The sequence below is a fragment of the Seleniivibrio sp. genome (genome assembly GCF_021209385.1).
Classification (GTDB): domain Bacteria; phylum Chrysiogenota; class Deferribacteres; order Deferribacterales; family Geovibrionaceae; genus Seleniivibrio.
Genome location: NZ_JAJOIL010000013.1, coordinates 1 through 57,671, shown reverse-complemented (window position 1 = coordinate 57,671; position 57,671 = coordinate 1). Strand labels below are relative to the sequence as shown.

55 protein-coding genes and 1 tRNA gene (1 of these 56 running past the window's edge) are annotated in these 57,671 nt (G+C 46.1%); 26 read left to right on the top strand and 30 right to left on the bottom strand.

Going from position 1 to position 57,671, the window contains the following annotated elements:
- The 3 genes from LRY47_RS03880 to LRY47_RS03870 form a co-directional block, all read left to right on the top strand.
- Nucleotides 1-506, top strand: the 3' portion of a protein-coding gene (locus tag LRY47_RS03880; RefSeq protein WP_295222763.1) for a response regulator transcription factor. It extends 166 nt beyond the left edge of the window; 506 of the gene's 672 nt are visible here — the last part of the coding sequence; its start codon lies off the left edge, out of view; its stop codon occupies nucleotides 504-506.
- Nucleotides 503-2,221, top strand: a complete 1,719-nt coding sequence (locus LRY47_RS03875; protein WP_295222761.1) for an ATP-binding protein — start codon at nucleotides 503-505, stop codon at nucleotides 2,219-2,221. The genes LRY47_RS03880 and LRY47_RS03875 overlap by 4 nt, the downstream gene beginning before the upstream one ends.
- Before the next feature lie 99 nt (nucleotides 2,222-2,320).
- Nucleotides 2,321-3,988: a Na/Pi cotransporter family protein gene (locus LRY47_RS03870; protein WP_295222759.1), complete on the top strand. Its 1,668-nt coding sequence runs from the start codon at nucleotides 2,321-2,323 to the stop codon at nucleotides 3,986-3,988.
- On the opposite strand, the gene LRY47_RS03865 is transcribed toward LRY47_RS03870, so the two are convergent.
- The 9 genes from LRY47_RS03865 to LRY47_RS03825 all read right to left on the bottom strand — a co-directional run bounded on the left by LRY47_RS03865 (nucleotide 3,974) and on the right by LRY47_RS03825 (nucleotide 14,181).
- Complete coding sequence (locus LRY47_RS03865) at nucleotides 3,974-6,787, bottom strand: DEAD/DEAH box helicase (protein ID WP_295222758.1); 2,814 nt, start codon at nucleotides 6,785-6,787, stop codon at nucleotides 3,974-3,976. The two genes, LRY47_RS03870 and LRY47_RS03865, sit on opposite strands and share 15 nt — an antisense overlap.
- 41 nt (nucleotides 6,788-6,828) lie before the next feature.
- Nucleotides 6,829-7,047 carry a hypothetical protein gene (locus LRY47_RS03860; RefSeq protein ID WP_295222757.1) on the bottom strand — a complete coding sequence of 73 codons (219 nt, stop codon included), beginning with the start codon at nucleotides 7,045-7,047 and terminating at the stop codon, nucleotides 6,829-6,831.
- Nucleotides 7,048-7,301: 254 nt separating this feature from the next.
- The gene (locus tag LRY47_RS03855; RefSeq protein WP_295222756.1) at nucleotides 7,302-8,486 is read right to left on the bottom strand and encodes a class I SAM-dependent RNA methyltransferase; all 1,185 of its coding nucleotides are present in this window, start codon (nucleotides 8,484-8,486) and stop codon (nucleotides 7,302-7,304) included.
- 282 nt (nucleotides 8,487-8,768) lie between these two features.
- A complete protein-coding gene (locus tag LRY47_RS03850; protein ID WP_295222754.1) occupies nucleotides 8,769-9,083 on the bottom strand; it encodes a MerR family transcriptional regulator in 315 nt (104 codons plus the stop codon).
- Nucleotides 9,076-9,351 carry an integration host factor subunit alpha gene (locus LRY47_RS03845; protein WP_132873451.1) on the bottom strand — a complete coding sequence of 92 codons (276 nt, stop codon included), beginning with the start codon at nucleotides 9,349-9,351 and terminating at the stop codon, nucleotides 9,076-9,078. Before LRY47_RS03845 ends, LRY47_RS03850 begins: the two co-directional genes overlap by 8 nt.
- 47 nt (nucleotides 9,352-9,398) lie before the next feature.
- A complete protein-coding gene (locus tag LRY47_RS03840) occupies nucleotides 9,399-10,316 on the bottom strand; it encodes a hypothetical protein (protein WP_295222752.1) in 918 nt (305 codons plus the stop codon).
- Nucleotides 10,317-10,325: 9 nt separating this feature from the next.
- Nucleotides 10,326-12,386 (bottom strand): elongation factor G, encoded by a 2,061-nt coding sequence (gene fusA / locus LRY47_RS03835; RefSeq protein WP_295222750.1) that lies wholly within the window; start codon nucleotides 12,384-12,386, stop codon nucleotides 10,326-10,328.
- 102 nt (nucleotides 12,387-12,488) lie between these two features.
- Nucleotides 12,489-13,184 (bottom strand): hypothetical protein, encoded by a 696-nt coding sequence (locus LRY47_RS03830; protein WP_295222748.1) that lies wholly within the window; start codon nucleotides 13,182-13,184, stop codon nucleotides 12,489-12,491.
- A 1-nt stretch (nucleotide 13,185) separates the two neighbouring features.
- On the bottom strand, nucleotides 13,186-14,181 hold the full coding sequence (locus LRY47_RS03825; protein ID WP_295222747.1) for a type II secretion system protein: 996 nt from the start codon (nucleotides 14,179-14,181) through the stop codon (nucleotides 13,186-13,188).
- Nucleotides 14,182-14,265: 84 nt separating this feature from the next.
- Between LRY47_RS03825 and LRY47_RS03820 the strand changes: the two genes are divergently transcribed.
- Nucleotides 14,266-16,275, top strand: coding sequence for a prepilin-type N-terminal cleavage/methylation domain-containing protein (locus LRY47_RS03820; RefSeq protein WP_295222745.1), 2,010 nt, complete (start codon nucleotides 14,266-14,268; stop codon nucleotides 16,273-16,275).
- Here the strand turns inward: LRY47_RS03820 and LRY47_RS03815 are convergent.
- The 4 genes from LRY47_RS03815 to LRY47_RS03800 form a co-directional block, all read right to left on the bottom strand.
- On the bottom strand, nucleotides 16,250-17,110 hold the full coding sequence (locus LRY47_RS03815) for a tRNA (adenine-N1)-methyltransferase (protein ID WP_295222744.1): 861 nt from the start codon (nucleotides 17,108-17,110) through the stop codon (nucleotides 16,250-16,252). The genes LRY47_RS03820 and LRY47_RS03815 overlap by 26 nt on opposite strands.
- Nucleotides 17,103-18,008, bottom strand: coding sequence for an ATP-binding protein (locus LRY47_RS03810; RefSeq protein ID WP_295222742.1), 906 nt, complete (start codon nucleotides 18,006-18,008; stop codon nucleotides 17,103-17,105). The genes LRY47_RS03815 and LRY47_RS03810 overlap by 8 nt, the downstream gene beginning before the upstream one ends.
- A complete protein-coding gene (locus LRY47_RS03805) occupies nucleotides 18,008-18,199 on the bottom strand; it encodes a MoaD/ThiS family protein (protein WP_295222740.1) in 192 nt (63 codons plus the stop codon). Before LRY47_RS03805 ends, LRY47_RS03810 begins: the two co-directional genes overlap by 1 nt.
- Before the next feature lie 175 nt (nucleotides 18,200-18,374).
- Entirely contained in the window at nucleotides 18,375-19,118 is a 744-nt protein-coding gene (locus LRY47_RS03800; RefSeq protein WP_295222738.1) for a cyclic nucleotide-binding domain-containing protein, read from the bottom strand.
- 291 nt (nucleotides 19,119-19,409) lie between these two features.
- On the opposite strand from LRY47_RS03800, the gene LRY47_RS03795 reads away from it, so the two are divergent.
- From LRY47_RS03795 to LRY47_RS03785, 3 genes are read left to right on the top strand one after another with little or no spacing between them, the layout of a single operon-like run.
- A complete protein-coding gene (locus LRY47_RS03795) occupies nucleotides 19,410-20,516 on the top strand; it encodes a glutamate synthase (protein ID WP_295222737.1) in 1,107 nt (368 codons plus the stop codon).
- Nucleotides 20,504-22,144: a glutamate synthase-related protein gene (locus tag LRY47_RS03790; protein ID WP_295222735.1), complete on the top strand. Its 1,641-nt coding sequence runs from the start codon at nucleotides 20,504-20,506 to the stop codon at nucleotides 22,142-22,144. The genes LRY47_RS03795 and LRY47_RS03790 overlap by 13 nt, the downstream gene beginning before the upstream one ends.
- Nucleotides 22,145-22,156: 12 nt before the next feature.
- Nucleotides 22,157-24,487: an FAD-dependent oxidoreductase gene (locus tag LRY47_RS03785; protein WP_295222734.1), complete on the top strand. Its 2,331-nt coding sequence runs from the start codon at nucleotides 22,157-22,159 to the stop codon at nucleotides 24,485-24,487.
- 90 nt (nucleotides 24,488-24,577) lie between these two features.
- On the opposite strand, the gene LRY47_RS03780 is transcribed toward LRY47_RS03785, so the two are convergent.
- From LRY47_RS03780 to LRY47_RS03765, 4 genes are all read right to left on the bottom strand, one after another.
- A complete protein-coding gene (locus tag LRY47_RS03780) occupies nucleotides 24,578-24,757 on the bottom strand; it encodes a hypothetical protein (RefSeq protein ID WP_295222732.1) in 180 nt (59 codons plus the stop codon).
- Nucleotides 24,758-25,216 (bottom strand): glycoside hydrolase family protein, encoded by a 459-nt coding sequence (locus LRY47_RS03775; RefSeq protein WP_295222730.1) that lies wholly within the window; start codon nucleotides 25,214-25,216, stop codon nucleotides 24,758-24,760.
- A gap of 299 nt (nucleotides 25,217-25,515) precedes the next feature.
- Complete coding sequence (locus tag LRY47_RS03770) at nucleotides 25,516-25,803, bottom strand: DUF1330 domain-containing protein (protein WP_295222729.1); 288 nt, start codon at nucleotides 25,801-25,803, stop codon at nucleotides 25,516-25,518.
- Nucleotides 25,804-25,811: 8 nt separating this feature from the next.
- Entirely contained in the window at nucleotides 25,812-26,582 is a 771-nt protein-coding gene (locus LRY47_RS03765; protein WP_295222728.1) for an SDR family oxidoreductase, read from the bottom strand.
- Nucleotides 26,583-26,699: 117 nt separating this feature from the next.
- Here LRY47_RS03765 and LRY47_RS03760 point away from each other — a divergent pair, with 117 nt between their 5' ends.
- The gene (locus tag LRY47_RS03760; RefSeq protein WP_295222726.1) at nucleotides 26,700-27,068 is read left to right on the top strand and encodes a helix-turn-helix domain-containing protein; all 369 of its coding nucleotides are present in this window, start codon (nucleotides 26,700-26,702) and stop codon (nucleotides 27,066-27,068) included.
- Between the two features lie 152 nt (nucleotides 27,069-27,220).
- Here the strand turns inward: LRY47_RS03760 and nifJ are convergent, their stop codons facing one another.
- Nucleotides 27,221-30,811 carry a pyruvate:ferredoxin (flavodoxin) oxidoreductase gene (gene nifJ / locus LRY47_RS03755; protein WP_295222724.1) on the bottom strand — a complete coding sequence of 1,197 codons (3,591 nt, stop codon included), beginning with the start codon at nucleotides 30,809-30,811 and terminating at the stop codon, nucleotides 27,221-27,223.
- 151 nt (nucleotides 30,812-30,962) lie between these two features.
- Between nifJ and LRY47_RS03750 the strand changes: the two genes are divergently transcribed.
- From LRY47_RS03750 to LRY47_RS03720, 7 genes are all read left to right on the top strand, one after another.
- Nucleotides 30,963-31,739, top strand: a complete 777-nt coding sequence (locus LRY47_RS03750) for an ABC transporter permease (RefSeq protein ID WP_295222723.1) — start codon at nucleotides 30,963-30,965, stop codon at nucleotides 31,737-31,739.
- Complete coding sequence (locus LRY47_RS03745) at nucleotides 31,736-32,263, top strand: hypothetical protein (protein ID WP_295222721.1); 528 nt, start codon at nucleotides 31,736-31,738, stop codon at nucleotides 32,261-32,263. Before LRY47_RS03750 ends, LRY47_RS03745 begins: the two co-directional genes overlap by 4 nt.
- Nucleotides 32,224-33,252 (top strand): MlaD family protein, encoded by a 1,029-nt coding sequence (locus LRY47_RS03740; RefSeq protein WP_295222720.1) that lies wholly within the window; start codon nucleotides 32,224-32,226, stop codon nucleotides 33,250-33,252. Before LRY47_RS03745 ends, LRY47_RS03740 begins: the two co-directional genes overlap by 40 nt.
- Entirely contained in the window at nucleotides 33,249-33,923 is a 675-nt protein-coding gene (locus LRY47_RS03735) for a hypothetical protein (RefSeq protein WP_295222718.1), read from the top strand. The genes LRY47_RS03740 and LRY47_RS03735 overlap by 4 nt, the downstream gene beginning before the upstream one ends.
- A gap of 125 nt (nucleotides 33,924-34,048) precedes the next feature.
- Complete coding sequence (locus LRY47_RS03730) at nucleotides 34,049-34,387, top strand: P-II family nitrogen regulator (protein ID WP_132873414.1); 339 nt, start codon at nucleotides 34,049-34,051, stop codon at nucleotides 34,385-34,387.
- Nucleotides 34,388-34,417: 30 nt separating this feature from the next.
- Entirely contained in the window at nucleotides 34,418-35,827 is a 1,410-nt protein-coding gene (gene glnA, locus LRY47_RS03725; protein WP_295222716.1) for a type I glutamate--ammonia ligase, read from the top strand.
- A gap of 89 nt (nucleotides 35,828-35,916) precedes the next feature.
- Nucleotides 35,917-36,738 carry an MBL fold metallo-hydrolase gene (locus LRY47_RS03720; RefSeq protein WP_295222715.1) on the top strand — a complete coding sequence of 274 codons (822 nt, stop codon included), beginning with the start codon at nucleotides 35,917-35,919 and terminating at the stop codon, nucleotides 36,736-36,738.
- On the opposite strand, the gene LRY47_RS03715 is transcribed toward LRY47_RS03720, so the two are convergent.
- The 6 genes from LRY47_RS03715 to LRY47_RS03690 form a co-directional block, all read right to left on the bottom strand.
- Entirely contained in the window at nucleotides 36,735-38,291 is a 1,557-nt protein-coding gene (locus LRY47_RS03715; protein ID WP_295222713.1) for an AarF/UbiB family protein, read from the bottom strand. The two genes, LRY47_RS03720 and LRY47_RS03715, sit on opposite strands and share 4 nt — an antisense overlap.
- A 1-nt stretch (nucleotide 38,292) precedes the next feature.
- Nucleotides 38,293-38,568: a hypothetical protein gene (locus tag LRY47_RS03710; RefSeq protein WP_295222711.1), complete on the bottom strand. Its 276-nt coding sequence runs from the start codon at nucleotides 38,566-38,568 to the stop codon at nucleotides 38,293-38,295.
- A gap of 13 nt (nucleotides 38,569-38,581) precedes the next feature.
- Complete coding sequence (locus LRY47_RS03705; RefSeq protein ID WP_295222709.1) at nucleotides 38,582-40,414, bottom strand: ABC-F family ATP-binding cassette domain-containing protein; 1,833 nt, start codon at nucleotides 40,412-40,414, stop codon at nucleotides 38,582-38,584.
- Nucleotides 40,415-40,487: 73 nt separating this feature from the next.
- The gene (locus tag LRY47_RS03700; protein ID WP_295222707.1) at nucleotides 40,488-40,784 is read right to left on the bottom strand and encodes a hypothetical protein; all 297 of its coding nucleotides are present in this window, start codon (nucleotides 40,782-40,784) and stop codon (nucleotides 40,488-40,490) included.
- 129 nt (nucleotides 40,785-40,913) lie between these two features.
- Nucleotides 40,914-42,320, bottom strand: a complete 1,407-nt coding sequence (locus tag LRY47_RS03695) for a PhoH family protein (RefSeq protein WP_295222705.1) — start codon at nucleotides 42,318-42,320, stop codon at nucleotides 40,914-40,916.
- Between the two features lie 418 nt (nucleotides 42,321-42,738).
- Nucleotides 42,739-43,602: a TonB family protein gene (locus tag LRY47_RS03690; protein WP_295222703.1), complete on the bottom strand. Its 864-nt coding sequence runs from the start codon at nucleotides 43,600-43,602 to the stop codon at nucleotides 42,739-42,741.
- A 155-nt stretch (nucleotides 43,603-43,757) separates the two neighbouring features.
- Between LRY47_RS03690 and LRY47_RS03685 the strand changes: the two genes are divergently transcribed.
- The 9 genes from LRY47_RS03685 to modD all read left to right on the top strand — a co-directional run bounded on the left by LRY47_RS03685 (nucleotide 43,758) and on the right by modD (nucleotide 52,018).
- Nucleotides 43,758-44,195, top strand: coding sequence for an Hsp20/alpha crystallin family protein (locus LRY47_RS03685; RefSeq protein WP_295222702.1), 438 nt, complete (start codon nucleotides 43,758-43,760; stop codon nucleotides 44,193-44,195).
- 20 nt (nucleotides 44,196-44,215) lie between these two features.
- The gene (gene dnaJ / locus LRY47_RS03680) at nucleotides 44,216-45,325 is read left to right on the top strand and encodes a molecular chaperone DnaJ (RefSeq protein ID WP_295222700.1); all 1,110 of its coding nucleotides are present in this window, start codon (nucleotides 44,216-44,218) and stop codon (nucleotides 45,323-45,325) included.
- A gap of 2 nt (nucleotides 45,326-45,327) precedes the next feature.
- On the top strand, nucleotides 45,328-45,699 hold the full coding sequence (locus tag LRY47_RS03675; protein WP_295222698.1) for a helix-turn-helix transcriptional regulator: 372 nt from the start codon (nucleotides 45,328-45,330) through the stop codon (nucleotides 45,697-45,699).
- A 13-nt stretch (nucleotides 45,700-45,712) separates the two neighbouring features.
- Complete coding sequence (gene clpB, locus LRY47_RS03670) at nucleotides 45,713-48,316, top strand: ATP-dependent chaperone ClpB (RefSeq protein ID WP_295222696.1); 2,604 nt, start codon at nucleotides 45,713-45,715, stop codon at nucleotides 48,314-48,316.
- Between the two features lie 55 nt (nucleotides 48,317-48,371).
- Nucleotides 48,372-49,298: an RNA polymerase sigma factor RpoD/SigA gene (locus tag LRY47_RS03665; protein ID WP_295222694.1), complete on the top strand. Its 927-nt coding sequence runs from the start codon at nucleotides 48,372-48,374 to the stop codon at nucleotides 49,296-49,298.
- A complete protein-coding gene (locus LRY47_RS03660) occupies nucleotides 49,298-49,678 on the top strand; it encodes an acyl-CoA thioesterase (protein WP_295222692.1) in 381 nt (126 codons plus the stop codon). The genes LRY47_RS03665 and LRY47_RS03660 overlap by 1 nt, the downstream gene beginning before the upstream one ends.
- Nucleotides 49,679-49,775: 97 nt before the next feature.
- Nucleotides 49,776-50,492 (top strand): molybdate ABC transporter substrate-binding protein, encoded by a 717-nt coding sequence (gene modA, locus LRY47_RS03655; protein ID WP_295222690.1) that lies wholly within the window; start codon nucleotides 49,776-49,778, stop codon nucleotides 50,490-50,492.
- Between the two features lies 1 nt (nucleotide 50,493).
- Nucleotides 50,494-51,180, top strand: a complete 687-nt coding sequence (locus LRY47_RS03650; RefSeq protein WP_295222688.1) for an ABC transporter permease subunit — start codon at nucleotides 50,494-50,496, stop codon at nucleotides 51,178-51,180.
- Between the two features lies 1 nt (nucleotide 51,181).
- Nucleotides 51,182-52,018: a ModD protein gene (gene modD / locus LRY47_RS03645; protein ID WP_295222687.1), complete on the top strand. Its 837-nt coding sequence runs from the start codon at nucleotides 51,182-51,184 to the stop codon at nucleotides 52,016-52,018.
- Here the strand turns inward: modD and bioB are convergent.
- The 6 genes from bioB to LRY47_RS03615 all read right to left on the bottom strand — a co-directional run bounded on the left by bioB (nucleotide 52,011) and on the right by LRY47_RS03615 (nucleotide 56,750).
- Complete coding sequence (gene bioB / locus LRY47_RS03640) at nucleotides 52,011-52,955, bottom strand: biotin synthase BioB (RefSeq protein WP_295222685.1); 945 nt, start codon at nucleotides 52,953-52,955, stop codon at nucleotides 52,011-52,013. The two genes, modD and bioB, sit on opposite strands and share 8 nt — an antisense overlap.
- A gap of 2 nt (nucleotides 52,956-52,957) precedes the next feature.
- Nucleotides 52,958-53,656, bottom strand: a complete 699-nt coding sequence (locus LRY47_RS03635) for a hypothetical protein (protein ID WP_295222684.1) — start codon at nucleotides 53,654-53,656, stop codon at nucleotides 52,958-52,960.
- The gene (locus tag LRY47_RS03630; protein WP_295222682.1) at nucleotides 53,644-54,015 is read right to left on the bottom strand and encodes an SH3 domain-containing protein; all 372 of its coding nucleotides are present in this window, start codon (nucleotides 54,013-54,015) and stop codon (nucleotides 53,644-53,646) included. The genes LRY47_RS03635 and LRY47_RS03630 overlap by 13 nt, the downstream gene beginning before the upstream one ends.
- On the bottom strand, nucleotides 54,002-54,943 hold the full coding sequence (locus LRY47_RS03625) for an AAA family ATPase (protein ID WP_295222681.1): 942 nt from the start codon (nucleotides 54,941-54,943) through the stop codon (nucleotides 54,002-54,004). The genes LRY47_RS03630 and LRY47_RS03625 overlap by 14 nt, the downstream gene beginning before the upstream one ends.
- A 220-nt stretch (nucleotides 54,944-55,163) precedes the next feature.
- Nucleotides 55,164-55,436, bottom strand: a complete 273-nt coding sequence (locus LRY47_RS03620) for an HU family DNA-binding protein (RefSeq protein ID WP_295222679.1) — start codon at nucleotides 55,434-55,436, stop codon at nucleotides 55,164-55,166.
- Nucleotides 55,437-55,730: 294 nt separating this feature from the next.
- Nucleotides 55,731-56,750 carry an aspartate-semialdehyde dehydrogenase gene (locus tag LRY47_RS03615; protein ID WP_295222677.1) on the bottom strand — a complete coding sequence of 340 codons (1,020 nt, stop codon included), beginning with the start codon at nucleotides 56,748-56,750 and terminating at the stop codon, nucleotides 55,731-55,733.
- 125 nt (nucleotides 56,751-56,875) lie between these two features.
- Between LRY47_RS03615 and LRY47_RS03610 the strand changes: the two genes are divergently transcribed.
- Both LRY47_RS03610 and LRY47_RS03605 read left to right on the top strand, forming a co-directional pair.
- On the top strand, nucleotides 56,876-57,427 hold the full coding sequence (locus LRY47_RS03610) for a 50S ribosomal protein L11 methyltransferase (protein WP_295222675.1): 552 nt from the start codon (nucleotides 56,876-56,878) through the stop codon (nucleotides 57,425-57,427).
- Nucleotides 57,410-57,483: transfer RNA gene (locus tag LRY47_RS03605), tRNA-Arg, on the top strand. Before LRY47_RS03610 ends, LRY47_RS03605 begins: the two co-directional genes overlap by 18 nt.
- Nucleotides 57,484-57,671 lie beyond the last annotated feature (188 nt).

The window sequence follows — 57,671 nt, the reverse complement described above, 5'->3', positions numbered from 1 at the left end:
CCGGGCTTAAAGGGATGCAGTTTCTGCAGATAGTCCGCAACAACAAAAAATTCTCAGGCGTTCCGATAATAATCATCTCTGCAAAGAACACCGAGCAGGATATAATAAACGGGCTTGAGATGGGTGCGGACGATTATCTTACAAAGCCGTTCAGCATCAAGATACTCATCGCAAAGATAAACGCTATACTGCGCAGAAACCCTGCCATAAAGTCAAAAGTGATATCCATCAACGGAATAAACATTGACACCGGCAACTATACGGTTACTGTGGACGGAGAAGACGTCAGTCTTACCAATAAAGAATACGAACTCCTCCTGATGCTTCTGAAGCATCCGAAAAGAGTCTTTACCAGAAACCAGATACTCAATGCAGTCTGGGGATATGAATCGGATGTGTACACCAGAACGGTTGACACCCACGTTTCATCTCTCCGCAAAAAACTGGGCGACAGAGGCTCCTTTATTAAATCAGTACCGAAAATAGGATACAGAGCAGACATATGAGATCATACCTTAAAGTATTTCTGATAATTTACATCCCCGTTGCCATAATTCTCGGCATCGGCTGGAAAGTTAGCAACAAAGTTACGCTTCAGGCGGAATCAGCAAAATTCCACTCAGAAATGGAAAATAAAGCGGAGATACTGAAAGGTTATCACTTCTCGGAAGAGTTTGACCCGCAGGTACATGAAAAACTTGCCGAGCTTTCAAAGAATACAAATATACGCGTCACCGTGATCAGAAAAGACGGTACAGTCGTTGACGATTCCTACTACGACCTCGCTCACGTTAAGAAAATGGAAAACCATGCCAAAAGACCCGAAGTCATCGAAGCATTCGAGAGAGGCAGCGGCAGTTCCATAAGAAGAAGTTCCACCACCGAAGAGGCAATGAACTACTACGCCGTTAAATACAATGACGGAATCGTTTTGCGCATATCATACCCCATGGCTGACATTACAGCTATTCAGGAAAGACTTATCAAGCAGAACGTAACAATATACATTTTCCTGTTCATCACAGTGGGGCTAATATCGCTCTATCTGGCAAGACGCATAAGCAACCCGATACACCAGCTTTCACTGGTTGCCGACAGAATAGAGGCGGGCGAAACGAAAGTGTACTTCCCCTCTTTCAGCGACAAAACCCTTACAAAACTGGTAAGCGTTATCTACAGGATATACAATTCCATGCACCAGAAGACAAAACAGCTGGAACATGAGAAACAGAAGCTTAATCACATCTTCGGCATACTTGAAGAGGGCATCATCCTTCTGGACAATAAAGACGCCGTTCAGCACTTTAACCAGCGCGCATCTCAATATCTCGGCTTCAACCTTAAAGAGGGGCAGAACGTCATCAAACAGACGAACGATATGGAAGCGCTCTCCTTCCTTACGGACGTGCTCACAACCACTGACTCCAAAAGAACACAGAAAAGCCTCCGAGGACGCATCTACGAGGTTTACATCCGAGTTTATGACAATGAAAAACTCGTCGCCTTCTTTGATATAACCGAAAGAGCCGAATATGAGCAGTTCAAAACCGAGCTTATAGGCAACATCACCCACGAGCTTAAAACTCCTCTGGCGATGATAATGGGCTACTCAGAGACCATAATGAATGATCCCGACATGGACAAGAAGTTCCATGACAAATTTATCAACATAATCTTCAGCAGTTCTAATAGACTGAATCTGCTTATAAACGACATACTCAAACTCCACAGGCTTGAAATGCTCCGTGAAGAGATAAATCTTGAGGAGCCTACAAACTTAGCCGAGCTTAAAGAAGAGATAGAAGCTTATTACAGCGACAGACCCCAGAATATCACCTTTGAATCCAATGCAACGGAAGTTTATGTTCTGCGTGAGCACCTGATGAGTATAGTAACCAATCTTGTTGACAACGCTGTCAAATATTCAACAGGAGATAATATCTCAGTCAGTCTTGAACAGTCTGACAACAAAATAACCCTCAAAGTTGAGGATGAAGGTCCTGCCATCCCTATTGAGGAACAGCAGAGAATATTCGAGCGCTTTTACACCATGGACAAATCCAAAAACCAGAACTCCACAGGCACCGGTCTGGGGCTTTCCATAGTTAAGCATATTGTCACCCTTTATGACGGAAAAGTGTTCGTGAAAACCAATAAGAAAAACGGCAACACGTTCACGGTAGTCCTTGAAGAAAAGGAGAAAAATCAGGATAATGCCTGATTTGACAAAAATTTAACATTACAGTTTCCTGACTTTTGTCTTGCATTTTTTTAACAGTTCTGTATCCTGTCGCTGATTATAAAACAGTGGCGGTGGCATATGTTCGACTCCCTATGGGTGGAAATCCTGTTCGGCACGATGGGCGGACTGGGTATGTTCCTGTTCGGTATGAAGCTCATGTCGGAAGGACTTCAGAAGAGCGCGGGCGAAGGTCTTAAAAGTATCATCGAGAAATTCACTTCTAACAGATTCATTGGCACCCTTGTGGGAACTGCCGTAACGGTAGTAATTCAAAGTTCATCAGCAACAACAGTTATGGTGGTCGGTTTCGTTAACGCGGGACTGATGAACCTTATGCAGGCGCTCAGCGTTGTATTCGGCGCGAACATAGGAACAACCATAACGGCACAGATGATAGCCTTTAAGGTTACAGCGCTTGCCATGCCCTGCATAGGCATCGGTGTTGTGCTGGCTATGTTCAGCTCAAACTCAAAACTTAAATATTACGGCGAGATAATGCTGGGCTTCGGTCTTCTCTTTTTCGGAATGGAGACCATGACCAAATCATTCGTTCCTCTGCGCGAAATGCAGGGATTCGTCGATATGTTCGTCTTCTTCGGCAAAAATCCTATAATAGCCTGCATAGCGGGTGCGGTTCTCACGATGATAGTGCAGAGCAGTTCCGCAACAGTCGGTATCACTATTGCCCTCGCCTCTACGGGTATACTGGATTTCACGGCAGCGGCGGCACTTGTTATGGGTGAAAACATCGGAACAACAATAACTGCCAACATTGCTGCCATCGGCGCAAACCGTACGGCAAAACAGGCGGCTCTTGGTCATTTCCTGTTCAACTTCATAGGCGTGTGCTACATGCTTATCCTGCTCCCGTTTCTGGTACACTTTGTAGATGCGGTAACACCTGGAGCTGTTGATTTTATAGCTGCAGACGGCTCGAAACCAAATATAGCCAGACACATAGCAAACATACATACAACGTTCAACATCATAAATACTATAGTGTTCCTCCCCTTCCTGCCGCTCATAGCGAAACTTTGTGAGCGCATCATAAAACCGGAGGACAACACACTGACGAAGATGCTCCGTCTGGATGCAAACATGCTTAAAACGCCCTCAATCGCAGTTGCGCAGGCAAAGAAAGAGGTCGTCAACATGTCCAAGATTTCCCTTGAGATGCTCAGCCTCGCCAGAGAATCTTACAACGCAAAGAGTTCTAAACTGACGGACATAAAGATAATGGAGTTTAAGCTCGATCAGTACGAAAAAGAATTCAACGAATTCCTCTCACAACTCTCCAGACAAAACATCAGCGCATCAACAGCAAAAACAATCGACGAACTCACACACGTTATACAAAACCTCGAAAAGCTTGGCGACAACGCGGACAACATAGCCCGTTTCACGGACAAACTTATCCGCAAAGAGATGGAATTTTCAGACGAAGCCGACCGTGAGATAAAATATATGTTCGACGTGGTTGAAAGGTTCGCGGTGGCAACCATTGCCCACTACGGAACGGACGAGGACATAAAGGAGATAGACCTCAACGATGAGGAGCTGGTGGACAGTCTGCGCAAAAAATTCAAAAACAATCACATGCACAGGCTGAACGAAGGTAAATGCAACATCAACTCAGGTCTGATCTTCGTTGACATAGTGAACAACCTTGAAAAGGCAGCCGACCACGTTTATAACATCGCTCAGGTGATGGTTTTCAGCAAAGAAAAGGGATTAAAGACGTCTTAACGTCTCCCAGCTTACGGGGATGCGGATAACCGCTCCCTCTTTGAGAACAGCATTAATAAAACCTCCCTCCATTCCGTGGAGCAGGAGGTTTTTTGTTACCTCAACGTCCTTTTTGCAGTATTCGGCTATCAGGTCTATCCTGCCCTCTTTGTACCACTCAAGCGCCTGCAATCCGTCCGCGCTTTTCTGCGCGCCGATGGATGCACCAGCAAGGTTATCAAGAGAGAATCTGCGTCCGGTGGAATTAAGAACGTCTGCCAGCATATCGAACACTATTGTTTTAGTGAAGTCGGGCTTTCTGTAACCTGTTATGACCTTGTTATCGAAACCGATATTGTTAAAACCGACAATTATCTTAGCGCCTTCAAGCCGCTGGATAAACGCCTCTTCCTGCCCTTCGGTGTATGTTTCGTACTCATCCTTTTCAAACGAATAGACCACGGCAACGGATATGCCCATCCTGTCGGCATTCTTCCACCCGCCAACGTCATCGGCTGAATGTTTTGTCTCTATGTCATATACCAAAGTATCTGTTCTCGGCATTTCGGCAATCTCCGTATTTTTCGTTTCAAATCCGCCCTTAAGAAGCATCTCCATGATATGCACCGCACCCTGCTTATCCAGCGGATAGTTTCCGCTGCCGCATTTCGGCGAATAGATGCACGCCGGACACCCGCTTTCACATTCGCAATCGCGCACCAGCTCAAGCGTCCGTTCCATCAGCTTATCAATGATGCCGAATACCCGCTCGTTTATACCTATCCCGCCCGGATAGCCGTCGTACATGAATACGGCAGAGCTTTGCAGCTGTGGATGAAACGGATAGGATATCCCGCCAACATCGTCACGCGCCGCAAGGCAAAATGTCGGTATCACCGATATCATGGCATGTTCAAAGGCATGGATACTGCCCATAAAATTAAACCCTGCATCTTCAACCGAACGTTTCACAGCATCGGGAACCAGCACATAAAGCCCTTTGGTCGCGAACTGAATCGGAACCTCTTCAAGCTCCGTATCGACTATCTTTTCCCCTGTGCGGGTGGATATCTTTGAAAAGCCCACCAGCTGTTCAGTAACTTTAAGTCCGCAGAAACAGGCACTGATTCCCTTTCGTACGGTCTCTCTTATGGTCTTCTCCACCATCGTCTGCTTGACGCTGTTGGGCATGGTGTAATAGTTTCCTCTGAACGGTTCCGCGTGTATCTCGCGCTTCGCCTTGTCCACAGTCTTTATTATAAAATTGTTGCCGCGGTGCATGTATATGGCGCCTTCAAAGTTCTCCATATAGGCGCGTCTGCCGGATGCTGTAGCTATCAGCGTGTTGTTGCAGTGGATGGTATAGCTGTCGCCTGCCATGCGGAGGTCGACCTCCATATAGGGGTATTTTGCAAGCGTAAAGAACTCCGTCCCTTCGCCGTTGACGAACAGACTGCTCTCAAGCGCCATTTTGTCTATTAGCACGCGGTTCTTCGTGTAATATTCCTCATGAACGGATATCGGTTTTTCATACGCCGCACATTTGATGTGCGCCTTGTTCACGTTTTCGTTTTCAGTATCGAGAACCACATTCTCAAAAGCCGATTCATAGAGCTTTTCAGGGTGCTTGACATAGTATTGATCAAGAGCATCGTTGCCAGCTATCATGATTATCAGACTGTCAGTTCCGCGCCGTCCGCTCCTGCCTGCCCTCTGCCAAAGGCTCATGAGCGACCCAGGATAACCCGCCAGAAGCGTACAGTCCACCCCGCCTATGTCGATGCCCAGTTCAAACGCAGAAGTCGACACAACCGCTTTCAGCCGTCCTTCGGAGAGGTCTTTCTCAATCTCCCTGCGTTCCTCAGGTAAAAAGCCCGCTCTGTATGAAGAAACCGTCTTTGCATATCCCGCATCTGCGTTCAGCAGGTTAGCAAATATCCGCTCGGTCTGCTTTCTGGATTTGGTGAAACAGATGGTCTTAAGTCCCGATTCAATATTGGTTTTGAGCAGAAAACTGCTCATTGTCACAAGGGGTATATCCGGGCTTATCATCATGAAATAACGTCTGCCCTGCGGCGCACCGTTTTTGTCAATATGTGTGAATTTCCGACCGAACATCGTCTCCGCCAGTTCCAGCGGGTTGCCTATGGTTGCGGAACAGGAAATTATCTGCACATTCGGAAAGAGACGCATGAACCGCGCAAACAGGTTATAAACGTGGTTGCCGAACACGCCGCGGTAGGTGTGCAGTTCGTCCACTATTATGTATTTAAGACCCGAAAGAAAATCGCTCCATTCGTCCCTTTTAGGCAGTACGGAATAGTGGATGATGTCAGGGTTGCTGAATATTATGTTCGGTCTGTCCTTCTGAATCTTGCGGCGCAGTTTCTTGTCGGTGTCACCGTCAACAACAGCCGTTTTGATGCCAGCACCCAAAGGGATATGACCTAAAAAGTTGTCTATACTCCGCATCTGGTCTCTGCCAAGTGCTTTCAGAGGGAAAAGATAAAGAGCGGTAATGTTTCTGTTATGGTAAATATCTTCTATTACCGGAAGGTTATAACAGAGCGACTTGCCAGATGCCGTAGGCGTGGTGATAAGTACGTTTTCACCGCGGCGCACAGCCTCATAGCTCTCCGCCTGATGTGTGTATAATGATTCAATGCCCGTGTCTGCAAGCGCGTCACGGATTATGTCGGATTTTATGACATCAAGAGGAACGGTCTCAGCCTCTTTCGCCTCAAAAACCTTGTTAAAACAGACATATTCGCCGAAACGGGATTGTTTGATATAGTTGACGATATTTTCAACATTATGCATCAGGGATTGTAGTCCCACGCAAAAAAGAGGTCAACCGATTTTCAGCGCTGTTTCCAGTTCTCTTCGCCGCAGCAGGAGCATTTCCTGCGCATGGGCGGGTTCTTCTGTCCGCAGTTGCGGCATGTTTTCATTACAAGGAAATAATACGGAACAAGAATGACATATATCAGCACTATCACAAGCGCGACGAGCTGGAAAAATTTGAATTTAAATCCGAGAAGAATAGAGATGATAAAAAGTATCGAACCTGTCCAGAGCATAAAAACCGCCTATATGATATTTTATCTATTATAGCAGTTTATTAATGAGATTGCCAATATGACAGGCATTGTTTTAAGCCTCCCTTTACAAAAGGGAGGTTTGGAGGGATTTAAACTATAATATTTAGGCAGATTGCTTCGTCACTTCGTTCCTCGCAAAGACAGGCTATACGTCTTCGCGAACCATGAAAGGGTGACGCGACCTGAACCTTACAGATTGCATCGTCACTTTGTTACTCTCAAAGACTGTTTTTTTATCCTGATGTTTCTTCGTCAGCCTTTACTCTCTTAGTTCCTTCATACATCTCGTATTCAAGAAGGCGGCACTCGATGTTTGAGTTGTGGAAAACGTGTCTGCGGGATGCTTTCAGACCGACCTTTTTGGCAAGGTCAGGGTTTCCGGTGAATATAAAACATCTGCTTCCCTTGCATTTCTGTTTAAAGAAGTCGCCAAGAGCTTCGTATATGGGTTCAAGTGCCTGCTGATCACCGAGACGCATACCGTATTCGGGGTTCACCACGAGAATGAAGTTGCCCGCTTTCGGAAGGTGGCTGTCTCTGAAATCACAGCGCTGAACGTGTATCAGGTTCTCAAAACCTGCGTTCTTTATGTTTGTCTGTGCGGCGATTATAGCATCGCGGCTGATATCCGATGCCTGAATCTTGATATCGGGTTTCATGCGAACCGCGTCCATCGCTTTTCTGCGCACTTTTTCGTATTCGTTCGGGTCATATCCGACAATGTGCATAAAGCCGAAATTCTTTCTGAATGCTCCGGCAGGCGTATTAGTGGCTATCATAGCCGCTTCGATGCTGATTGTACCGCTACCGCACATGGGGTTAACGAAAGGAGTGGAGCCGTCGTATTTCGCGGCCATAAGAACAGCCGCCGCAAGAGTCTCCTGCATGGGAGCCTTGTTCGGGTTTATTCTGTATCCGCGTCTTGAAAGGGGTTCCCCTGACGTATCCAGATAAACCGCGCAGTCATTCTCTTTCCAGTAAAGGAAAATAACGGTTTTGTCTTCCTGTGGTCCCGAATCCGGTCTGTTTCCGGTTTTTTCGCGCATACGGTCAACGATTGCGTCTTTAAGCTTATAAGAAGCGAATCTGGTATCCTTTATCGTATCGTTCAGAACGGAAGCGGAAACACTGAAGTAACCCTTCTGGGGGATGATCTCCTCCCATGGCAGTTTGCGCCCGTTCTTATAAAGCACGTCGGGGTTTTGGATTCTGTATTTGTCCAGACACCAGAGCACACGGTGTCCTGTGCGTATATGCATGTTCAGAAAGATACAGTCGTTAAGAGTTCCCTCGGTGGCAACAGCCGCCTTTCTGGTGTAAAGCACTGGGAAACCCAATTCTTTAAGTTCCTTTTCCAGATATTGAGGTATCTCTTTAGGACATGTAATAAGTATTTCGCTTTTTTTATCAAATTTCATCGTTAATCTCCGGAGATAGGACTATACAGAAAAACGGGATAAAAGCAAGGAGTGAAGCGCAGACAGTGTATAAAAATTGAGATCGAGTGGTCACGGACACTCCTCTCGGAGACAAATACAAGTTTATAAAAACGAAGAAACGCAACTTTGCCCGCCTGTGGTTTCAGGACAAAACCCGCTTGCGTGAGCGAAGAGAGGCTTGCCGAACTGAGCGTTAGCGTGATTTTCCACATGGAAGGGGAAATCTCGCGGTGAATCTGAAACAAAAAACTCCTGAACTTGTCAGGAGTTTAAAAGTTTAAGTATATCAATGAGTTCAGCTTTAATAACTTCGTTTTCGGTTTTTTCACACGAATCATCTTCACCGCTTAAGCTCTTGAGCTTTTTCTTTGCTCCTTCAATGGTGTATTTTTCGTCATACAACATCTTCATGAGCATACGCACAAGCTCAATGTGCTTTTCGGTGTAAAACCGCTGACCACCACCTGACTTTGAAGGCCGAAGCTGTTTAAACTCTTTTTCCCAAAAACGTAAAACAGATGGTCTGAGACCGGTAATTTCGCAGACTTCGCCTATTTTGTAATAGAGCTTAGTCATTTACCTCGTCTTTAAATATCTGGCTGGGGCGAAAAACAACAACAGTTCTGGGTTCGATAACAGTTTCGATACCCGTCTTGGGGTTACGACCGATTCTGCGACCTCTTTTTTTGACTTCAAAATTGCCAAAACCGGAGATCTTAACATTTGTTTTCTCGAGGATCTTTGTGCGGACTTCAGTAAAAAGTTCATCGACAACCTTTGCGATATCTTTTTTAGTAAGTCCGAGACGTTCGTGAATCAACTCAACAATATCAGCTTTAGTCATATAAACCTCCACGCTACTATCAAGTTTATCTGCTTAAATTCCTGTCGTCAACGGTTTTTATCGTTTTCGTTTAAGATTTTATATTTTGTAGGTCCGATACCGCTTGCATTTGCCAGTTTCTGAGCCAGTTCCTGGCTTGTGCAGCAGAGTTCGATGTCGTACAGATCGGTCTTGGAAGTTTCTGGTACTATTAAACCTTTTATATTATTCGCCTGTAAAAATACCATAGCGGAACCGCTGTCGTCATAGCTTTTAAGATATTTTACTTTTCTTCCGGAAATAACAAGAGACGAGCGGCTATCGAATTTATAAACATGCCATTTTTTGTTTTCTCGCCGTTCGGAACCTATTCTTGCCATTTTAAGGTCATTATTTTCAGCGAGCATCTTGACGTCTCTTGTGGCGGAACCGTCAATGCCGATGAAAACAATTTTAAAATTCCCCGAATAAATAGGCAAAAGGTCAACACTTCTTGTCGGTATACGTTTCGGAGGTTCGCCCATACTTGTTATGGGTGAAATCTTTTCTTCCGGTTTGTCCTCTTTCTCTTCTTTAGGAGGAACGTAATCGGAAACAATCAGAACGCCCTGCTGTCCTTCGGGTTTGCCCTCTTCCAGCACACCGATCTTAGAGTAACCTTCCAGAACCATAGGATCCGGTTTTTCGGTTTTTTTAGGGGGTTCTGCCTTCGGCATAATATTTTTAAGGCTTGTGTCAATGGCGGGAACGGTTATTTCCTGCTGTTTTATGTACTTTGTATAAATGACGAATGACGGGGAAAGGGAGCAGATGAACGCGGCAAGTATTATAAAAGGCAGGGACAGACCCTGACGTCTGTCCGCTGCCTTAACCTTTCCGCTGAATACCACACGGCTGAAAAACGCGTCAGTCAGCTCTCCCGTCAGGAGCATATGTATCTCTCTGGCGCTCCTGTTGTGATATTTCAGCAGATTTATTTCATTCATCTAAACGGATCAAGCCCCTTTATTTTCTGAGACAACTTTGTCCACCAGATGCGAAGGCAGTTCCTCGTAATGAGAGAACTCCATTGTGAACATACCATGTCCGCCTGTCATACTACGCAAATCCGGCGCATATTTCAATACCTCAGACATGGGAACCTGAGATCGTATATGCTGACCGTTCGTTTCCGGCTCAACATTGACAATCCTTCCGCGCCGTGAGTTCAGATCGCCGATCACAGCACCGGTCATATCGTCCGGAACAAAAACGTCCAGATTCATAATAGGTTCAAGTAACACAGGTTTGGCATCCATTGCAACCTTTTTAAATGCCAGCGAACCTGCTATTGCAAAAGCCATCTCCGAAGAATCCACCGTGTGGTAGGAACCGTCGTATAGCACAGCCTTGAAATCTATCATTGGAAATCCGCCGAGAACGCCCTCTTCCGCCGCTTCGATGATACCTTTTTCAACTGCGGGAATATACTGTCTGGGTACGGCTCCGCCCACGATATTATTAACAAATTCAAATCCGTTGCCGCTGTTGGGGTGCAGTTCGATGAAAACATCGCCGTACTGTCCGCGTCCGCCGGATTGCTTCTTATATTTGCCCTGCCCTTTGGCAGGTTTGCGTATGGTCTCCATATAAGGCACTTTCGGCGCTTTAAGCTCCACGCTTACACCGAACTTGTTCTTAAGTTTTTCAACCACAACCTCAATGTGCATCTGCCCCATACCTCTGACGAGCAGATCGCCTGTGCGCTCATCCCTGTCCACACGAAGTCCAACGTCCTCTTCCATCAGCCTGTGAACGCCTGTGGATACCTTGTCCTCGTCGTCTTTTGATTTCGGCTTGATGGAATATGCCAGAACAGGTTCTGCAAGCTGATATTTCGGGAAAAGTATTTTGCGCTTCGGGTCGCAAAGGGTATCGAACGTTTCAGAATATCTGAGTTTGTTCACCATACCTATCTGTCCGGCGGTAAGCTTGTCCACTTTGACGTGGTTTTTGCCCTGAAGCAGGTAAAGCTGGGTTATTTTCTCTTTTTTACCGCTGTTGGTGTTATATACCTCGCTGTCGTTAACTATTTCGCCTGAACACACACGGAATATTGTGAGTTTTCCTGCGAAAGGGTCTATGAAAGTTTTAAATACATACGCGGAGAATTCCTTGCTCATGGGGTCAACGAATATCTCTTCGCCTGTCTCTTCCATGGTGGCGATTCTGTGTTCCCGCTCAACGGGGGACGGCAGATATTTGATTATAGCTTCAAGCAAAAGCTTGCTTCCTATGTTTTTCACGGCAGAACCGCAGATAACGGGGATGAAGCGTTTAGCTATCGTGCCTTCGCGCAGACCTGCTGTTATCTCCTCTTCAGAGAGGTCGCCCTCTTCCAGATATTTTTCAATGAGCGCGTCGTCGGTTTCGCTCACCGCTTCCAGAAGCTTTATCCTGTATTTTTCGGCTTCAGGCAAAAGGTCTGCTGAAATATCCTCAACCTGATATGCTGCGGTGGGTTCAGCCGGATAGATGTAAGCCTTCATTTTAACAAGATCTATAATACCTTTGAAATCCGCCTCTTTGCCAATTGGGAGAAAGAGTGGCAAAGGGTCGATCTCAAATGATTTTTCAATGTCGCCAAGCGCACGGAAAAAGTCCGCCCGCTCCTTATCCATTTTATTAACGAAAATAAGCTTCGCGAGGTCAAATTCTTCCGAATATTTCCATACTCTCTTTGTTTCAGCCTTAACGCCTGTAATAGCGGATGCTATGACCACAGCGCCGCCAACAGCGGACAGACCTGCTCTTGTTTCGTGCAGGAAGTTTGCATATCCGGGGGTATCCACGATGTTGATAAGTGTTTCAAGCCACTCGATTGAGCAGACCTTTGCATGAAGGGAAAGATGTCTTTCAATCTCGACCGGGTCAAAATCCATAACGCTGGTGCCGTTTTCCACACTTCCGATCCTGTTCGTAGCCTTGGCATTGAAAAGGATGGCTTCCACCAAGCTAGTCTTGCCCGCACCTCCGTGAGAAATAAAAGCGATGTTCCGTATTTTCTTAATGTCCATAGGTCACCCTCCTGAAGTGTAGGATGCAATATATAAAGTATATCATGGGAATACGCGGAAACAACAGAACGGCGGAGAAATGTTAGAATTATTTCAGGATTGTCAGATACCGAGCAGGTCGGCGGTTTTTGAGGGGTCGATGTCTTTGTATATTACGTCGGGCGAAGTATCCTGTATGGCTTTAATGATGCTTTTTGCTGTCATCTCAGCCTGAAATTCGGTTATTGCGTCAGTTGCAGATTTTTTTATGTTGTCGAGCCGCACATCAGCGGTGTCCGTCTGCGCATTGTTAGCGGCGAGCTTTGCCGCAACTTTTTTCATGGCACTGTTTATCTGCCCCACGGGATCGCCCGACTCAAGGTTTATCACCTCAAGCCCCAGCTCTCTGGAATCCGCATCACTTATCACCTTTGTTCCGAGAAACTGTGAAGACGAGGCTTTCTGGTCTATCGAATAAAGCGCCTGTTCAGCTTTTGCAACTATGGCGTCCTGCTCCGGCAGTGAAAGGTCGTTGTTCTTATACTGCATGGCAAGGTTGCGCAAATCCTGCAATTTACTGCTCACATCCATTAGGGCAGAATTTCTGGATTGCTGAAAACTGATGTTAGACTGAACGTCACGCGCCTGCAAATATGCGGAATTTATTCTGTTTTTAACCTGCGTTGATGATTGCGCGGAATCTGACGCGGTGGCTTCCGTATCGTCAAAACGCACATCGGACGCAGAGGTATTCTGTATGCTCTGCTTCTTTCCTGTCGATATTGATGTTACGTTCGATGGTGTTATTTTTTCTATCATATCAGTTTGCCGCGTTCAGTATAAAGGTTCTGGTATAGTAGTCATTATCATTTGATTCCTGTGCTTTATCCTGCACCTCTATAGTTATTTTATATGATTGCTGAGAAAAATTCGAGCTATTTCCTGCAATTCTTACAAATTGTCCTTTTTGAAATGTAGATGCGGTGGTTTTAAGCTCATCAGCATCGTCAGCGCTGAAATAAAAATGCAGTCCGTCAGTGATAAGCTGTGCGTTGTCATTATCATCTTCTATTCTGAATCCGTATTCCGCAGTTGAGCCGTTCGCGTGGGGTATACCGCCCTCCACATACAGCCTTACGGAATAGGCAGTACCCTTTTTCGCATAGGGCATTGTCTGGGTAACAAATTTGATGCTTTCGCCTTCACAACCGACCTTTGAGCGCAGTTCATCCAGCGACATCCAGTCCACTATGTCGTCGTATTTCATTTTCAGATCAGTATCGGAATTTGAGGCTATCGCGTCCGTTCCCTGCGGATAAACTCTTATAATTCCGTTGTTGTTAATCGTCTGTAATACTTTGTTTTCGCCGCCGCTGGCTATGACAAACGCAATGTTTGAGATTTTCGTTCGATCCGTATCATTGTCAGCACATGTTGCATTATTGCAGATCCAGACTTCAGTATTCGTATAGCCTGAACCGCAAACGGTATTAATATCGGTTAAATCGCCGAGATTCCAGCCCGACATTGTCTTGTCGAGTATAGGGTCGGCATAGTAAAAAAACTGATGATTAAAGCTATCCTGCGGGTATGAAACGGATGTGCTGAAATCATCCTGTTCAGGTAAATTTTTGCCTTTCTGGACAGAACTTATAAGCGCACTTTTGTCAGATGCTATCATCTGCCGTGTCTTCTCTGCGCCGCCGCGGTTGACAAACAGCGTAAGAATTGATGACGCAGACGCAAGAACAAGTCCGAATATCACCATAACGATAGCCATCTCAATCATTGAAAACCCTTTAATATTTCTACCCATGCCGTAATTGTAATATATTTTTACTTTAAAAAAAAGCCTGACTTGATGTATAATTCAAAGGATATAAAGTATTTGGAACACAATATGAACAAAAAAGGGTTTACGCTTCTTGAACTCGCAATCGTACTTATCATCGTAGGCATTGTTTCCGCCGGAGCGATGAAGATACTCCACGGAGCATTCAGCGGCAATAAACAAACGACAACAAAAAACTTCATCGCATTAGCCGTTAAGGACATTGCCGCATATACAGTGAGAGCAAGAAAATTACCCGCATCTCTTTCTCCGGCAACCTCACAGACAAAAGATGCGTTCGGAAACGACCTTGAATACAAAATCGCCGCAGGTCTTGACGACACAGATATATGCTCCATCGAATCCACAGACATGAGCGTAACCGCACCAAATATAATAGAAAATGATATAGCTTTCATAATCATCAGCAAAGGCGAAGACGGACAGAAACAATACGCCGAGTCAGGCAAAGCATACACCTTTTATGAGGACGGAGAAACGGTCAGCGGCGTGAAATTTGACGATGTTGTCGGCTGGATGAATCTTGATACACTGAAAGCAATGGCAGGCTGCGAAGGCTCTCTGGGCATAGAGCAAAACAAACTGCCGGACGCTGTGGTGTCCAACAGCTATGAATACAAACTGACGCTCAGAGGCGGCACAGCGGACTACAAATGGTGCGTTGAATCGGACAACAAAGCCACTGTGAAAGACCAGATGTTCTTCGGAACCGACAGCAGTGATGATTCACACGGTATAAAAGATATCGGCTCCTGCAATTCAGGCAACGGCATAACAGGCGATACAATAACCATACATTCTAATAAAAAAGCTCTTTCCGTCGCCCAATCAGACAGCGGTTCGGCTCTCATAAAGGTGCGGCTGGAAGATGCCAACGGCATAATCGTCACAAAAAATTATAACCTGCGAATACTCAGGGAATTCGAGGTTGCTATGGCGGCACCCGAAAGCGGCGGCAATGGCAGCAACAATTATGTCGATGTCGTTTCAACAGGCGGAAGCAACTTTGTATCAAACGATACAGTTGCAGATTCCAATACGGCAATCGTCAATTCTGACCAGATAAAGCTGGTTCAGAACTCCAACACGCGGGTTATAAGCGTACTGTACAATTGCAGCGCAAACCCGACGTCCGCTTCGGCTTGTCCCAAGTTCGGAAACAAAGGGCTTATCTCCACCTATTTTACCGTGGAATATTACAGAAACCCTTCCGCATGGCAGCAGGCGCTTGGGTTTACATTTACTATTATAAAAAGCTATGTCGCAGGTTCAGCCTATACATCGACACTTAAAATGACAGGTTCCGGCGATTCAGGGCTTGGTTACGGAGGAAGCGGCGGCGACCACAAAGGAATTAAAGCGGGCAACAGCTTTGCCATCGAGTTCGATCTCCAGAATGACGGTAAAAACGACATTAACAATAACCACATGGCTATTGTTTCATACGCTAACATAAATAATTATGACGGAACGTGGGACAACAAAGGCAATTTCAATAACAACGACACGTTCACTGCCTATGGAGATAACGTTCACGACACACTGTCCGGAACCAGAATCTATGCAACGACCTACAATGACAGATGCGGCTCAAACGGCATAAATTCAGGGGTGAAGGGTTTCGGATGTTATTATAACAATTCAGATGCTCCCATCGTGAACAGCTACGACAAAGGAGAAAAGATGGGCGTCAGACTTGAAGCCATCGGAGGATGCAACAGCAGCGGCACAGCATGCACCGGACTTTCGGGAAGCAGTAACTACACCTGCGTTTATGTGTGGAAATACAATATGACCGATCTGAACAGCAACAGCACACTGAAAGCGGCTATGACAGACCAAACAGCCCACTACGTTTATGACAAACTGATAAACGGCACAGCATACCCCACGGGAGACCCTCTGTTAAAAGATTGTTTCCCGGACAATACGACCTACGCAGGTACTCTGGACTATTTCAGATACGGATTCACCACCAGCAACTATTACAGCAGCAGCAGTCAGTTATACTATGATTTCACCGACTTTTTCCTCAGTTCTGGTCAGTATACTCCATAGGTTCTGAAGACTCTGTATATTTATCGCTGACGTCCTCTCTTTTAATCTCGCGGACGGGCATGGGAACCACTTTACGCGCCTTTATGAGAAATGCGCTGTGGTTATATGTCCACATTTCGGGACGCACTGAACGTCCGTCTATCTTCCAAGGGCGTTTTGTGATCTCAAACGTCTCTATCTCTTCAAAATAGCCGCTGGCTTTAAGATGCTCAACAAGCGTCACCGCCTGAAGGATTGTGGGCAGATAGCATACGATAAGCCCGCCGTTTGCAAGCCCCGTGTCACAGTGTTTAACCACATGCCACGGTTCCGGCAGGTCAAGAACGATCCTGTCGAATTCGCCGTCTATACCTTCGTAAACGCTTCTTATCTCAATTGAGTGGTTAGGAGCGTCACCGTAATACTCTCCGATGAACTTTGCCGCATCCATGGCGAAATCCTCGCGTATCTCATAACTTGTAAGCTGTCCTTTGCCGCCAAGCGCATGGAGTAACGCGATCGACATTGCACCCTGACCGATTCCAGATTCCAGAACGCGCTGGTCTCCGTGAATGTCGCCGGACATAATTATTGCTGCGCTGTCTTTTGGATAGATTATCTGTGCGCGGCGTTTTATGTTCATTACATAATCGCTGTATGTTGGGTAAAATACGCGGTATGCAACACCCTTCTGAGTGTATGCCACACCGCCGTCCCCCGCTTTAATGATGTCCTCGTGGTCGATGAAACCGAACTGCGAAGAAAAGCGTACTCCCTCTTTCATTCTCAGAAGGTGTCGTTTTCCCCTCACTTCATCAATAACAAATGCCAGTGAACCGTATTCAAGTTTAGCCATTCAGTTTCTCCGTTAATCTGCAAAAGGAACATACATCAAGGTACGATTCCGCCCCGCATTTTATACATTTTTTTATTTCATCTTTATCTGATTCGTTGGTTATATACGGAAATCTGTCCGCCGCCGCTCTGAAAAATTCGCCGTAAAAGAAATGTTTCGTACCGGGAGCGGCTGCTTCCAGTTCGTTAAGAACTTCCTTAAACTTCAGAGACGATGCACCGCGGCTCTTCGGACATTCATCAGGGATATAGTCTATGCCGTTGAGAAATGCGTAAGCCGCAACCTCTTTTTCTGTAAGGCGGATAAGCGGTTTTACCTTTCTTTTTATGGTTTCGCCCTCTTCCGGCAATATGGGGCTCATCTTCGCAAGGTGTTTCGTGTCCCAGCGCAGAACGTTGCCAAGCATCCGAGCCGCCTCGTCGTCGAGGTTATGACCTGTCGCCGCGACGGTGAAACCGCCGTCCAGCGCCACCTTGTTGAAGTAATGCCTCTTCACCTGCCCGCATACGGAACAGGCGTTTCTCTTTGTCTTCGCCGCCAGAAGCGGTATCGGGCATTTTTCTTCATCGAGGTCTATTATAATTGATTCGAGTTTATTCTTTTCAGCAAAGGCTAAAACCTTCGCTTTGGATTTCTGTGAATATTCGCCTATGCCGAGGCTGACATACATTCCGGCAGTCTTATATCCCATAAGGTTAAGGATATGCCAGAGGACAAGACTGTCCTTACCGCCGGAAACGCACACCATAACACGGTCGGACGTTTTCAGCATGGAGTATTCTTTTATAGCGGCTTCCACCTGTCTGTGGAAATATTCGGTGAAATGGTCTTTACAAAATCCTGCGTTGTGCCTGCTGAGGCTGATTACGGCGTTTTCTTCGCATTTGATACATTTCATCAGCCGCCGCTCACAACCGATATGAGTTTTATCTCCGTGCCGTTCTTAACACACAGGTCGGGCGTGACAAGACAGCCGTCCACCACCACCAGAACCGCATTTTCGTTCTGACCGACATCTCGAAGTATATCTTTAATTCTGTTCTTTCCCGATTCACGGATGGTGCCGTCGGGAAATTCAACTTTGACCATTATTCCTCTGAAAAAAAGCTCTTTGGGAAAGCAAAGGTAAATTACAGGCGGGTTTTTGTCAATATATAATGAGAAACACAAGTTTACGTCTCTGCGAGGAAGCCTTAAGGCTGACGCGGCAGTCTGAGCGGATCAGATTGCTTCGGGCTGCAGCCTTCGCAAAGACAAGGCATTTTTAACAATAGGAAAGTCTTTTCATCTGCTCTTTAAAACGCGCCGTATCCACCTCTATTATGACCTTCGTCGGTTCCGTCCGTTTCACATCGGTAGGTTTCCCGTCATCCGATTCAACAACTTTTACCTCTGCAGGAAAAATAAGTTTTTTAAATATGTTGAGGGTCTTAAAATTATGTATCGCATCGGTTATCTTCCATGCTTCAAGCCCTGAACGGCTGATAACCTCTTTAAAATCGAGTTCAACTTCACAAACATTGCTGTTCCAGTTCATTTTCTGTTCGATGCAATAGCCGACAACAAGCATGACACGCGATTGAAAATGGTTAGAGGATGATATATTAAGGTCGTTAAGCCGTTCAGCATAATTTTTTATGACACGATATGTCAGTTCGTGCGTATTGAACAGACCGCGTATGAACATCTGGTTCGGGCATTCCAGAGCAAGAAGAACCGGACTTTTTGCCTTTACAGTGGCGGAACGCTGATTATTTTCGAGAAAAGCGCCCATTTCGCCGACAATATCGCCGCCGCCAAGCACAGCAAGCCTGTTTTCATTGCCGAATCTGTCGATACGGACAACCTCTGCTTCACCGCTTAAGAGTATGTACACATGGGTTGCGTACTCTCCCTGACGAATCACACAGTCACCTTCGACAAACTTTTTCAGTTTTCCGTAGTTTTTGAAAAGGTTTGTTATCTCCTGATTGACCTTAAGAGAAAACCCGGGCTTCTTTTTCTCCATAAATCCCTCTTTGCGTGTGAACTATTTTAGCTTGTATATTGGAAATCTGAAAGTCAAAATTAAAAAAATTTATATCAAAACAAACTAAACTGAAATTTAAGCCTTCTAAACTAAGTTTAGCCCGTCTTAAAAAACCTTTATGTATGAACAATTCAGCAGAACAGAAATCAAGCATACACTCATGTTTCGTATCAGACCTTATTTTCTTAGTCTTCTCACATGCTATTCCTAATTATAGAATTATTGACTTTTCATTTAATTCATTTTATAAGGTTATAAAGGAGGTAAAGTATGTGCAGAATAGGAGCAATTAAATCCAAAAACTACATACACCCCTCAAAAGCCCTTCACCTTATGAGATCACAGCAGAAAGGGCATGACAATTCAGGCTTCGCCATGGTTATGCAGGACCTCGGAGGCAGATTTGCCAACTACAAGGAACTGCCCATTCTCTCTATGGCATGCACTGACGAGGGAGTTAAAATAGCTGAAGACATCCTGCACGAGGCAGGTTTCAGCCGCGTGATGCAGTGGAGTCCGGAGATCAACGAACAGGCGGGATTGAAGATCGAACCGATGCCTAATTATGTCTTTCAGGTTCTTCACTATCCCAAAAGCTATAAGTACGCACCGGCGCGCGAGAAGGAAGAACTTCTCGTGGATATCCGCCTGCAGATAAGAGAAGCTCTGGAAGAAACGAACGACGGATATGTCTATTCGTTCTGGCCGGACGTTCTCACCCTTAAAGAGATCGGCGACCCCACAGATATCGGAACCTATTTCAACCTGTGGCAGCCGGATGAGGACTTCACAGCGAAGATAATCACCGCGCAGTGCCGTCAGAACACTAACTATGACATCGTGCGTTATGCCGCGCACCCCTTCTTCCTTGAAGGTTACACAGCGCTTGCAAACGGTGAGAACACTTTTTATGAAAAGAACAAGAACTTCCAGAAAAACCTTTATAAAGGCTATATCGGTTTCGAGTCGGATTCACAGTGTTTCCTTTACACACTGCACTACATCCACAAGATACTGAAATGGCCGCTGCAGTATTACAAACACACCATCACACCCCTTGCGTATGATGATGCTGAAAAACGTGAAGACCACGCGATACTGCAAAACATCCGTGCGGTTCTGGGCAACCTTGAGCTTAACGGACCCAATACCATCATCGCAGTGCTTCCCGACGGAACAATGTTCAACACCTGCGATGCGAAAAAACTCCGCCCCGTTGTTATCGGACATACGGCAGACACGGCGGTCATCTCCTCCGAGGTGACAGGTCTGAACGAAATTCTGCCCGAACGCGACTGGACACAGGACATCTACACTCACGAAAGGGAGATGGTTGTTATCAACAACAATCTGGAGGTGGAAAGATGGCAACAATGAAAGTAAATCAGATTTCCAGAGATGATCTGGATTGGCAATTACAATACAACACCGACAGATGTACATTCTGCGGAAAATGCGTTGCGGCCTGCCCTTTCAGGGCTATCGAAGCCGGAGTTGAAAAACGCAGAAAGGTCATAAGCGACCATTTCACACCCGAACCAAAGGTTCAGTTCAAAACAGTACCCGTCATCAAACAGGTGGTGGGCGAATATAACTTCTGCCGCGGATGCGGCATCTGCGAAAGGGTATGCCCCAACGAGGCTATCAAACCCGTGCGCAACGAAGATTCCAGATTCGGCGTTAAATACCGTGCGACACTTGCCGACCCCTATAAAAGAGGCGGACGCGCAAACCTCGCTACCGAAAAACGCACTCTGGACAAAATCAAGGTCGGACGTATCTCTCAGATGACCGACCCCTCGCTGGATGCATCCAGACACACCTTCGACATGCTGGCTCCCTTCGGGCGCATACTGCCCGCAGACGAGATGCCTTTTGACGTTGTCGACGGCAAGCTGGTGATGAACAGCGCGACACCTAAAGTAAACTGGATTTACCCCATCATCGTGGGCGATATGTCCATCGGCGCTCTTTCATGGCGTATGTGGGAAGCGATGGCAATAGCCGTTGCATACCTCAACGAACAGGTCGGACTGCCTGTGCGCATGTGTTCAGGTGAAGGCGGCGTGCCGATCAGACTGCTGAAATCCAGATACCTTAAATATGTAATACTCCAGATAGCTTCCGGTCACTTCGGCTGGAACCGTATCATCAACTCCATGCCCATGATGCAGGAACTTCCTGCGGGCGTGCTTATAAAGATCGGTCAGGGTGCAAAACCCGGCGACGGCGGTCTGCTGCAAGCGAAAAAGGTTGCATCTCACATCTCTGAAATCAGAGGAGTGCCGAAGGCAGACCTGCTCAGCCCCCCCAACCATCAGGGTCTGTACTCAATTGAGGAGAGCGTTCAGAAAATGTTCCTGTCTCTGAACTCCGCGTTCAAGTTTCAGGTTCCCGTGGCGATCAAGGTTGCCGCAAGCGCCACCTCCGTATCGGTTTACAACAACCTGCTCCGCGACCCCTACAACATTGTCGGCGGTTTCTTCGTTGACGGTCTCGCAGGCGGAACCGGCGCGGCAAACGAAATATCTCTGGACCACACAGGTCACCCCATAGTGTCCAAACTGCGCGACTGCTACAACGCCGCCGTGCATCAGGGCAAACAGGGTCAGATACCACTTTGGGCGGCTGGCGGACTTGGTGCCAACTGGAACCTCGCCGCTGATGCGTTCAAAATGATAGCGCTGGGTGCAAACGGTGTGTTCACAGGCAAGCTTATGCTCCAGATAGCCGGATGCGTCGGCAACGACCACGGCAAATGCAACGCCTGCAACACAGGTCTCTGCCCTGTCGGTATCTGTACACAGAACCCCACTCTGGTCAAACGTCTCGACATCGACAAGACGGCTGAACAGATAGTCAACTACTTCATAGCCACCGACAACGAGCTTAAAAAGATGCTTGCGCCTATCGGCAACAGTTCGCTCCCTGTCGGACGCTCCGACTGCCTCATCTCGGTTGACAGAGCAGTGGCTGACAGACTTAACATTCAGTATTCGTGTTAAGGAGGGGAGAAGATGAGCAAAGAAACAGTTAAAATTCAAGGTATAATAGACGGCAAAAGGGTTTCCACCCAGAACCTTCTTAAAAACGTATACGCAAAACTGGAAGAAGGCTTCACCGAATTTGAAGTTGAAGCCTCCGGTCAGCACAACATCGGCGGTCCCCTCTGGACAACAGACGGAACCCCGCTGAAATTTACGGTTAAAAACCCCGGTCAGCGTGTCGGCTCAATGGGTATGCCCGGAACAGAGATAATCATCAACGGTTCCGCACCTGCGGACGTTGGCTGGCTGAACGCGGGCGCAACCATCATCCTTAACGGTGACGGCGGCGACACAACCGCACACTGCGCGGCATCCGGTAAGATATATGTCGCAGGCAGAACCGGAACACGTTCCGGCGCACTTATGAAACACGACCCCAAATTCCCTTCACCGGAATTCTGGGTACTTAAAACCGTAGGTTCGTTCAGCTTCGAGTTCATGGGCGGCGGTACAGCCATCGTCTGCGGTCTCGGCGCAGAAGAATCAGCATCCGTTCTCGGCGACAGAAGCTGTGTCGGTATGGTCGGCGGAACAGTCTATTTCAGAGGCAACGTCAAAGGGCTTTCCAAAGACGTATGGCTGATGGATCTGGACGAAAGCGACAAGGACTTCCTTCTCGCCGGACTTCCCGAATTCCTCGGCAAAGTTGACAGAAAAGACGCTCTCTCCATCCTTTCAGACATGAGCGGATGGAAAAAGATAGTCGCCAAAACATTTGAAGAGAAAAAGGTTAAATCACTCATTCCCATCAGAGACTTCCGTCTTGGTCAGTGGGTTGAGGGCGGCATATTCGGCGACCTTTTGCAGGAAGACTATTATGTGGCAAACTACGTTGAAACAGGCGATTACAGACTGAAATATCCCGAATGGCAAAACGCCAGATATTCAGCCCCCTGTGAATACAACTGCCCAGTTTTCATCCCCACACAAAAGCGTATAGCGCTTCTGCGTCAGGGAAAAGTTAAAGAAGCTCTGGAACTGGTGCTGGAATACAGCCCCTTCCCCGCTTCCGTATGCGGTCAGGTATGTCCCAACCTCTGTCAGGACATCTGCTCCCGTAAAAAAGTAGATATACCCGTTAAGATAAAACAGCTCGGACAGCTCAGCAAAGAGGCAGATATCGTTTTCGATGCGCCCCAGAAAGCTGAAAAAGTTGCGATAATCGGTTCCGGTTCATCCGGTCTTTCAGCTGCATGGCACCTGCGCAAACTCGGCTATCAGGTCGACGTTTACGAACAGGACAGCGTTGTGGGCGGTAAGCTGAAACAGGTTATCCCCAACGAACGTCTGGCGCAGGAAGTTCTTGCAGCCGAGCTTAAACGTATCATCGACAAAGGCGTTAACATCAAAACCAACTCAAAGGTTGACAAAAACCTTTTCGATAAACTGCGCAAAGACTACAGCGCTGTGATAGTTGCCGTCGGCGCACACATCCCAGTAGTAATTCCTTTTGAAGGACACGAAAAACTCGTTAAGGGTCTCGACTTCCTGAAAGAGGTAAACAAAGGGCTTAAACCCAAAGTCGGCGCTAAAGTGGTCGTTATCGGTGCGGGCAACGCAGCGATGGACGTTGTAATCGGCGCATACGAAATGGGCGCAAAAGAGGTCACAGCAATAGATATCCAGAAACCCGCAGCTTTTGAAGCGGAAATGGAGCATGCCAGACATCTCGGCGTTAAAATACTCTGGCCTGTGTTCACTCAGAAAGTAACTGATGAAGGCGTCTTAACAAAAGACGGCACCATGATACCTGCTGACACCGTTATTATCGCGGTGGGCGACAGACCGGACTTCTCTTTCATCGACAAGTCATGGCTAAACGAAAGAGGGCTTGTTAAAATGAACGAATACTTCCAGTGTGAAGCGGACGAAAAAGTGTTCATAACAGGGGACGCCATCAAACAGGGACTGTTCACACACGCTCTGGGCGACGGACGCAAAGCTGCCATCAACGTGGACAAACTGCTCAACGGACGCAAACTGGATAAATTTGAAAAAGCACCCGTTATCCCTCAGGATAAGGTGAAGGACGCATACTATCATCCCATGAATCCTCAGCGCGTTGAAGAACTCTCCGCCGAAGACGAAACAGGAAGATGTATGAGCTGCGGTTTCTGCCGCGACTGTTCCTTCTGCCTTGAGGTTTGCCCCGAACAGGCGATCACAAGGAAAGAAATTGACGGTAAATTTGAATACGTTTCCAACCCCTCAAAATGCATCGGCTGCGGAATCTGCGCAGGCGTCTGCCCTTGCGGTGTCTGGACAATGTATGAAATGACAGAAAAGTACATCGAAAGCTAAATTTTTAATGAGACTGCCGCGGGCTACGCCCTCGCAGAGACAGCTATCTGTCTTCGCAAGGAGCGCAGCGACGCGGCGATCTCATTGTTTTTATACGTTCAGGTTTGCTTCCAGCTTCATAACTATCTCGTCATCAAGCGTATTCGTGGTCTTTTCCGAAAGCTTTTTCAGCACCTCGATAATGACCATGGATATCATCTTCTCAGTCATGAACGCATAAAACACTCTGCTGAGTGCCGCAACAACCACCTTAGTTAAAACACCTGTCATCTATTTCACCTCCTGCCAAGTTCCCTCTTCCATCTGCTTCACATTTGTCCTGCTTCTGCGTCCGGACTGCGTATACCACTTGCTGTGTATCATCTCGGTTGAAGCTCCTTTCCAGTCGCCTTTTGTGAGCCGCTCTATCATATTCTTGAAACCTTTGAACCCCCCGACACCCATCTGGTATATCATGTCGATAACTACCGCTCGTCTGGCTTCGTTCATGGAATTAAAGAACGGGAACGCCTCCGCCTCTTTCGTGCAGCGCCTCACGTCTCTTTCAAGAAGCTTTTCCGCAAGCTCTTTCGTGAAGCCGTTTTCAAGTATATCTGTGATGTCTGATGTGGAAAACCCGCGGTCTTCATAGTTATACCCGAAGCCGATGGTCCATTTTTTAGCTGTACACTGATAGGGTTTTTCTCTGTAACCCTCGTATTCTTTGATTCGCTCCGCTATCTTTTCCATGCCACCTCTAATGAAGACGGAGGCGGTGCGCATAAAGCATCCGCCTCATAAATTCTGCTCATATGTCAGTGCTGTCTTCATGCGGTGGATTATAGCCGTAATGAAAAAATGAAATGTTTAAAGTAGATGAAGTGTGTTATTAAACTTGGTTTCTAAATGCAAGCAGTACAAGGAAGCTGAACCGAGAGGGCTGTGAGCATACGCACAAAGTATGTGAGCAGCTCCAAGGCGAAACTGACGCAGTAATGCGACGCATATGGAAACCGGAAAAAAGAGCGGGATGAACCCGCTCTATATGATTATATACCGTGAGTGACTATCAATCTGTAATCTGCGCCCAGATTCCTGTGTTTCATAGCTTCCGAATACTCACTGCTGTTGTACCACGCCATTCCCTCTTCATAAGTTGTAAACTCAAGAATCACAACACCCTGCGCCTCGGCTCCTTCCAGCGTTTCCGTTTTGCCGTAAACAGCGAGCGGACGCATGTTATGTCCCTTTGCTGCGGCAGGGGCGAGCTTCGCATATTCGTCAATCTCTTTCTGGTCTCTAAGTCTTTCTCTGATAAAAATAAAATATACTGACATTTTGCCTCCTAAAGGGTCTGTATTGTTCCGCCGTCTATTCTGTATTCCACTCCGGTGATCCATTTTGCTCTGTCCGATGCCAAAAAGGCTGTCAACTCTGCAACCTCTTCCGGTCTGCCTGTTCTGCCGAGGGGTATGCCTCCGATATAATTTATGATCTCATTGCGCGCCTCATCCTCTGATATTTTCTTATCATCAGCTATCAGACGAATGAAGTCGCGTGCCGCGTCTGTCTCTATAAATCCGGGAGAAACCACATTCACGCGGATACCGAATTTAGCGACCTCCAGAGAAAGCGCCTTGCTGTAGTTATTCAGCGCCGCTTTTGCGGCAGCATACCCTAGGGTGGATTCATAAATGGGCTTGTGGCTCTGTATGGAAGATATATGTATTATGACACCGCTCTTTCTCTCTGTCATGAAAGGTAAAAATCCTCTGTCGAGCCTTACGGCACCGAACAGGTTGAACTCGAACATTTTCTGCCATTCCTCATCAGTATGAGCAAGATATCCGCCGGCAGGAGATTTGGAACCTCCGGCATTGTTGACTATGATATCGGGGCAGCCGAAGTGGTTAATCGTGTCTTCAATAATCTTTCTTGCCCCGTCCACAGTGGAAATATCTGCTGAAATGCCCTTAAAAGGACAATTGTCAGGGATACTCCTCGCGGCAACAATAACTTCTGCACCGCCAGCCGCAAGACGCAATGCCGTGGCTCTTCCCATCCCCTGTGTCCCGCCTGTGACCAGTGCTTTTTTGCCTTCAAATTCTTTTTCCATTTTATTTCTCCATGAGTTGTCAGCCGCGCGGTTGCTTTCGGAATAATTAAGCCTTATACTGATATTATGTCAAGTACACACAAAAAAGTAATGTACTGACTAAAAAGTAGGTATGAAATGATAACACCGGATTCAGCCGCAACAGGCATAAGAGAAGCGATGAGAGTTCTTGAAGGGAGATGGAAGCTCCTGATAATTATGAATCTTTTTTCAAATCATGTAATGCGTTTCTCAGAACTTGAAAGAAGTATTCCTGAGGTGACGCAAAAAATGCTTATCCAGCAGTTGAAAGCTCTTGAAGCAGACGGAATAGTGTCAAGAACCGTATATCCTCAGGTTCCGCCAAAGGTTGAATACAGCCTGACAAGCGAGGGACAGGAGCTTTGCCCTGCTCTGGATGCACTTCTGGTCTGGGCTTCAAAAAGAAATCCACAGGCGGAATACGGAACGTATAATCCGAAATATGCGACTAAGCTTAACGAATAAAAGATTTTAAATCGAGCAGTTTGAGGCGGGTAAAAAATGCGCCTCTTATTGAAACCAATAAAAAGAGATCGCCGCGTCGCTCCGCTCCTCGCGAAGACGAATTAACGTCTCTGCGAGGGCGAAGCCTGCGGCAGTCTCATATGATTATGAAATTATTTCTCTTCGATTGAACAATCGACTTTCGCAAGTTCCTGATACAGTTTAAGTCTCTGACGTGACTTTCTGTCTGCAAACTTAACGATAGCGTCAGCCTTTTCAGGGAACATTTTCTGTACGACACGGAATCTGTTCTCTGTAGCCATGAATTCTTTAAGCGAAATCGTAGGCTCCTTGCTGTCCAGAGTAAGGGGGTTTTTACCCTCTTCGCGAAGCGCAGGATTGAAGCGGAACAGAGGCCAGTAGCCTGATGCAACCGCTTTTCTCTGGTCTTCAACACCGGATGTCATGTTGATACCGTGAGCGATACAGTGTGAGTAAGCTATGATGATTGAAGGACCGTCGTGTGCCTCTGCCTCAACAAACGCCTTAATTACCTGAGCAGGGTTTGAAAGAGCAACTTTGGCAACATAGATATGTCCGTATGTCATGCATATCATTGAAAGGTCTTTCTTTTCAGCCGCTTTACCGGAGAACGCGAACTTGGCCTGTGCGCCGATAGGTGTGGATTTTGAAGCCTGACCGCCAGTGTTTGAGTACACTTCTGTATCCAGAACCAGAACATTGATGTTCTCGTTGGATGCAAGAACGTGGTCAAGACCGCCGTAACCTATGTCATATGCCCAGCCGTCGCCGCCCACGATCCACACGGATTTTTTAACCAGATAGTCGGCTATTGAAGCGAGGTTTTTCGCATCGTCTCCGCCCACTTTCTCAAGAGCTTTTTTAAGCTCGGCAACTCTTGTTCTCTGAGCCTCAATCTGAAGCTGGTCTTTCTGTTCTGCTGTTTTGATAGCCTCAACAAGTTTAGCGTCAAGTTTTCCTGCAAGTTTATCAAGCAGTTCCAGAGCCATTTCGTTGAACTTGTCAACAGTCAGTCTCATTCCGTAGCCGAACTCTGCGTTATCTTCAAACAGTGAGTTTGACCATGCAGGTCCTCTGCCGTCACATCTCGTAGTGTAAGGAGTTGTGGGCAGGTTACCGCCGTAGATTGATGAACAGCCGGTGGCGTTGGCGATGAGCGCTCTGTCACCGAAAAGCTGGGAGAGCAGTTTGATGTAAGGCGTTTCGCCGCAACCCGCACATGCGCCGGAAAACTCGAACATGTGGGGAGAAAGCTGTGAACCCTTAAGGGTCGCCTTGTTATATTTTTCATTGGGAAGCTCCGGCAGAGAAAGGAAAAACTCGAAGTTTTTCATTTCCTGTTCGCGCAGAGCAAGCTGAGATTTCATGTTGATGGCTTTGTGTTCGGGGTCTGTTTTGCTTTTAGCGGGGCAGTTGTAAACACAAGCGCCGCAGCCTGTACAGTCCTCGGGAGCAACCTGAACCGTAAATTTCATGCCGTCGAATTCTTTGCCTTTCGCATCCATTGATTTAAAAGCGGCAGGAGCTTTTGAAAGTTCCGCTGCGGGATAAACCATTGTACGGATAGCGGCGTGAGGACATACGAATGAGCAGATTCCGCACTGGATGCAAAGTTCAGTATCCCACTCAGGGATGTGAACCGCAATGTTGCGTTTCTCAAACTTGGCAGTGCCTGTGGGGAAAGTTCCGTCCTGCGGCATCTGACCGACAGTCACCTCATCGCCTCTCATAGCGACAAGCATGCTTGTTGTCCCTTTAACAAATTCGCTGGCTGTGGGGTCTGTCACACAGTTATTGATAAGCGGAAATTCAATTTCGTCACCGGAAGGTTTGCCGCCCTGTCCGGGGTATTTAACCTCGAACAGTTCAGTTGACCCCGCGTCAACGGAATCGTTGTTCATTTTAACAACTTTGTCGCCGTATCTGCCGTATGTCTTTTTATTTGCATCCTTGATTGATTCAGTAACTATGCTGAAATCAACAATGTTGGATATTTTGAAGAAAGCTGTCTGCAGGATAACGTTGTAACGTGAACCGAGACCTATCTTCTCTGCTATATCAACTGCGTTGATGGTGTAAACTTTCGCCTGTTTGGCAACTATCTGTTTCTGAACAGTTTCGGGGATATGCGCCCATATCTCGTCGGCTCCGTACTGGCTGTTGAGCAGGAAAGTACCGCCGGGTTTGAGATATTTAAGCATGTCGTACTTTTCAAGGAATGAGAAGTTGTGGCATGCAACAAAGTCTGCTTTCTGAACAAGATAGGAGCTTTTTATATTTCTCTTTCCGAAACGCAGGTGTGATGTTGTCATTGAACCTGCTTTTTTCGAGTCGTATACGAAGTAAGCCTGAACTGTGTTGTCTGTCAGGTCGCCGATGATCTTTGCGGAGTTCTTGTTCGCACCGACGGTACCGTCGGAACCGAGACCGAAGAACATAGCGTTGAAAACGTCGTCCTGAGGAGTAAGCCAGTTCTCGTCATGTTTAAGGCTGAGATTTGTAACGTCGTCCACGATGCCCACGGTGAATCCGTTAACGGGTTCTTTCGCATCAAGGTTGTCAAACACAGCTTTAACCATTGCGGGTGTGAACTCTTTTGACCCCAGACCGTAACGTCCGCCGACGATTGTAGGATATCCGTCGAACACGAACAGTTTTTTCTGCATAGCTTCGCCGATTGCAGTACGAACATCAAGATACATGGGTTCGCCGATGGAACCAGGCTCTTTAGTTCTGTCAAGAACTGCTATCTTCTTAACTTTTTTGGGCAGTGCCGCGATGAACTGCTCAAGGGGGAAAGGTCTGTAAAGTCTTATTTTAATAAGACCGACCTTTTCGCCGCATGCGTTCATGTACTCGATCGCCTCTTCGGCAACGTCAGCACCGGAACCCATAATAACAAGAACTTTTTCCGCATCGGGTGCGCCAGTGTAGTCAACAAGGTTATATGCGCGTCCTGTCATCTTGGCAAATTTATCCATCTGCTTCTGCATGATGGCTGCAAAGTCCTGATAGTATTTATTCACAGTCTCTTTCGCCTGGAAGAAGACGTCGGGGTTCTGTGAAGTACCTTTTATAGTAGGCATATCAGGGTTAAGAGCACGTTTTCTGTGAGCTATGACAAGATCGTCACAGATCATCTGTTTCATTTCGTCGTGTGTCAGCGCGATGGTTGTGCGAAGTTCGTGAGAAGTTCTGAAACCGTCGAAGAAGTGGAGAACGGGAACCCTGCCCTCAAGAGCAGCCGCCTGAGATATGAGAGCGAAGTCCATAACCTCCTGCGGATTGTTGGAAGCCAGCATAGCCCATCCTGTCTGACGGCAGGCCATAACGTCGGAATGGTCGCCGAAAATGGAAAGAGCATGCGTGGCAAGCGCCCTTGCGGAAACGTGGAAAACTGTGGGTGTCAGCTCGCCCGCTATCTTGTACATGTTAGGGATCATCAGAAGAAGACCCTGAGAAGCGGTGAAAGTGGTTGTCAGTGCGCCTGCGGAAAGAGCACCGTGAACCGCGCCGGAAGCTCCGCCTTCGGACTGAAGCTCAACAACCTTCGGAATAGAACCCCAGATGTTCTTTTCCCCCACTGCGGACTTTTCATCAGAGATCTCTCCCATAACCGAAGAAGGTGTGATAGGATAGATAGCGATTACTTCGTTTGTCGCATGTGCGACGTGGGCTGCGGCGGTGTTGCCGTCGATAATAACTTTTTTGTTTTCAGCCATACCATTCACTCCTGTAATAATTAAAAATAAGTTCTGAACTTATTCGATGTAATTAAAAGTTAAAAGACCGTTTTACTATACATTTTTTCAATATCGTCGTCAACTAGATTTCTTATTCCATTCGGCAAAAGAATGATATATAATCCATTTTATGAAAAGACTCATAATGGCGCTGGGACAAAAGGCTATCGCATCGATACAATTCTTCATCGGATACTTCGCCTTTACAGTTTCTTTTTTCAAAGGGTGTTTTAATCCTCACATCTTCTATCCCTCTGTACATCTTGTATTTCTTCGCCAGGTCTATTTTACGGGGGTTCAGATACTCCCGATGTTCTCGGTGGTTTCTGTGGCAATAGGTCTCACACTTGTCGGCGGACTTACTCCTTTCATGGTTCAGTTCGGCGCTCAGGATGCAGTCGGATCAGTACTTGTAACCATCACAATCAAGCACCTTGCACCACTTGTTACAATGGTGCTTCTCACCCTCAGATCCTCCACTGCTGTAACGGCTGAGATTTCGCTTATGAAGATGAACGGAGAGATTGACACTATTAAATCATTATCAATAAACCCATTTGTTTACTTATACATACCAAGAATAGTTTCAGGAATCGTGTGTTTATCCGTTCTCTCCGTAATTTTTATCTACATTGCAATAATCGGCGGATATCTTATACTTAGTTTTAATCTTAATATATCATTCGATTTCCTGATAGGTACAATTTTTGACGCCTTTACGATTGACACGCTATTGGCATTTTTTATAAAGATTGCACTTGGCGGATATTTTTTAATGTCAATACCGATATACACTGCTCTGGAAACAGGAAATGCAGTTACAGAAATTCCAATAGCACTTTTAAGAGGTATGCAGCGCCTCTTTTATGCAATTATAATTGTTGAGCTGGTAGGAACGTTCATATGAACAACTATCTGATATATTATAAATCCGAAGAACAGATGAAAGAGTGGCTTAAAACCCTCATGCAGATTGTCGAAAGTCAGCGTGTCGGTCTTGTATCCTCTTTTTTCCCTATAATAGGCAATCTGTCGGTGATAGAAAATATTCTTCTTCCCCTGACATATCACCACAAAATAACTTATTCCGAAGCTCTGGACATAGTCGGAAAAGACCTTGAGAACTTCGGACTAAAAGATATCATGCACTTCCGGAACAACCAGCTGAACGATTACCAGAAGATGATTGTCAAATATTTACAGGTAAAATATCTTCGTGCGGAATGGATAGTATTTTTCAGTCCGAGAAGAATGTACATCGCAGAATATGAAGAGAAATTTCACCAATTTTTACGCTGTGAAGATTTAAAAAAATCGGTTATCATAGACCATGAAAACCACAGACACCTGTTTGACGATATGCAGGATTACACAGAGAAGGATTTTGACACATGGGTGACCCGCGATTTAAAAACATCGAATTCAAAGTAGGGCTTTTCATTTTCGTAGCCCTCGTACTGTCTTTTGCTTTTCTCACAGGATTTCTTATAACGCAGAACTTTTTCACCTCAAAGGTCAAGGTCGTTTTCATATCAGAATCCGGCGAAGGGCTGACGAAAAGCATGCCCGTTATGTATTCCGGTTTTCAGCTGGCAAAGGTTTACAGTATCGAACTGCGAGACGACGGTCTTGTTGAACTCAGAGCAAAGATACCTGTCCGCTACAAAAAATGGGTCAAGCCCGAATCACAGGCTAAGATACAGGCACAGGGCGTCATAGGCGCCAATGCAATCGTTCTTTCAGGCGGAATCGACTCAAAGAACGATATTGACGACGGACAAACATATAAACTGACAAGAGAACAGGCGATAGCCGACATCATAAAGAAGTTTGAACCCATGCTGGACAACGTTAAAAACATTCTTGAAAACGTGGACAGGGTAACGACATCCGTTTCAGACAAGAGACAGAGCATCGAAGACCTCATGCAGGGACTTGGCGATCTTGGCGGTGACGTATCCAAAAAAGAGGGTTCCGTGGGTTTTCTCACCCGGTCTGATTATCTTAAAAACGAAGTGGAGGCGATCATGAACAGGCTCGCCATAACACAGAATAATCTGATAGAGATAACCAACAAGGTAGATACTGCTGTTGCCGGAGTCAACGACCGCGTCACAGAGACAAAACCGGCAATTGCCGATCTTGACAAAGGTATACTCGCCATCAAAGACGGCGCCGAAGATATAGGCAAACTGGCGCGCAACATAGACAACACTGTCACAAAACTCCAGAAGACAGTGGAAAACACAAATAAAATATCCACGGATGTGTCTGAAACAACTACAAATCTGAAAGATCTGCGTCAGCAGACAGACGACATCATGAATACATCCAACAGGATACTTCTGAACCTTGAGGAGAAATGGCCGTTCAACAGCTCCACCTCAAGAAAAGCGGAAGAAAAGGTGAAACTGCCGTGAAAAACCTTATCATTATATTGACAGCTGCTGTTCTGCTGTATTCCTGCGCAAGCAAACCCCAAAGCTCACCGGATTTTCTTTACGGCAGCAGATTCTTTAACGTGTATATGGAAAATTACCTGAAAGGCGAACCGAAAGTTGCCGAAAGCTATTTCTATAAAGCGGAAGCACAGTTCAGAAAGGTTGATTCACTCTGCAACCTTTCAAGAATATATCTTGGCAGATACGTTCTTGAAGAGGGAGAAGAAGACCCTGCTGTTCTGGAATTGGCTAAAAAGTACGCAGACCTTGGAGCGTGCGAAGAGGAACAGCAGAGCGTTCTCTATCTCACAGGGCAAAAATATGACGGCAACAAACTGCCTGAACCTTTCAGAACAATAGAGGGAACAGACAGGGAAAAACTGGCATACATCGCGACAGACTCAAAGTTTGACGATGTTACAAAAACAAGACTGTTGAGAAAAGCAGCCATTGACTATATAATAGACAACCCGAAACGCTCCGAAGAACTTGCCGAAAAGGCTCTCGAACTGGACAAATATCACGGATGGAGCCTTAACTTACTCAGAGACCTGATAATTATTAAGAATGCCCGCATAAAACAGGGTAAAAATGCGGATGATATAGCAACCAGAATTGAGCTGATAAAGTCTGTCATGGTCAAGAAATAGACAGGTACTGATTATTTATTGACCACTCAGAGAAATGTCATATCTATGAAAGCCCTTTAGTTAAAGGGTTCATGGTTTGGCATCTCTATTGCTCTCTATTGATGTGCTCACAACGGAGGTATAAGGTGAAAAAGATTGAAGCTGTCATCAAACCCTTTAAACTGGACGATGTCAAAGAAAAATTAACCGAGATAGGTATCAGGGGTATCACAATAAGCGAAGTTAAGGGCTTCGGAAGACAGAAAGGTCACACAGAGCTTTACAGAGGCGCCGAGTATGTCATCGACTTCATCCCCAAGATCAAAGTCGAAGTTGTAGTCTCCGATGAACTCGTTGCCCAGGCTGTTGAAGTTATTCAGGAAGCAGCCAAGACCGGACGCATTGGCGACGGCAAAATTTTCATCTTCTCCATTGATGAAGTTATCCGTATCCGTACCGGTGAAACCGGCGAAAACGCACTTTAATCCCAAGCATATATATTCCCAGGAGGCAATATGACACCGAAAGATGTTCTCAAGATGATTAAAGACAACGGTATCAAAATGGTCGATATGAAGTTTGTTGACTTCCTCGGCACATGGCAGCATACCACTATCCCCGCACACATGGTTGACGAAGACTTCTTTGAAAACGGAATGGGCTTCGACGGTTCTTCCATCCGCGGCTGGCAGGCAATCAATAACTCAGACATGATCATGGTTCCGGATCCTTCAACTGCTAAGATCGATCCCTTTGCAGAACTTCCTATCCTTTACATGATCTGCAACATTTTCGACCCGATCAGCAAAGAACCCTATTCAAGAGACCCCAGAAACATAGCTAAAAAAGCTGTTAAATACCTTCAGTCTACAGGTATCGCTGATACTGCATATTTCGGACCCGAAGCAGAGTTCTTCCTGTTCGACAACATCCAGTTCGACTATACAAGAAACACAGGCTACTTCTTCATCGATTCTGAAGAAGGCGACTGGAACACAGGCGCAGAAGGCAAAAACCTCGGCTACAAAGTAGCCAACAAAGGCGGATATTTCCCCGCTCCCCCCGTTGACTCTCTGTGGGACGTTCGTAACGAAATGGTTATGACAATGGAAGCTCTCGGTCTTGTTATCGAAAACTCTCACCACGAAGTTGCAACCGGCGGTCAGTGCGAAATCGACATGAAATTCGCTGACATGCTTAAAATGGCTGACCAACTTATGACTTACAAATATGTTGTAAGAAACGTTGCGAAAGCTCACGGACAAACAGCCACTTTCATGCCTAAACCTCTCCACGGCGACAACGGTTCCGGTATGCACGTTCACCAGTCACTCTGGAAAGACGGCAAACCTCTTTTTGCCGGTGAGCAGTATGCAGGAATGAGCGAAATGGCTCTTTACTACATCGGTGGTATCATCAAACACGCTCATACCATCGCTGCGTTTACAAACCCTACAACTAACTCATACAAGAGACTTGTACCCGGATTTGAAGCTCCCGTTTCTCTGGCTTACTCTTCAAGAAACAGATCAGCTTCCATCAGAATCCCGATGTACTCTCCCTCTCCCAAGGCTAAACGTATTGAGATCAGATTCCCTGATGCTCTTTGCAACCCCTATCTTGCGTTCTCCGTTATGCTTCTTGCAGGTCTTGACGGTATCCAGAACAAAATCGATCCGGGCGAGCCTATGGATAAAAACCTGTATGACCTCGATCCTATCGAGCTGTCTGCAATTCCTCAAATGCCCTCTTCTCTTGCGCAATCCATCAACGCTCTTGAGAAAGACCACGACTTCCTTCTTAAAGGCGATGTCTTCACTGAAGACGTTATCTCCAGCTGGATCGAGTACAAGAGAGCAAACGAGATATCTGCTATCGACAGCAGACCTCACCCCTACGAGTTCAAACTCTACTTCGACGCTTAATAAGCCAATCGAAAAAAATATTAAAAAAGCAGGGCAGTAATGTCCGCTTTTTTTGTTTGCCGCTGTTGCTCTGCATGTTATCATGAACAATGGAAATAAGAATAATAACTGATAACTATGTTGACAGAACAGGACTTTTAGCAGAACACGGCTTTTCCTGCCTCATAACAGCGAAAGGTAAAACAATACTGTTTGACACCGGACAGGGTGACGGGTTTATAAACAACGTTAAGCAGCTCGGTATAGAAAATGCGGACTGTATCGTCCTTTCCCACGGACATTATGATCACACAGGCGGACTTTCAAAACATATTGCGGAATGTGCGGAGATATCCGGCGACATCTACGCATCAAAATACATATTTGAAAACCACCTCAAACTCGACAACGGCAAGACCACCTATGACTTTATCGGATTCGGCGGCACCAGAGGAGATATTGAACGCAGATTTAAACTGCATCTGAATAAAGGCATGACTGAAATATTTCCAGGCATTTTCCTTTCCGGCACAATAGAAAGAACAGTTGATTTCGACTCCGACGGAAAATTATTTGCTGAAATCGACGGCATAACGTCCAAAGATAGATTCCGCGACGAACAGTTTCTGATCGTCCGCGAAGATGAAGGCATACATATCGTAACCGGATGCACCCACTGCGGACCGGAAAATCTTATTAATTTTGCGAAAAAACTGTTCCCCGATAAAAAGATACTCTCGCTTACAGGCGGACTGCACCTGTTCCGTTCGGAAAGTTCATATATCCATAAGGTTATAGCCTCTCTTCAGGCGGAAAATATCGGAATAATTGCAACAGGACACTGCACCGGAATCGACGCTTCATTCGTTCTTAAATCGACACTGGGCGACAAAGTTATATTTACAAAAGCTGGTATGCAAATAAGCTACTAAACAGAAAAGGTGATTTTCAGTACACCCGCGAAATACAGGATGTATGAAAGATATTCATGATGGGGTATCTGAGAACCCTGAACAAAGAAAGCAGTGATTATTATCAATATTCCTGCGAAGATCGGGCGCAGATACTTTTTCAGCGCCAGCTTCAAAGCCTCCTTATCGTCAGGCGATATGCGAACCTCCAGGTTATTTCCGCTTAGGTCGTTAACAACCTTCTTAATCTTTTTCAGAGTAAGAGGAAGCTCTATTGTTTCGCGCTTTGCGGTTTCCCACAACCCGTCCGTAAATCCAAGCGCCTCCGGCATCCTGTCTTTCAGAATAGGCAATATATCCTTGATACCGTTAAAGTTATGTATATAGTTCGTACCAAGTCCCTCAATGATGGAGCTCATACGCATGAGATAAACTGCTTCCTGCGGCAGTTTATACGGTACAGATTTCAGTGAATCCATCAGCGCGTATGCCAGAGACTGCATACTCTGAGCAGACAGGGCGTTATTGTCGAGAATGTCGAACACCTGCTCCGCCAGATCCTGCAAACCGAATTCAGGCGCGTCTATAGAGATAATGCCAAGCTTCTTGGCACACTTGATATACTCTTCAAAGTCCCTTTCGTTTGCCGCCTTAACAAGCGATATGATATTCTGTCTGGTCTTCGACGGAATTCTTTGAACCATACCGAAGTCAAGCAGAATAAGTTCACCCTCTTCCGTTACCAGCAGGTTGCCCGGATGGGGATCGGCATGGAAGAAACCTTTTATAAAAGACTGGTCAACATAGAAATTAACCAGTTTTGCCATAAGCTTTTCAAAGCTGATATTCAGTTTTTTCAGGTTCTCTTTATCGTCGAACCTGTATCCACGCTCAAAGGACATCACCATCGCATCGGCACACGAACATTCCGGATAACCGATGGGAAATCTTACTCCGTTGTCTGGGTAGAGTTCGTGAAACTTTTGGAGGTTCAGCATCTCAATATTGAGATCAACCTCTTTCATGATCATTCTGCTGAACTCAGAAATAACTGATTCCAGAGAGTTTTTTGTATTTTCAGAGAACATCGGTTTAAAGAGCTTCTGGAAAAACGCGAGGATGTTTATATCCGCACGGATAACGTTCTCTATATCGTATCGGCGCAGTTTAACAGCCACCTCGGTACCGTCGATAAGTATTGCTTTGTGAACCTGACCGATTGACGCACTTGCGATTGGCTTTTTATTAAACTCTTTAAAACATATCCGCCCGCCGAAAGACCGTTCGTATATCTTCTCAAAGTCGCTTTGGGACATGGGCGATATCTCGTCGTGAAGCTGACGCAGATAGAAAAGATAGTTATCGGGAAAGAAATCTGCTCTGGTTGCCAGTACCTGTGCAAGTTTTATAAAGCTCGCACCTAGACTGTTGATTTTACTTTTAAGCTTTTCAGGCGGCAGCGGTTTTACGAACAGAAAGCTTTTGCTGCCTCTGATTATCAGAAAAACGGTCAGAATAACCCTGAAAACATGGTATACCCTGACCGGCGAATAGTATCTGATGAAATTTCGCAAATTATTTTTCGTTTATCATCTTTTTCAGCTCTTCAATATCCTCTTTGGTGGCAAGCCCCATTTCGGACAGAGCATCTTTAACAACTTTTTTAAACTTCTCGCTGAACTCTTTCTCTTCCTCTTTCGCTCTCTTCCTTGCCTCTGCTAGAAACTCGACCTGTTGTTCTTTTGTTATCTTGCCCTTTTCGGCAAGCGCTTTGATCTCGTCCTCAATCTTCTCTTTGGCAATAAGTGCGGAACCAAGTCCCAGATAAAAAAGGTCTTTAATGTCAGCCATTTTATCCTCCGTTTCAGCCGAGCTGATTTAATTTTTCCTCGTACTGTGCCGTAAGTGTTTCAAGCTGTTCGGCAGCCTCCAGAAACTCTTCCAGCATATCGTCAACACTCTTTTTCGCCTCGTCCAGTTCTTTTGAAAGCCGCCCAATCTCCATCGGATCGCTACCGGTCGAAGCTTTTATAAGCTCCTTGTTTAAAATCTCTATCCTGTTCTCAATAAATGCAATATCTTTTTCCAGCCTGTCGTGGCGCTCCTGAATCGGTTTAAGAACTTTCCCTTTCTCTGCAACAATTTCCGAACGAAGTTTTCTTTGTTCCTTTTTACTGTTGGCAGAAGCCTGAACCGACGGTCTGTCGGAAAACTCCTCACCCCAGCCAACTTTATCAAGAAACTCCTCATATCCGCCCTCAAACACTTCTATGGTGTCGTTGCGGAAAACTATCAGGCGTTCTGCGATGGCGTTAAGAAACATCTCGTTGTGGGTAACCATTACAACAGTTCCTTTGAACTGGTCGATAGCCTCCAGCAGTGAGTCACAGGACTGCATATCAAGGTGGTTCGTCGGTTCATCGAGAAACAGTATGTTAGCAGGCTGCAAGATTGCCTTCGCCAGCATAACACGGCTCTTCTCGCCGCCTGACAGAACGGATATCTTTTTCAATGCGTCGTCGCCGGAAAACATCATGGTTCCCGCCGCGTCTCTCGCCTTCTGCCTGTCAACAACAGGATCAACCTCAATCAGCTCCTGCTCAATGGTATTGTTAAGCCCAAGTCTCTGCACATTCGTCTGCTCATAAACGGCGGGTTTCAGCTGCGCATGGCATGATATTTCGCCGCTGTCGGGTTCTGATATCCCGCAAAGCATTTTCAGAAGAGTTGTCTTACCCTTACCGTTCTTACCTATTATACATATCTTTTCGCCGGAACCGATGGTAATACCGAAATTTTTTATCAGCGGGTTTGATTTATCATATCCAAAGCTTATATCCCTGACGTTTATAAGCTCTTTCGCCCTTATATCGCTGTAGTTGAAGCAAAACTCAAGATCCTCGATTTCGTCCAGCTTGTCCTTTTTCGACATCTTCTCAAGCATCTTAACACGGGACTGAACGCGGCTGGCGAGGCTCGCCTTTGATTTGAAACGTTCAACAAAACGCTCGACCTCTTTGCGCTTCAACTCTTCGTTCTGACGTGTCTTTTCGTAAATCTCCTCATCCATGGCGATCTGCTCATAAAACTTCCCTGTATCGCCCTTTATCTTGCGTACCTGCTGTCTGTGTATCCCCAGAGTGTGGGTCACAACCCTGTCCATGAAAGCCCTGTCGTGGGTGATGAGCATCAGCTCGCCCTTCCACTTGATAAGAAACTGTTCAAGCCAGCGTATTGAAGTAATGTCCAGATAGTTGGTCGGTTCGTCCAGAAGAAGCATGTCAGGTTCTGACAGAAGGAGTTTTGCAAGATTCAGGCGCACCTGATAACCGCCTGAAAACTCATTGGGAGATTTTTCCATATCATCGTCGGAAAAACCGAGACCGGAAAGTATTTTCTCCGCTTTCCAGACGTCATCGCGCTCCGCCTCTTTAAGTCCTGAAGCCGCCTCTTCCCTCGCGGTTTTGTGTTTAAAATCTATCACCTGCTTAAGATAACCAAGCGTATAGTTCCTCGGCACATTGATTGTACCGTCGTCCTGTTCCTGTTCGCCGGTGAGTATGCGCATCAGCGTGGTCTTGCCATGCCCGTTGCGCCCAACAAGTCCGACGCGTTCTCCTGAATTTACTCTGAAACTGATATCTTTAAATAGCGTCCTCGGTCCAAAACCTTTGGACAAATTCTCAACACTTAACACTTTTACCTCTGATTACATTTGATTACATTAAGAATATGAAAAAGAAAAGGGGAGGTCTCCCTCCCCTTTGGGATTATTTAATTTGTCTGACGTGGAAAAGCTCAATAAGGCTGAGCTGGTCGAGCAGAGCATAAAGCCTTTCGTCCCAAACGTTCACATTAAGAGAAACACCGTCCACGTTTATGATTTTAATAAAAAAACCGATAACGGAAGAAACCATGGAGAGAGAATCTTTAACATTAACAGTAAGATTCTTTGTTCCATTACTGATAAGCTGCTGAATTGTCATCTTAATCTCGTTATAGTGATCAAGAGACTTGATATTCCCAAGAATTTCAACCGTGTGGTTGTCAATAATCTTTATTTCCATTTCCGACTCCGTTAATTAAACTGATTGTCCGTTCTTCCAAAACTTACGGAATATGACCACCTGTAACACCCGCAACTAGATAGTTTTATCACATGCGGGAGATTCTGGCAACATGTACTGATGTGCCTTTTACAGTATCTCCGCAGCAATGGTTGCAAGTCGGCTTCTCTCGCCCTTATCAAGATATATTGTGGACGCATGTTTAAATCTGGCATAGGTGAATTTTTCAGATGCGTTCACAAGTCCGTTGTCTCTTTCGTTGAGATACGGGTTGTCAATCTGCTTAAGGTCACCGGTGAATACCATCTTGGAGTTCACACCAGCCCTTGTTATGATGGTCTTTATCTCGTGAGGGCTAAGGTTCTGCGCCTCATCAACAACAAGATAGGTATCCATAAGAGTACGACCTCTGATGTATGTAAGCGCTTCTATCTCAAGCATTTTTGATGCTTTCAGATAGTCGATTGTCGCCTCGTGCATCTGGTTTTTGGAAAGGTACTCGTCCTTAACCTCTATCCTGCCCTTATCCATCATGTAAACGATGAATTCCATGTTGTCATAGATGGGTTTAAGCCACGGATCGAGTTTTTCGTTAATATTACCGGGCAGATAACCGAGATCCCTTCCCATGGGGATAGGCGAGCGGGTGACTATCAGTCTTTTATATTTATCGTTCAGAACTGAATGAAGCCCTGCGCAAAGCGCGAGGAGTGTTTTTCCTGTCCCTGCGATACCGATAGCGAAAACAACGTCTATATCAGGATCGAGGAGTGAATCCATAAGATAAATCTGTTTTCTGTTGGCGGGGGTAACACCGAGTATCGGCTCATTCTGATGAAGAAGCCTAAACGCGCCGTCCATAGGGTTTCCGTTGCCGATATATCTTACAAGCGCACTTTTCTGAGGGTTTATTTCGCCTTTCAGTATAAAATACTCGTTAACGCGGGGAGCAAACTTTTCATTGTCCTGCCTGCGGACACCTTCCGGAACAGGGAGTTCTTTCTCCTGATACAGCGTGTTTATATAGTCATCAAGAACAAACAGGGTGTCATCCGACTGATCTATGAACGACGTTGTCTTTTCATGGTAGTAGTCCTCAGCGTCAAGCCCAACTGCGTTGGCTTTGATACGCAGGTTAACATCTTTAGAAACTATGATTGTCTCAAGTTTTGATTCCAGCTTAACCTGAAGAGCTGTGGCGAGGATAATATTATCGTTCTTGCTGAGGTCAAAACCGGCAGGAATAAGACTTCTGGTCTTTTCGTCCTGAAAGCGGATGGTAAATTTACCGCCTGAATCCAGTTTCACCCCTTTAAGGAGATCGCCCTCTTTCTCTTCGCGGTATTTTTCCACTATACGGATGAAACTTCTGGCATTGTAGCCATTGAGGTCGAGATTCTTCTTAAAGGAGTCAACTTCCTCCAAAACCACCGCAGGAAGGATGATGTTGTTGTTGTCGAAAGTTTCTAAACAGTTGGGAGAGTAAAGGATAACATTTGTGTCGATGATGAAGTTTTTGACTTTTTTTGATGCCATGCAGTAATACTCCAAATTGGCGTTCCAATGCGCGGAAGCTTAAAATTAATATACCCGATAGAGAGATGTCAAGCAAGATAAGTTAATTGATTATTTCCTGACATTATGCAGTATATTTTGCCCTTGCGCAGACATCTAAGGTTTCAGGATGAAACCCGCTTGCGTGAGCGGCAGGAGGCTTGCTTGACTATTTACTTACAAAAATGCGGAACATTTGCCACAGAGACGAATGACCGTCTTCGCGAGGAGCATTAGCCGCAGGCTGAAAACATTTGCCTATTTTTGCAAATGTTTCTGTACCGAGCTTGCTGAAATGAGTCCACTTTAAACTATTTGTCGAATAACGCGACGACGCGATCTGACATATTCAGACTGCTTCGTCATTTCATTCCTCGCAGAGACGAATTGTATGAAAATATCAATATACCTGAAATCCGCCGCCGATTATGTACTGGAAATATGCGTCAACTTTAAGGTTGTCCATCTCGTAGGAATCAGGCAGAGGAACGCCTGCCATCTTTCTGAGTGCAGTTATGACCTCGTTGTCGAGGTCGGGATATCCGCTTGAACGAAGAATACGGATACTCGATATTTTGCCGTCTCTGGAAACTATGAATGATGCCTGAACAACTCCCTGTTCGCCGCGTATTGCGGAATTAGGGGGATAAGTCCAGACCCTGTAAAGTCTTGAAGCAAACTTATAAAAATACGACTGATAACGAAATTTGACATACTGCATGGACACGGTGTCCTCGCCTGTCACCTTAGCTCCGCCGTTGGCAAATTTCTCTATGGTCTCTTTCGGATTCATAATATCGTCAATGCGCTTGCGGTCTGCATCCTTTTTAGATGTATCCGGCAGTGTTTTCGGCGTGTCCGGTGATACTCTGGGAACATCGGCACTGCTTTTCGGAGGAATGGCATCAGGCGGCGCAGGGTGCTGCTGAGTTTTTGGCGCAGACTGAGGTACTGGAGTCTTTTCAGGAGACTTTTTAACATCCTGACCGTCTTTAACAGGTTCCTTTCTCTGCTGTTTAGGCGGCACAGGTTTATCCTGTTCCAGTTTTGTATCTTTATCCTCGTCAAGCGGCGTGGGAGGAATGTATTTTTTAGGTATAGGCGGAACAGTTTTCTTCGGCTGTTCCTTTTTTTCTTTCGGAACTATCTGAACGTCAATGGGTTTTTCACGTTCCTTATCCTCCTTGGGCAAATGGAATATGCCAAGTCCGAAAAGGTGCAGAAGGAGCGACAATAACAGAAATACCCAGAATATGTTACGCATCAGAATTAAGATACTCTCAGATTAATTTTATTACAAGATGGTTTCAATGGCAAAAAGTTCTATCAAGGGCATCGAATAAAAAAACTTGACACGCACACACTCAACTCTTATTATAGCTTCATGATCAAATTACTCTATAAAAGGAGGCGAAAACTATGGCGATCGTAAGATGGGATCCGCTGAAAGACCTTATGACAATGCACGACAGAATGAACAAGATCTTTGACGAAACTCTGAGCAAAACCGCTCACGGAAGCTATGGCGACTGGCTTCCCCCTGTTGATATCTATGAAACAGATGCGGAAATAGTCATTGTTGCGGAACTTCCCGGTGTTAAAGAGGAAGAACTCGACATCCAGATGGCAGACGGCATACTTATCCTTAAGGGTGAAAAAAAATACCCTGTGGACGGCGACAGCGACAACTATTACAGGCTTGAGCGCGCCTACGGGAAATTCAACCGTTCGTTCGCAATTCCCAACACGGTTGACGTAAACAGTGTCAAAGCATCTCTTAAAGACGGACTTTTGAAGATAACTCTGCAGAAAAGAACAGAGATACAGCCCAAAGTAATTAAAGTTGAAACAGAATAAACAATAACGGTGAACAAACTATGCCTCAAGATTATTACGCTGTCCTCGGCGTGTCAAAAAGCGCCACAGAGGACGAGATTAAAAAAGCATACAGAAAGCTGGCGAGGAAATATCATCCCGACGTGAACCCCGGCGACAAATCAGCCGAGGACAAGTTTAAGGAGATATCCGAAGCCTACGGCGTTCTGTCGGATGCTGAAAAAAAGAAACAGTACGACTCTCTGGGGCATGACGCATTTAAAAACGGCGGACACGGATACGATTTCTCCGGCGCCAACTTTGAAGACATAAAAAACCACTTCGGCGGTTTTGACATGAACGATATTTTCGGGAATATGTTTGGCGGCGGTTTCGGCGGAGGACGCAGAAGCCGCTCCGACGCCCCTCTTCAGGGCGAAGACATAAACCTGACCGTACAGATACCCTTCAAAGACGCTATATTCGGCAACGAATATGAGATATCGGTGAACCACACCGAAAAATGCGCTTCCTGTAACGGCAAAGGCGGCGACAAAATAACATGTCCCTCCTGCAACGGTTCAGGACAGATAATGAACCAGAAAGGCGGCGCGTTCTCAATCTCCGCCTGCCCCACATGCAAAGGACACGGTCAGATATCCAAAAATGTCTGTTCGGTGTGCAAGGGCAGCGGATACAAGAACGTACAGGAAAAGATAAAGGTTCGCATCCCTAAGGGTGTGGACAAAAACTCAAAAATACGCGTGGGCGGAAAAGGAAACGCGGGACGCAACGGCGGACCGCAGGGCGACCTTTATATCATCACAAACGTACAGGATCACGAAGTATTTGAGAGAAAAGGAAACAACATTTATGTGAACGTTGAGGTCGATATGTTCGAGGCGGCACTGGGGGAAAAAATAAACGTACCCACCCCATACGGCACCATAAGCATGAACATACCCGCAGGCACACAGCCCGGGCAGACCTTCCGCGTTAAGAACAAAGGTGTACCGAGCCTGAAAAGCGGCACCACCGGAGACCTTTATGTGGTCATAAAAGTGCGCATACCACAGATTGCTGTGGAGGGAGACAGAACCTCCCTTAAAGACATGCAGCACCGATATGCCGACGACGCAAGACAAAGGCTCATAGACAAAGCGAGGCTGTAAATATGAGAAGTAAGCCCCTCTACGTCATAAGCATAGTGTCGGAGATGTTCGATCTGCACCCGCAGACACTCCGGCAGTATGAAAGACTGGGGTTCATAAACCCCCAGAGAACGCAAGGAAACACAAGATTATACTCGGATGAAGACCTTGAAACCCTTAAGTTCATCCTGACCCTGACAAAAGACATGGGGGTCAATCTGGCAGGGGTGGAAGTCATTATCAACATGAAAAACCAGATGGAAGAACTGCAAACTCAGAACGAACAACTGCGCAGGTTCATAATGGAACATGCCGACAGCATAAACGCGAAAAGAGAGGGACTTGTTCCCGTTACGGAGAACAGGATAATCAAGGTCAAAATAGATACGGAGTAAATCAGGAGGAGACATGATTAACTTCAACAAAATGACCATCAAAGCACAGGAAGCCGTTCAGGCGGCGCTGGACGATGCGGAAAAACGCAATCACCAGCAGCTTATGCCCGAACACCTTCTCCTCGCCCTCATAAAACAGGAGGACGGGATCGTTACGCCGCTTCTGCACAAAGCAGGCGTGAACGTGAACAAACTCACCGAAGAGACTGAAAAAATAATCGGTAAACAGCCGAAGGTGGAAGGAAGCGTTCAGCTTTACATGTCGCAGGAAGCCAAAAAGGCTCTGGACTACGCCTTTGACAGTATAAAGAAATTCGGGGACGAATACGTCTCCACAGAACATATCCTCATGGGTGTCGGCGAAAACGCGGGATACGACCTGCGTACAGCCCTCTCCTCCTGCGGATATTCACTGAATACGCTTCTGAAAGCGTATGAAGCTACGAAGGGTTCAAGCCGTGTCACAGACCAGAACCCTGAAGACAAGATGAACGTGCTTGAAAAATACACTATCAACCTCACCGAAGCGGCAAGGAAGGGAAAACTCGACCCTGTTATAGGCAGGGACGAAGAGATAAGGCGTGTCATTCACGTTCTTTCAAGACGTACAAAGAACAACCCGGTGCTGATAGGCGAACCCGGCGTGGGTAAAACAGCCATAGCCGAAGGACTGGCACAGAGAATAATAAACGGCGATGTGCCTGAATCACTGAAAGACCGCACTGTCGCGGTGCTTGACATGGGTGCGCTCATTGCGGGCACAAAATTCCGCGGTGAATTTGAGGACAGGCTGAAAGCTATCCTTAACGCCATTAAAGAGCGCGAAGGCGAGATAGTGCTTTTCATAGACGAGATGCACACACTCGTCGGCGCAGGCAAAACAGACGGCGCAATGGATGCCGCAAACCTGCTTAAACCCGCTCTGGCAAGGGGCGAACTCCACTGTATCGGCGCGACAACCCTTGATGAGTATAAAAAGTACATCGAAAAAGATGCGGCGCTCGAAAGAAGGTTCCAGCCGGTATACGTCAAAGAACCGTCGGTTGAGGACACAGTTTCCATTCTGCGCGGGCTTAAAGAGCGTTACGAGGTTCACCACGGTGTGCGTATTAAAGACAGCGCGCTGGTTGCCGCCGCACACCTTGCTGACAAATACATCAGCGACAGGTTTATGCCCGACAAGGCTATAGACCTTATCGACGAAGCGACTGCAAAACTCCGCATGGAGATAGACAGTCTGCCCACGGAACTTGACGAGCTGGAACGCAAAATCACCCAGCTTGAGATAGACAAACAGGCGCTGAAAAAAGAAAAGGATGCGGCGAGCAAACAGCGGCTGGAAAAACTTGAAGGCGAGCTTGCGAACCTGAAAGAACAGGCATCGGCAATGCGCATTGCATGGCAGAATGAAAAAAACGTCATTCAACAGGTGCGCACCATCAAGGAACAGATTGAACAGGCGAAACATGACATGGCACAGGCAGAGCGCTTCGGCGATCTGACCAAAGCATCGGAGATAAAATACGGCACCCTCGTACAGCTCCAGAAGGAGATGGATGATGCCAATCTGAAACTCACCGAGCTTCAGAAAGGAAAAAGGATGCTGAAAGAGGAAGTGGACGAAGAGGACATAGCCGCCGTTATCAGTAAATGGACGGGAATACCCGCAACCAAACTGCTTGAGGCGGAGGCGGACAAGCTCATAAACATGGAAAAATGGCTGCATAAACGCGTTATCGGTCAGGAGAACGCCATCGCCGCCGTCTGCGAATCCGTCAGACGAAGCCGCGCAGGGCTTAACGACCCGAACAAACCGCTGGGTTCATTTATTTTCCTCGGACCAACAGGCGTTGGTAAAACCGAGCTTGCGAAATCTCTGGCAGAGTTCCTTTTCGACACGGAAGACGCCATCGTCCGTATCGACATGAGCGAATATATGGAGAAACACGCCGTGGCAAGGCTTATCGGCGCGCCTCCCGGATATGTGGGGTATGAAGAGGGCGGACAGCTCACCGAAGCGGTGCGCAGAAGACCCTACTGCGTCATACTGCTCGACGAGATTGAAAAGGCGCATCCGGACGTTTTCAACGTTCTGCTCCAGCTTCTTGACGACGGCAGACTGACAGACAGCAAAGGACGCACAGTCTCCTTTAAAAACTGCGTGGTGATAATGACCTCAAACATTGCGAGCGACCTTATCCACGATTCGTTCGCAAAAGAGGGAAGCTGGCAGGACAAATACACCGAGATACAGAACATAGCGACTGCACAATTGTCCACTTTCTTCCGTCCGGAATTTTTGAACAGAATAGACGATATAATTGTGTTCCACCCGCTGGGTAAAGAACATATTGCCGATATTGCAGAGATACTTATGAAAGGTTTTGCCAAACGTGTGGCAGAGAATGACATTGAACTTAGCTGGGACAAATCTGTCATAGATGAGATAATCAAGGCAGGTTTCGATCAGGCGTACGGTGCAAGACCAATGAAAAGAGCCATAAGGAAACTTGTTGAAAACTTCGTGGCGGAAAAAATTATCAAAGGTGAGCTGAAACAGGGCGACAAAGCCGGGCTTACTTTTAAAAACGGCGCTATGGAGATTATTTTTCCCTAAAGGTTAATTTCGGATTCGGCAATCATGTGCTATAATCTGAAAACGGCAGAGGACTATGAGCGAAGAAACAGAAGATACTCTCGAAGAAAACGAACAGATTGACGACGAAGAGATTGAAGATACTGCTGATGCGGGGGAGGTAGAAGTACCTGCCCCTGTCAGCGAAAACTCGCTGAAACAGTATCTCAACAGCATTTCGCGGTATAAACCCCTTTCCAAGGAACAGGAGTTCGATCTCGGTGTGCGCATTGCCAAAGGAGATCAGGAAGCGCTGAATAAGCTCATCCTCTCTAACCTTAAATTCGTCGTGTCTATAGCAAACAGATATAAAAATACAGGTCTGCCCATTTCCGACCTTATAAATCAGGGCAACCTCGGACTTGTGGAAGCGGCAAAGCGTTTCGATCACACAAAAGATGTTAAATTCATTTCATACGCCGTATGGTGGATACGCCAGTCTATAATTCAGGCGCTGGCAGAACAGTCTGGTACAGTCAAACTGCCCATTAAACAGGCTGGGATCCTCTATAAGATAAACGGGGCTATAGAAAAGCTGAACAAACAGCTGAACAGGGAACCATCTTCTCATGAGCTTGCGGAATATCTGAAAATGGAAGAATCTGACATTGAGAACGTTCTCAGGGTCTCCAGAAACTACCTTTCTCTGGAAGCGCCTATAAAAGACGGCGAAGACCGTTCGTTCATAGACCTTCTGGAATCAGGCTCCGCCGACATCGAGGAAGACATCATCTCCAAAACGCTGAAAGCCGCTCTGGACGATATCGTTGACGAACTTGACGAGCGTGAATCACAGATAATCTCATGGAGATTCGGACTGGACGGTGAAGCTCCGAAAACCCTTGAAGAAATAGGCGAAATGATGCAGATAAGCCGCGAACGCGTGCGTCAGCTTGAAACACGCGCATTGGCGAAATTGCGGAAAAAAGCCATGAAAAATAAATTACAGGACTTCCTCAACTAATGAATACATATCAACACGTCAGACCGGAACACCTGAACCACTACGGAAAGCTTTTCGGCGGAACAATGCTGAAGTGGATAGACGAAGCCGCATGGATGACGGCGTCTCTGGACTATCCAGGCTGTAAAATGGTCACTGTTGCCATGGACAGCATAATATTTAAACATCAGGTTGTGAATGGTTCTATACTCCGTTTTGAGATAAAACCGGAACGTGTTGGCACAAAATCCATTACCTATAAGGTCATCGTTTATGCAGACGAACCGGGCGGCACTATAGAAAAAGAAGTTTTTTCCACAAATATCACCTTCTGCCGCATCGACGCAGAAGGTCGCTCCACTCCCCTACCCATTTACGCACAACTCCGCTCCGAAAGTTAAACCGTTATTCCCAATAACTGTTTGACATGCGTTATTCCTGGTGCTATATAACGTTTATCGTTATATAACCAATAACATAACGTAATCAGGAGGAAAAATGAAAAAGATACTTTTAACGGTTCTTGCTCTTGCCATACTCAGCGTCAGTGCCTATGCAGATGAACTCCGCATAGCCGCAGGTGCAGGGTACAAAGCGCTTGTTGAGGACATGGCTGCCTATTATGAAGCCAAAACAGGTAAAAAAATGGAAAGGATGTACGGAAACATGGGTCAGGTTGCCGCACAGGTTAAACTTGGCGGAGGAATCTGTGCTGTTGTCGGCGAGGAAAGCTTCCTTAAAACATCAGGTATTCCCTACACATCATATAATCCCATCGGTAAAGGCGTTCTCGCCATCATCGTAAGAAAAGGGCTGACAATATCTTCACCCGAAGACCTGAAAAAACCGGAGTTCGCAAAAATCGCAATTCCTGATGCAACAAAAGCTATCTACGGAAAAGCAGGCACTCAGCTTATGAAAAACACAGGCATGGCTGACGAGCTTGAAAAAAGACTTATCCCCGGACAGACAGTTCCTCAGGCAGGTTCATACGTTCTTTCAGGCGAAGCTGACGCGGCGTTCGTAAACATCACATTCGCAGTTAACAACAAAGACAACCTCGGCGGATATATCGAAGTAACAAAAGGCTACTCTCCCCTTGAGATAGCTGCCGCAACACTTGAAGGATGCCCGGTTCCTGAAGATCTGAAAACTTTCATCGGTATGCTCGGCACTCCCGATATGAAAAAAATAGCTAAGAAAAACGGTCTTTAAGATGAATTTGTTTCTGAACGAGCTGACCAACGATCAGATAATCTTTTCGATATTTCTGACGGCAAAGGTCTGCTTCTGGGCTTTTCTCATGCACGGGTTCTTCGGTATTCTTATCGCATGGTACCTGAGCAGTGAGAAAGCCCCGTTCAGGGGCTTTTTTGATATCTTCATATCATTTCCCCTGATTTTCCCGCCAATAGCCACGGGCTTCATCCTGCTCCTTATCCTCGGAAGGTTCGGACTGCTCGGAAAGTACCTTCAGGATATGGGAATAGAGATGATATTCACACAGAAAGCACTTGTAGTGGCGGCGTTCACCGCGGGTCTGCCTCTGGTGGTAAAACCCGTGCAGTCCGCCATATCGTCTTCCGCAAAAAGCCTTATTGAAGCGTCTTTGACTCTGGGCAAAAGCAGACTGACGACGTTTCTCTTCGTTGTGGTACCCAATGTCAAAAAAAGCATTTTTGCTGGGCTGGCGCTCGGACTCGGCAGGTCGCTTGGCGAGGTAGGCATAACACTTATGATAGGCGGAAACATAATAGGCAAAACAAATACCCTTTCGCTGGAAGTATATAATGCAGTTTTTGAAGGTAATTATTTACGCGCAGGTGTCCTCTGCGTTATACTTCTAGGTGTCTCGGTAATCCTTTTCACACTGCTTAGAAAACTTGAGACAAGGAGCGTTTAAGATGTTTTTCACTCAGCATGACATAGACAGATGGATAGAAGAAGATATACCGTTTATAGACCTTACGTCTTCCATTACGAATTTCACAAAAGATTCTCTCAATATCACATTCAAAGCAAGGCACGACACCTGTATCAGCGGATGCGAAGCGGCTGTGAGCGTCCTTGAAAGGGTCGGATGTACGGTAACAAGCTCCCTTAAAAGCGGAGATTTCATCTCTATGGGCGACCTGATAATAGAAGCGGAGGGCACACCCCAGGCAATACATAAGGGCTGGCGTGTTGCTCTTAACCTGTTGGAATATTCATCAGGTATAGCCACAAGGACAAGAAATCTTGTTGCTGCCGCCAGAAAAGCTAACCCGCATATAGTTTTAAGCGGCACCAGAAAGGCATTTCCGGGCACGCGCCGTCTTTCCGTACAGGCTCTTATGGCAGGCGGAGCAGTTCCGCACAGGCTGGGTCTCTCAGAAACAGTGCTGTTCTTTCCGGCGCATTATGACAATGCAGGCGGACTGGAGATGCTCCTTTCGCAGATGCCTCAGATAAGACTTAAATGTCTTGAGAAAAAGATAGAAATTGAGCTTGAGAAGCTTGAGGACATAGAAAAGGCTGTTAAGGCAGGAGTAGACAGCATCCAGACAGACAAAATGACACCTGAACAGGTGGCAGAGACCGTTAAGTTGGTGAAAGCCCTCAATCCCGCTGTTAAAGTCCTCGCAGCAGGCGGCATAAACATAGACAACGCAGAAAGCTACGCCGCTTCCGGCGCCGACATGCTGGTAACTTCTTGGATGTATTTCGGAAAACCTGCGGATATAAAGGCAACAATCAGCTAGATCGTTTGATATATTCCATATCCTCGTCGATTGATATGCCTTTGACAGTCAGATAGTCGCCCACCATAATACCGCTGGCTCCGGCTTTCAGAACTTTTTCAGCGCTGTTTTGAGAAAAAACGATACTGCGCCCGCCGCAAACCCTTATACTGCGGTTTGGCAGAAGAAAACGGAATACAGCAAGTATGCGCATCGCCTCTTCCTCGGAAAGAACAGTAGTCCCCTCTTTCGGAGTTCCTTTGATAGGGTTCAGGAAATTCATTGGCACCGAGTGAACGCCAAGCTCACGCAGGGTCACGGCAAGTTCGTATCTGTGCGCCCATGTCTCACCCAACCCGAATATACCGCCGCTGCAAGTATACAGCCCGGCACGTACAGAATCACGTACCGTCTGAACGTCGTCTTCGTAATCGTGAGTTGTACATATCTGCGGGAAAAAACTGCGGGCAACCTCTAGGTTGTGATGGTAGGCATCAAGTCCGGCATCTTTCAGCTCCATCAGCTTTTCATAGCTGAGACAGCCCACCGACGCATCGGGTTTCAGCCCGTATCTTTTTATGATAATCAGTGATTCTTTTATCTTCTGAAATTCTTCATCGTCCGGCACAAGTCCGCTGGTGACGATGCTGAACCTTTCCACGCCTTTTGCGGCAAGGTCTTTCGCCGCCGCCTCAACACGGTCAAGTTCAATATATTTGTACACGGGAGCGCCTGTTGAAAAATGTGACGACTGAGCGCAAAAGGCACAATCTTCGGAACAAAGCCCGCTTCTGGCATTGATTATAGCGCAGGTCTGCGGTTCTTTTCCCATGAACTTAATTTTTATCTGTTCCGCGTAATTAGTGAGTTCGGCGATATCTGCATTGATGAGAGTTTCAAGCTCGGCATGAGATATCACTTCAAGCGCCAGAGCCTTCTGATAGATGTTTTTAAGCATAATTATTCCGATGCGATAATGAATTTTGAATCCGCAAAACCTGTATAATCCTGCGTTTTAACCTTAAGCCAGCTTTCCCCTTCGTTCCTGACACTTCCGAGGATGGAGACCTGCTGCCACGCAATAAGGATTTCCATCACGTCCGAGTTTTTGGAAGGCGCCCTCCAGAGAATCACTCCATCTTTAACGGCATACCCGAAGCCTGTTTTTGACGTGTCTATCTCCGGACCGGTTGCATATTTTCTCTGGACGGGTTTCGCCTCTTTGGCAGGTTTGCCGATGGGCTCTATTTTTGTAACGCCGTCCTCTTTCTTCGTAACGACGGTAATCTGCGTATCCTCTTCTTCCTGTTTGAGCTTTTGAAGTTCTTCCTGCTTTTCTGCAAGGGTTCTGGCTTCAAGCTTTACAACAAGTTCTTTCATATTACTGAGTGAATCTGAAAGGAGCTGCTGATTCTTTTTGGCAAGTTCGATATCTTTGGTCTGTCTGTCGATATTCACGCCGACAACGTCAACAGAGGTTTTAAGCGTCACAAGTTCATTGCGCATCTGGTCTGTTACGAGTCTGATGTTCCGCACTTCCGAACGGATATCGTCAAGCTGTTTGTCGTAACTTCTGAACTTTGCTCTGGTGCCGCATCCTGTAAGGATGAAAAGGACGGCTGCCAAAGCTATGAACCGTTGCGCTCTTATCTTCCACACTCCCCTGTTTCACTCGCTTTAACAAACTCGGAAAACATATAACCGTCTATGCCCTTATATTTAACTTCCCACCAGCTGCCGTCTCCTGTGAGCCTGACAAGCTCAACTCTGGCTTTGTTTGGCGCATTGCCAATGCTGGCGGCGTTTCTTGAGGGATGCTGACGTATTTTCAGACCACTTGCGGCATCAACACAGCCGTATTTAGGCTGTAAAACCGCAACTGGCGGCTCTTCTTTCACTGGTTCCGGCGCTGGTTCAGGTGCCGGAGGTTCCGGTGTTACAACTGTCTGCGGTTCTTCCTGAACGGGTTCCTGCTGAGGTTCCGCAACAGGCGGAGACATAGGCTCAGGCTCTGTCATTACAACAGGCGGTTCCGTTTGCGTTTTTTTTCTTCAGAGGCATCGTGTGAAACATAAGATAGTATGCGCCGCCGAATATTACTATGAGGGCGGCGAATACAGGCAGAAGCTTCACAGTTCTGCGGCGGCTTACGCCATACAGCATGGCGGCTGCCTGTTTAACAATTGCTGACGTCACTCTCGACGCTTTTTTATCGTTTGCTATCTCGATTGCCTTCTGGGCAACCCTGTTAATTTCTGAGGGGATACCTTTGGAGTAATGATATATCTCTATGTAGGAGCTTTTTCTGAAAAGAGGAAAATCCTCTCCAAGTGCGGTTTTAAGACGGTGTTCGACGTAATCTGCCGTATCTTTCATGGAAAGCGCCGCAAGTTCCACAGTAAATGTAAACTTGGGACCAAGCTGACTGCTGACACTTTTAAGTCTGTCGTGAAGTGCTGGTGTGCCGCAAAGGATCACCTGCACCAGCTTGCACTGTTCGATTTCAATTTCCATAAAGCTGTTAAGCAGTGAAAGGCAGGCGTCTGAAATTACCTCCGCATCGTCGATGATGATGAGGCTGTTTCTTCCCTCTTTGTACTGCTCTACAAAATATTCCATCAGCTTGCCGAAAGCAGCCTGATGATTCTCCTCAGAGTATTCAAGACCGAATCCTCTGCATATCTCTGCCAGAAGCTTTTCAGGTTCTCTGGTACCTGTAGGCACAAAGACAGTGTTGACACCGTTAAGACCTTCATGCAGGATACTGCATGTCATTGTCTTTCCAGTGCCTTTCAGCCCAGTCAGCAGCATAAAACCCTTTCGGCTGTTGATGCCGTATTCAAGCAGGGTTATAGCCTTGTCGTGGGAAATAGAAGAAAAAAAGTATCTGTTGTCTGGGTGAACACTAAATGGTTCGCCTTTAAACCCGAATATGTCTCTGCTCATACCGCCTCTGACAACGCGAAATCATTAAACAAAAAACAATTATAAAGCATTATAAAGAACTTGTCTACATTTTCAAAAATTGCCATCACAACTGATATGTAAAATTATTTTACACGCGTTAGTTAAATATACCACTCTATTTGAAACAGGGCAACAAAAAAAAGCCCTCTGCTTTCGGCACAGGGCTTTTTTATAACAAAAACTATTTCAAATATTCGTCTTAGCCGATGGAATCTTTGAAAAGCTTGCCGGCTGTAAATTTAGGAACTCTTTTTGAGGGGATAGTCATTTCTTTTCCGCTCTGGGGGTTCCTTCCTTTACGCTCTTTTCTCTCGGAAACAGAGAAAGTACCAAAGCCGACAAGTGTAACTTTGTCGTTAGCTTTCAGTGCTTCAACTGTGGCTTCTTCAAAAGCCTTAAGTGCTTTTTCAGCGTCTGATTTTTTGAGACCTGACATTTCTGCGATTTTCTCAATAAGCTCTTTCTTGTTCACTACAACCTCCTAACATCAAGAAGTTAAAATTATATACACATATGAACCCCGAAAATCAAGCAATTATTGTCCGCAGATTCAGATAGGAACACTAATTATTAATAATTAATGAATATATGTCCGCAAAGCAAGTAAAATCGCCCAAAATTAAATTAACTAAGGTTCATTTTTATGCCTGTATTATTACCATTTCAATTGTCTAAAATCAAGTTAAGATACGGATAAACAATGAATTCCCCCGACCCCTTAAAGAGTCGGGGGGAAATTTTATCGTTTTATATTCGCCGACGAATATTATTTTATCAGCAATTCTGCAATCTGTACAGCGTTTGTGGCGGCTCCTTTACGAAGCTGATCGCCCACAACCCAGAAAGTCAGACAATTGGGTCTTGCGATATCGGTTCTGATGCGTCCCACATAACAGTCATCGCCTCCTGCAACAAAAAGAGGCATCGGATATTTGTTGTTCACCGGATCATCCATAAGTATGAGTCCCGGTGCCTTGGCAAACAGTTCTCTTGCCTTTTCGGGGCTTATGGGCTGCTCTGTCTCTATCGTCACAGACTCGGAGTGGGCGGACAGAGTGGGAACACGCACACATGTTGCGCTCACTTTTATCTCGTCGTCGTGGAGCATCTTTCTTGTTTCGTTGAACATCTTAAGCTCTTCTTTTGTATATCCGTTGTCAGTGAACGAATCCACATGAGGGATAACGTTGAAGAGTATCTGGTGAGCAAACTTTTCAACCTTGATAGGGTCGCCGTTTGCCCATGCCTTTGTCTGGTTCATCAGTTCTTCCATAGCCTGTGCGCCGGCACCGGATGTTGACTGATATGAGGATACTACCACATTTTTTATCTTTGAAAAGTCATAAAGCGGCTTAAGAGCCACAAGCATGATAATTGTTGTACAGTTGGGGTTTGCAATGATGCCATTATGTTTAAAAGCATCCTCAGGGTTAACTTCCGGCACGACAAGAGGGACGCTTTTGTCCATACGAAAAGCGGAAGAGTTGTCTATTACCACTGCTCCGGCTTTTACTGCGCTGGGGGCGTAATCAAGGCTTCTGCCTCCGCCCGCGCTGAAAAGAGCTATATCAACCCCTTCAAAACAGTCGTGCGTCAGTTCTTCAACTTTATATGTCTTGCCCTTGAACGTTATCTCCTTGCCCACTGAGCGTTTGGAAGCCAGAAGCTTAAGCTCAGCGATGGGAAAATTTCTCTCTTCAAGGATCTGCAAAAATGTTTCGCCGACAGCACCAGTTGCTCCGGCAATTGCCACGTTATAGGCTGCTTTTTTCTTAAATTCTGCCACGTTGCACCTCGCATACAAAGTTGATGGATACAATTATGCTGAAAGAGCCCTATTGTCAACGAATTTTAGACTATATGATTATATTATTGCTTTTACAATGGTGCATATGTTACCTCTTATTCACCATGGAACGTATAATTTTTGAAATTCCGCTTAAAAACGGAAGCACGGCAAGGATATATCAGGGAGCATTCGGCAGCGGGGAACATGTCACAACGAAAGCCTGCGTTAAACATTTGGAAAACATGGAACTTTCAGGTAAAACCATGCTGGATGTGGGGTGCGGAACCGGTATACTTGGCATCTGCGCTTCGCTCCTTGGTGTTGGTTCTGCTGTGGGATATGACGTTTCTTTCGATGCCTGCCGCACGGCATTGCAGTGCAACGAGCTGAACGGCATCACCAACAACCACATAATCTGCGGATTTGAAACCTGCATAAAAGGTTCTTTCGACATAATCTTCGCCAATATATATTATGATATACTGCTGGCAATATCGGATTTCATCTACGGTTCGCTGAACGAAGGCGGGCTTCTGGTGGTTTCCGGCGTCCCGATAGAGGAACATTACGACATACGAAAGCATTACATGCGATACGGGCTGGAAGTTCTTGACTTGCAGATACATGAAGATTATTGTACTGTTCTTTTCAGCAAAGGGCGATTAGCTCATTAGGATAGAGTGCAGGCCTCCGAAGCCTGAGGTAGTGGGTTCGACTCCCGCATCGCCCGTTAAATTTTCCCTTTATCTACAAATACTTTCTTTTCGTAAAACTCACTTGGCACACTTTGTAGCAATCAGTCATTTTATGCCCTCCACGATCTATGCGAGATCTGATCCTGTTAATGTAAAACAAAGCATTATTCAAACCTCTCAAATATTTATATATTGCACTATGGTTTATATTATAATTTGAATC

Bases quoted from the DNA above. Each gene is read 5' to 3' on its own strand.
- LRY47_RS03710 (WP_295222711.1), bottom strand. From the start codon at position 38,568: ATGGCTGACATTAAAGACCTTTTTTATCTGGGACTTGGTTCCGCACTT.
- LRY47_RS03740 (WP_295222720.1), top strand. From the start codon at position 32,224: ATGGGTGACCCGCGATTTAAAAACATCGAATTCAAAGTAGGGCTTTTC.
- LRY47_RS03690 (WP_295222703.1), bottom strand. From the start codon at position 43,602: ATGCGTAACATATTCTGGGTATTTCTGTTATTGTCGCTCCTTCTGCAC.
- LRY47_RS03760 (WP_295222726.1), top strand. From the start codon at position 26,700: ATGATAACACCGGATTCAGCCGCAACAGGCATAAGAGAAGCGATGAGA.
- LRY47_RS03815 (WP_295222744.1), bottom strand. From the start codon at position 17,110: ATGGCTAAACTTGAATACGGTTCACTGGCATTTGTTATTGATGAAGTG.
- LRY47_RS03830 (WP_295222748.1), bottom strand. From the start codon at position 13,184: ATGATAGAAAAAATAACACCATCGAACGTAACATCAATATCGACAGGA.
- LRY47_RS03865 (WP_295222758.1), bottom strand. From the start codon at position 6,787: ATGCATAATGTTGAAAATATCGTCAACTATATCAAACAATCCCGTTTC.
- LRY47_RS03665 (WP_295222694.1), top strand. From the start codon at position 48,372: ATGAGCGAAGAAACAGAAGATACTCTCGAAGAAAACGAACAGATTGAC.
- LRY47_RS03800 (WP_295222738.1), bottom strand. From the start codon at position 19,118: ATGGAGAAAAAGAAGCCCGGGTTTTCTCTTAAGGTCAATCAGGAGATA.
- LRY47_RS03610 (WP_295222675.1), top strand. From the start codon at position 56,876: ATGGAACGTATAATTTTTGAAATTCCGCTTAAAAACGGAAGCACGGCA.
- LRY47_RS03840 (WP_295222752.1), bottom strand. From the start codon at position 10,316: ATGAATGAAATAAATCTGCTGAAATATCACAACAGGAGCGCCAGAGAG.
- glnA (WP_295222716.1), top strand. From the start codon at position 34,418: ATGACACCGAAAGATGTTCTCAAGATGATTAAAGACAACGGTATCAAA.
- LRY47_RS03860 (WP_295222757.1), bottom strand. From the start codon at position 7,047: ATGCTCTGGACAGGTTCGATACTTTTTATCATCTCTATTCTTCTCGGA.
- LRY47_RS03765 (WP_295222728.1), bottom strand. From the start codon at position 26,582: ATGGAAAAAGAATTTGAAGGCAAAAAAGCACTGGTCACAGGCGGGACA.
- LRY47_RS03630 (WP_295222682.1), bottom strand. From the start codon at position 54,015: ATGACAGAGCCTGAGCCTATGTCTCCGCCTGTTGCGGAACCTCAGCAG.
- LRY47_RS03695 (WP_295222705.1), bottom strand. From the start codon at position 42,320: ATGGCATCAAAAAAAGTCAAAAACTTCATCATCGACACAAATGTTATC.
- LRY47_RS03720 (WP_295222715.1), top strand. From the start codon at position 35,917: ATGGAAATAAGAATAATAACTGATAACTATGTTGACAGAACAGGACTT.
- LRY47_RS03795 (WP_295222737.1), top strand. From the start codon at position 19,410: ATGTGCAGAATAGGAGCAATTAAATCCAAAAACTACATACACCCCTCA.
- LRY47_RS03650 (WP_295222688.1), top strand. From the start codon at position 50,494: ATGAATTTGTTTCTGAACGAGCTGACCAACGATCAGATAATCTTTTCG.
- LRY47_RS03810 (WP_295222742.1), bottom strand. From the start codon at position 18,008: ATGAAATGTATCAAATGCGAAGAAAACGCCGTAATCAGCCTCAGCAGG.
- LRY47_RS03805 (WP_295222740.1), bottom strand. From the start codon at position 18,199: ATGGTCAAAGTTGAATTTCCCGACGGCACCATCCGTGAATCGGGAAAG.
- LRY47_RS03750 (WP_295222723.1), top strand. From the start codon at position 30,963: ATGAAAAGACTCATAATGGCGCTGGGACAAAAGGCTATCGCATCGATA.
- LRY47_RS03875 (WP_295222761.1), top strand. From the start codon at position 503: ATGAGATCATACCTTAAAGTATTTCTGATAATTTACATCCCCGTTGCC.
- bioB (WP_295222685.1), bottom strand. From the start codon at position 52,955: ATGCTTAAAAACATCTATCAGAAGGCTCTGGCGCTTGAAGTGATATCT.
- LRY47_RS03660 (WP_295222692.1), top strand. From the start codon at position 49,298: ATGAATACATATCAACACGTCAGACCGGAACACCTGAACCACTACGGA.
- LRY47_RS03785 (WP_295222734.1), top strand. From the start codon at position 22,157: ATGAGCAAAGAAACAGTTAAAATTCAAGGTATAATAGACGGCAAAAGG.
- modD (WP_295222687.1), top strand. From the start codon at position 51,182: ATGTTTTTCACTCAGCATGACATAGACAGATGGATAGAAGAAGATATA.
- LRY47_RS03625 (WP_295222681.1), bottom strand. From the start codon at position 54,943: ATGAGCAGAGACATATTCGGGTTTAAAGGCGAACCATTTAGTGTTCAC.
- modA (WP_295222690.1), top strand. From the start codon at position 49,776: ATGAAAAAGATACTTTTAACGGTTCTTGCTCTTGCCATACTCAGCGTC.
- LRY47_RS03700 (WP_295222707.1), bottom strand. From the start codon at position 40,784: ATGGAAATAAAGATTATTGACAACCACACGGTTGAAATTCTTGGGAAT.
- fusA (WP_295222750.1), bottom strand. From the start codon at position 12,386: ATGGACATTAAGAAAATACGGAACATCGCTTTTATTTCTCACGGAGGT.
- LRY47_RS03770 (WP_295222729.1), bottom strand. From the start codon at position 25,803: ATGTCAGTATATTTTATTTTTATCAGAGAAAGACTTAGAGACCAGAAA.
- LRY47_RS03685 (WP_295222702.1), top strand. From the start codon at position 43,758: ATGGCGATCGTAAGATGGGATCCGCTGAAAGACCTTATGACAATGCAC.
- LRY47_RS03745 (WP_295222721.1), top strand. From the start codon at position 31,736: ATGAACAACTATCTGATATATTATAAATCCGAAGAACAGATGAAAGAG.
- LRY47_RS03675 (WP_295222698.1), top strand. From the start codon at position 45,328: ATGAGAAGTAAGCCCCTCTACGTCATAAGCATAGTGTCGGAGATGTTC.
- LRY47_RS03775 (WP_295222730.1), bottom strand. From the start codon at position 25,216: ATGGAAAAGATAGCGGAGCGAATCAAAGAATACGAGGGTTACAGAGAA.
- LRY47_RS03850 (WP_295222754.1), bottom strand. From the start codon at position 9,083: ATGACTAAGCTCTATTACAAAATAGGCGAAGTCTGCGAAATTACCGGT.
- LRY47_RS03780 (WP_295222732.1), bottom strand. From the start codon at position 24,757: ATGACAGGTGTTTTAACTAAGGTGGTTGTTGCGGCACTCAGCAGAGTG.
- dnaJ (WP_295222700.1), top strand. From the start codon at position 44,216: ATGCCTCAAGATTATTACGCTGTCCTCGGCGTGTCAAAAAGCGCCACA.
- clpB (WP_295222696.1), top strand. From the start codon at position 45,713: ATGATTAACTTCAACAAAATGACCATCAAAGCACAGGAAGCCGTTCAG.
- LRY47_RS03790 (WP_295222735.1), top strand. From the start codon at position 20,504: ATGGCAACAATGAAAGTAAATCAGATTTCCAGAGATGATCTGGATTGG.
- LRY47_RS03820 (WP_295222745.1), top strand. From the start codon at position 14,266: ATGAACAAAAAAGGGTTTACGCTTCTTGAACTCGCAATCGTACTTATC.
- LRY47_RS03855 (WP_295222756.1), bottom strand. From the start codon at position 8,486: ATGAAATTTGATAAAAAAAGCGAAATACTTATTACATGTCCTAAAGAG.
- LRY47_RS03825 (WP_295222747.1), bottom strand. From the start codon at position 14,181: ATGGGTAGAAATATTAAAGGGTTTTCAATGATTGAGATGGCTATCGTT.
- LRY47_RS03845 (WP_132873451.1), bottom strand. From the start codon at position 9,351: ATGACTAAAGCTGATATTGTTGAGTTGATTCACGAACGTCTCGGACTT.
- nifJ (WP_295222724.1), bottom strand. From the start codon at position 30,811: ATGGCTGAAAACAAAAAAGTTATTATCGACGGCAACACCGCCGCAGCC.
- LRY47_RS03870 (WP_295222759.1), top strand. From the start codon at position 2,321: ATGTTCGACTCCCTATGGGTGGAAATCCTGTTCGGCACGATGGGCGGA.